The sequence below is a fragment of the Vibrio sp. MarTm2 genome (assembly GCF_027587055.1).
GTDB lineage: Bacteria > Pseudomonadota > Gammaproteobacteria > Enterobacterales > Vibrionaceae > Vibrio > Vibrio sinaloensis_D.
In genome coordinates this window covers 55,247-112,917 of the sequence record NZ_JAPPTK010000001.1, presented here as the reverse complement: position 1 = coordinate 112,917, position 57,671 = coordinate 55,247, and the positions used below count along the sequence as shown (strand labels likewise).

General features: G+C 45.5%; 59 protein-coding genes and 1 pseudogene (2 of these 60 running past the window's edge). 45 read left to right on the top strand and 15 right to left on the bottom strand.

All coding sequences use genetic code 11. The features are described 5' to 3' along the window. Positions 1-1,117, bottom strand: the 5' portion of a protein-coding gene (locus OH458_RS00645) for a methyl-accepting chemotaxis protein (protein WP_269977388.1). The gene continues 497 nt to the left of window position 1, outside the view; 1,117 of the gene's 1,614 nt are visible here — the first part of the coding sequence; the start codon lies at positions 1,115-1,117; its stop codon lies off the left edge, out of view. 591 nt (positions 1,118-1,708) lie between these two features. Between OH458_RS00645 and OH458_RS00640 the strand changes: the two genes are divergently transcribed. Next, a complete protein-coding gene (locus tag OH458_RS00640; protein WP_269976930.1) occupies positions 1,709-2,863 on the top strand; it encodes an amino acid permease in 1,155 nt (384 codons plus the stop codon). A 70-nt stretch (positions 2,864-2,933) separates the two neighbouring features. Here OH458_RS00640 and OH458_RS00635 read toward each other — a convergent pair whose 3' ends face one another. The 5 genes from OH458_RS00635 to OH458_RS00615 all read right to left on the bottom strand — a co-directional run bounded on the left by OH458_RS00635 (position 2,934) and on the right by OH458_RS00615 (position 9,508). Beyond that, on the bottom strand, positions 2,934-3,926 hold the full coding sequence (locus tag OH458_RS00635; protein WP_269976929.1) for a 2-hydroxyacid dehydrogenase: 993 nt from the start codon (positions 3,924-3,926) through the stop codon (positions 2,934-2,936). A gap of 144 nt (positions 3,927-4,070) precedes the next feature. Continuing rightward, a complete protein-coding gene (locus OH458_RS00630; RefSeq protein ID WP_269976928.1) occupies positions 4,071-5,678 on the bottom strand; it encodes an endonuclease in 1,608 nt (535 codons plus the stop codon). A gap of 219 nt (positions 5,679-5,897) precedes the next feature. Further along, a complete protein-coding gene (locus tag OH458_RS00625) occupies positions 5,898-7,259 on the bottom strand; it encodes an L-serine ammonia-lyase (RefSeq protein ID WP_008076795.1) in 1,362 nt (453 codons plus the stop codon). Positions 7,260-7,355: 96 nt separating this feature from the next. Then, a complete protein-coding gene (locus OH458_RS00620; RefSeq protein WP_269976927.1) occupies positions 7,356-8,609 on the bottom strand; it encodes an aromatic amino acid transport family protein in 1,254 nt (417 codons plus the stop codon). A gap of 290 nt (positions 8,610-8,899) precedes the next feature. After that, positions 8,900-9,508, bottom strand: a complete 609-nt coding sequence (locus OH458_RS00615; protein WP_269976926.1) for a CoA pyrophosphatase — start codon at positions 9,506-9,508, stop codon at positions 8,900-8,902. A gap of 84 nt (positions 9,509-9,592) precedes the next feature. On the opposite strand from OH458_RS00615, the gene OH458_RS00610 reads away from it, so the two are divergent. Both OH458_RS00610 and OH458_RS00605 read left to right on the top strand, forming a co-directional pair. Continuing rightward, a complete protein-coding gene (locus OH458_RS00610; protein ID WP_005471937.1) occupies positions 9,593-10,135 on the top strand; it encodes a heme NO-binding domain-containing protein in 543 nt (180 codons plus the stop codon). A gap of 7 nt (positions 10,136-10,142) precedes the next feature. Further along, a complete protein-coding gene (locus OH458_RS00605) occupies positions 10,143-11,843 on the top strand; it encodes an ATP-binding protein (protein ID WP_269976925.1) in 1,701 nt (566 codons plus the stop codon). Between the two features lie 13 nt (positions 11,844-11,856). Here OH458_RS00605 and pabB read toward each other — a convergent pair whose 3' ends face one another. Beyond that, complete coding sequence (gene pabB / locus OH458_RS00600; protein WP_269976924.1) at positions 11,857-13,260, bottom strand: aminodeoxychorismate synthase component 1; 1,404 nt, start codon at positions 13,258-13,260, stop codon at positions 11,857-11,859. 157 nt (positions 13,261-13,417) lie between these two features. Between pabB and OH458_RS00595 the strand changes: the two genes are divergently transcribed. The 8 genes from OH458_RS00595 (at position 13,418) to OH458_RS00560 (ending at position 21,089) form a co-directional block, all read left to right on the top strand. Next, positions 13,418-14,935 (top strand): fumarate hydratase, encoded by a 1,518-nt coding sequence (locus OH458_RS00595; RefSeq protein WP_269976923.1) that lies wholly within the window; start codon positions 13,418-13,420, stop codon positions 14,933-14,935. A 119-nt stretch (positions 14,936-15,054) separates the two neighbouring features. After that, complete coding sequence (locus tag OH458_RS00590; protein ID WP_005471904.1) at positions 15,055-15,240, top strand: hypothetical protein; 186 nt, start codon at positions 15,055-15,057, stop codon at positions 15,238-15,240. Between the two features lie 117 nt (positions 15,241-15,357). Continuing rightward, the gene (locus OH458_RS00585; RefSeq protein WP_269976922.1) at positions 15,358-16,734 is read left to right on the top strand and encodes a YcjX family protein; all 1,377 of its coding nucleotides are present in this window, start codon (positions 15,358-15,360) and stop codon (positions 16,732-16,734) included. After that, positions 16,731-17,780 carry a YcjF family protein gene (locus tag OH458_RS00580; RefSeq protein ID WP_269976921.1) on the top strand — a complete coding sequence of 350 codons (1,050 nt, stop codon included), beginning with the start codon at positions 16,731-16,733 and terminating at the stop codon, positions 17,778-17,780. Before OH458_RS00585 ends, OH458_RS00580 begins: the two co-directional genes overlap by 4 nt. Positions 17,781-17,880: 100 nt before the next feature. Beyond that, on the top strand, positions 17,881-19,425 hold the full coding sequence (gene tyrR / locus OH458_RS00575; protein ID WP_269976920.1) for a transcriptional regulator TyrR: 1,545 nt from the start codon (positions 17,881-17,883) through the stop codon (positions 19,423-19,425). Beyond that, on the top strand, positions 19,425-20,006 hold the full coding sequence (gene rimJ / locus OH458_RS00570; RefSeq protein ID WP_269976919.1) for a ribosomal protein S5-alanine N-acetyltransferase: 582 nt from the start codon (positions 19,425-19,427) through the stop codon (positions 20,004-20,006). Before tyrR ends, rimJ begins: the two co-directional genes overlap by 1 nt. After that, positions 20,003-20,590 (top strand): HD domain-containing protein, encoded by a 588-nt coding sequence (locus tag OH458_RS00565; protein WP_269976918.1) that lies wholly within the window; start codon positions 20,003-20,005, stop codon positions 20,588-20,590. Before rimJ ends, OH458_RS00565 begins: the two co-directional genes overlap by 4 nt. A gap of 25 nt (positions 20,591-20,615) precedes the next feature. Beyond that, positions 20,616-21,089 carry a DUF2947 domain-containing protein gene (locus tag OH458_RS00560; RefSeq protein ID WP_038134353.1) on the top strand — a complete coding sequence of 158 codons (474 nt, stop codon included), beginning with the start codon at positions 20,616-20,618 and terminating at the stop codon, positions 21,087-21,089. Positions 21,090-21,111: 22 nt separating this feature from the next. On the opposite strand, the gene OH458_RS00555 is transcribed toward OH458_RS00560, so the two are convergent. After that, on the bottom strand, positions 21,112-21,531 hold the full coding sequence (locus OH458_RS00555; protein WP_269976917.1) for a BLUF domain-containing protein: 420 nt from the start codon (positions 21,529-21,531) through the stop codon (positions 21,112-21,114). 107 nt (positions 21,532-21,638) lie between these two features. Here OH458_RS00555 and OH458_RS00550 point away from each other — a divergent pair, with 107 nt between their 5' ends. The 10 genes from OH458_RS00550 to OH458_RS00505 all read left to right on the top strand — a co-directional run bounded on the left by OH458_RS00550 (position 21,639) and on the right by OH458_RS00505 (position 31,980). Then, positions 21,639-22,610, top strand: coding sequence for a GGDEF domain-containing protein (locus OH458_RS00550; RefSeq protein WP_269976916.1), 972 nt, complete (start codon positions 21,639-21,641; stop codon positions 22,608-22,610). Positions 22,611-22,784: 174 nt separating this feature from the next. Beyond that, complete coding sequence (locus OH458_RS00545) at positions 22,785-22,967, top strand: hypothetical protein (RefSeq protein WP_072016669.1); 183 nt, start codon at positions 22,785-22,787, stop codon at positions 22,965-22,967. 156 nt (positions 22,968-23,123) lie between these two features. Beyond that, the gene (locus OH458_RS00540) at positions 23,124-23,762 is read left to right on the top strand and encodes a GTP cyclohydrolase II (RefSeq protein ID WP_269976915.1); all 639 of its coding nucleotides are present in this window, start codon (positions 23,124-23,126) and stop codon (positions 23,760-23,762) included. Positions 23,763-23,929: 167 nt separating this feature from the next. Beyond that, on the top strand, positions 23,930-25,192 hold the full coding sequence (locus OH458_RS00535; RefSeq protein WP_269976914.1) for an imelysin family protein: 1,263 nt from the start codon (positions 23,930-23,932) through the stop codon (positions 25,190-25,192). 127 nt (positions 25,193-25,319) lie between these two features. Further along, the gene (locus tag OH458_RS00530) at positions 25,320-26,705 is read left to right on the top strand and encodes a di-heme oxidoreductase family protein (RefSeq protein WP_269976913.1); all 1,386 of its coding nucleotides are present in this window, start codon (positions 25,320-25,322) and stop codon (positions 26,703-26,705) included. A gap of 9 nt (positions 26,706-26,714) precedes the next feature. After that, the gene (locus OH458_RS00525) at positions 26,715-27,746 is read left to right on the top strand and encodes an imelysin family protein (RefSeq protein ID WP_269976912.1); all 1,032 of its coding nucleotides are present in this window, start codon (positions 26,715-26,717) and stop codon (positions 27,744-27,746) included. Beyond that, positions 27,736-28,815, top strand: coding sequence for a DUF1513 domain-containing protein (locus OH458_RS00520; protein ID WP_269976911.1), 1,080 nt, complete (start codon positions 27,736-27,738; stop codon positions 28,813-28,815). Before OH458_RS00525 ends, OH458_RS00520 begins: the two co-directional genes overlap by 11 nt. A gap of 137 nt (positions 28,816-28,952) precedes the next feature. Then, a complete protein-coding gene (locus OH458_RS00515; protein ID WP_269976910.1) occupies positions 28,953-30,506 on the top strand; it encodes a L,D-transpeptidase family protein in 1,554 nt (517 codons plus the stop codon). A 185-nt stretch (positions 30,507-30,691) separates the two neighbouring features. Beyond that, positions 30,692-31,234, top strand: coding sequence for a YcbK family protein (locus OH458_RS00510; RefSeq protein WP_269976909.1), 543 nt, complete (start codon positions 30,692-30,694; stop codon positions 31,232-31,234). Between the two features lie 89 nt (positions 31,235-31,323). After that, positions 31,324-31,980, top strand: coding sequence for an MBL fold metallo-hydrolase (locus tag OH458_RS00505; protein ID WP_269976908.1), 657 nt, complete (start codon positions 31,324-31,326; stop codon positions 31,978-31,980). A gap of 63 nt (positions 31,981-32,043) precedes the next feature. Here OH458_RS00505 and OH458_RS00500 read toward each other — a convergent pair whose 3' ends face one another. Next, positions 32,044-32,709: a DUF2982 domain-containing protein gene (locus tag OH458_RS00500; protein ID WP_039482166.1), complete on the bottom strand. Its 666-nt coding sequence runs from the start codon at positions 32,707-32,709 to the stop codon at positions 32,044-32,046. A 218-nt stretch (positions 32,710-32,927) separates the two neighbouring features. On the opposite strand from OH458_RS00500, the gene OH458_RS00495 reads away from it, so the two are divergent. The 8 genes from OH458_RS00495 to OH458_RS00460 all read left to right on the top strand — a co-directional run bounded on the left by OH458_RS00495 (position 32,928) and on the right by OH458_RS00460 (position 39,917). Then, positions 32,928-33,299, top strand: a complete 372-nt coding sequence (locus tag OH458_RS00495) for a hypothetical protein (RefSeq protein ID WP_038134371.1) — start codon at positions 32,928-32,930, stop codon at positions 33,297-33,299. Between the two features lie 386 nt (positions 33,300-33,685). Further along, a complete protein-coding gene (locus tag OH458_RS00490; RefSeq protein ID WP_038191892.1) occupies positions 33,686-34,774 on the top strand; it encodes a TRAP transporter substrate-binding protein in 1,089 nt (362 codons plus the stop codon). 126 nt (positions 34,775-34,900) lie between these two features. Beyond that, entirely contained in the window at positions 34,901-35,449 is a 549-nt protein-coding gene (locus OH458_RS00485) for a TRAP transporter small permease subunit (protein WP_005472145.1), read from the top strand. Between the two features lie 2 nt (positions 35,450-35,451). Beyond that, positions 35,452-36,735, top strand: coding sequence for a TRAP transporter large permease (locus tag OH458_RS00480; protein WP_269976907.1), 1,284 nt, complete (start codon positions 35,452-35,454; stop codon positions 36,733-36,735). A gap of 88 nt (positions 36,736-36,823) precedes the next feature. Further along, complete coding sequence (locus OH458_RS00475; RefSeq protein ID WP_269976906.1) at positions 36,824-38,185, top strand: cache domain-containing protein; 1,362 nt, start codon at positions 36,824-36,826, stop codon at positions 38,183-38,185. Beyond that, complete coding sequence (locus tag OH458_RS00470) at positions 38,178-38,816, top strand: response regulator (protein WP_038134380.1); 639 nt, start codon at positions 38,178-38,180, stop codon at positions 38,814-38,816. The genes OH458_RS00475 and OH458_RS00470 overlap by 8 nt, the downstream gene beginning before the upstream one ends. Before the next feature lie 51 nt (positions 38,817-38,867). Continuing rightward, positions 38,868-39,212 carry a DOPA 4,5-dioxygenase family protein gene (locus tag OH458_RS00465; RefSeq protein ID WP_269976905.1) on the top strand — a complete coding sequence of 115 codons (345 nt, stop codon included), beginning with the start codon at positions 38,868-38,870 and terminating at the stop codon, positions 39,210-39,212. Between the two features lie 102 nt (positions 39,213-39,314). Then, a complete protein-coding gene (locus tag OH458_RS00460; protein WP_269977387.1) occupies positions 39,315-39,917 on the top strand; it encodes a 2OG-Fe(II) oxygenase in 603 nt (200 codons plus the stop codon). A gap of 47 nt (positions 39,918-39,964) precedes the next feature. On the opposite strand, the gene OH458_RS00455 is transcribed toward OH458_RS00460, so the two are convergent. Then, positions 39,965-40,831 (bottom strand): patatin-like phospholipase family protein, encoded by an 867-nt coding sequence (locus OH458_RS00455; protein WP_269976904.1) that lies wholly within the window; start codon positions 40,829-40,831, stop codon positions 39,965-39,967. A 204-nt stretch (positions 40,832-41,035) separates the two neighbouring features. Between OH458_RS00455 and OH458_RS00450 the strand changes: the two genes are divergently transcribed. Both OH458_RS00450 and OH458_RS00445 read left to right on the top strand, forming a co-directional pair. After that, positions 41,036-41,257, top strand: coding sequence for a hypothetical protein (locus OH458_RS00450; protein ID WP_038191902.1), 222 nt, complete (start codon positions 41,036-41,038; stop codon positions 41,255-41,257). A gap of 518 nt (positions 41,258-41,775) precedes the next feature. Next, positions 41,776-43,194: a basic amino acid/polyamine antiporter gene (locus OH458_RS00445; RefSeq protein WP_269976903.1), complete on the top strand. Its 1,419-nt coding sequence runs from the start codon at positions 41,776-41,778 to the stop codon at positions 43,192-43,194. A gap of 25 nt (positions 43,195-43,219) precedes the next feature. Here the strand turns inward: OH458_RS00445 and rarD are convergent, their stop codons facing one another. Continuing rightward, a complete protein-coding gene (gene rarD, locus OH458_RS00440) occupies positions 43,220-44,110 on the bottom strand; it encodes an EamA family transporter RarD (protein WP_269976902.1) in 891 nt (296 codons plus the stop codon). Between the two features lie 277 nt (positions 44,111-44,387). Between rarD and OH458_RS00435 the strand changes: the two genes are divergently transcribed. Further along, complete coding sequence (locus tag OH458_RS00435; RefSeq protein ID WP_038191908.1) at positions 44,388-44,744, top strand: PilZ domain-containing protein; 357 nt, start codon at positions 44,388-44,390, stop codon at positions 44,742-44,744. 174 nt (positions 44,745-44,918) lie between these two features. Further along, positions 44,919-45,620, top strand: coding sequence for a substrate-binding periplasmic protein (locus OH458_RS00430; protein ID WP_269976901.1), 702 nt, complete (start codon positions 44,919-44,921; stop codon positions 45,618-45,620). Positions 45,621-45,718: 98 nt separating this feature from the next. Here the strand turns inward: OH458_RS00430 and OH458_RS00425 are convergent, their stop codons facing one another. Further along, on the bottom strand, positions 45,719-47,353 hold the full coding sequence (locus OH458_RS00425; protein WP_038134390.1) for a methyl-accepting chemotaxis protein: 1,635 nt from the start codon (positions 47,351-47,353) through the stop codon (positions 45,719-45,721). 348 nt (positions 47,354-47,701) lie between these two features. On the opposite strand from OH458_RS00425, the gene OH458_RS00420 reads away from it, so the two are divergent. The 5 genes from OH458_RS00420 (at position 47,702) to OH458_RS00400 (ending at position 50,394) form a co-directional block, all read left to right on the top strand. Next, entirely contained in the window at positions 47,702-48,097 is a 396-nt protein-coding gene (locus OH458_RS00420; RefSeq protein WP_269977386.1) for a nuclear transport factor 2 family protein, read from the top strand. Between the two features lie 50 nt (positions 48,098-48,147). Next, complete coding sequence (locus OH458_RS00415) at positions 48,148-48,552, top strand: hypothetical protein (protein ID WP_269976900.1); 405 nt, start codon at positions 48,148-48,150, stop codon at positions 48,550-48,552. A gap of 108 nt (positions 48,553-48,660) precedes the next feature. Next, positions 48,661-49,482: a hypothetical protein gene (locus tag OH458_RS00410; protein ID WP_269976899.1), complete on the top strand. Its 822-nt coding sequence runs from the start codon at positions 48,661-48,663 to the stop codon at positions 49,480-49,482. Beyond that, positions 49,482-50,021 (top strand): GNAT family N-acetyltransferase, encoded by a 540-nt coding sequence (locus tag OH458_RS00405; RefSeq protein WP_269976898.1) that lies wholly within the window; start codon positions 49,482-49,484, stop codon positions 50,019-50,021. The genes OH458_RS00410 and OH458_RS00405 overlap by 1 nt, the downstream gene beginning before the upstream one ends. Positions 50,022-50,046: 25 nt before the next feature. Beyond that, entirely contained in the window at positions 50,047-50,394 is a 348-nt protein-coding gene (locus OH458_RS00400; RefSeq protein ID WP_269976897.1) for a DUF2834 domain-containing protein, read from the top strand. Positions 50,395-50,454: 60 nt separating this feature from the next. Here the strand turns inward: OH458_RS00400 and OH458_RS00395 are convergent, their stop codons facing one another. Next, positions 50,455-51,075: a LysE family translocator gene (locus OH458_RS00395; RefSeq protein ID WP_269976896.1), complete on the bottom strand. Its 621-nt coding sequence runs from the start codon at positions 51,073-51,075 to the stop codon at positions 50,455-50,457. A gap of 255 nt (positions 51,076-51,330) precedes the next feature. Between OH458_RS00395 and OH458_RS00390 the strand changes: the two genes are divergently transcribed. The 5 genes from OH458_RS00390 to OH458_RS00370 all read left to right on the top strand — a co-directional run bounded on the left by OH458_RS00390 (position 51,331) and on the right by OH458_RS00370 (position 53,739). Beyond that, positions 51,331-51,852 (top strand): GNAT family N-acetyltransferase, encoded by a 522-nt coding sequence (locus OH458_RS00390; protein ID WP_269976895.1) that lies wholly within the window; start codon positions 51,331-51,333, stop codon positions 51,850-51,852. Between the two features lie 21 nt (positions 51,853-51,873). Then, positions 51,874-52,119 carry a Rho-binding antiterminator gene (locus OH458_RS00385; protein ID WP_269976894.1) on the top strand — a complete coding sequence of 82 codons (246 nt, stop codon included), beginning with the start codon at positions 51,874-51,876 and terminating at the stop codon, positions 52,117-52,119. A gap of 109 nt (positions 52,120-52,228) precedes the next feature. Further along, positions 52,229-52,618, top strand: coding sequence for a VOC family protein (locus OH458_RS00380; protein WP_269976893.1), 390 nt, complete (start codon positions 52,229-52,231; stop codon positions 52,616-52,618). Between the two features lie 40 nt (positions 52,619-52,658). Then, on the top strand, positions 52,659-53,300 hold the full coding sequence (locus OH458_RS00375) for a glutathione S-transferase family protein (RefSeq protein ID WP_269976892.1): 642 nt from the start codon (positions 52,659-52,661) through the stop codon (positions 53,298-53,300). Positions 53,301-53,406: 106 nt separating this feature from the next. Next, the gene (locus OH458_RS00370) at positions 53,407-53,739 is read left to right on the top strand and encodes a zinc ribbon domain-containing protein YjdM (RefSeq protein ID WP_005472149.1); all 333 of its coding nucleotides are present in this window, start codon (positions 53,407-53,409) and stop codon (positions 53,737-53,739) included. Positions 53,740-53,800: 61 nt separating this feature from the next. Here OH458_RS00370 and OH458_RS00365 read toward each other — a convergent pair whose 3' ends face one another. After that, positions 53,801-54,340 (bottom strand): histidine phosphatase family protein, encoded by a 540-nt coding sequence (locus OH458_RS00365; protein WP_269976891.1) that lies wholly within the window; start codon positions 54,338-54,340, stop codon positions 53,801-53,803. Positions 54,341-54,528: 188 nt separating this feature from the next. Further along, complete coding sequence (locus OH458_RS00360; RefSeq protein ID WP_269976890.1) at positions 54,529-55,641, bottom strand: alpha/beta hydrolase; 1,113 nt, start codon at positions 55,639-55,641, stop codon at positions 54,529-54,531. A 211-nt stretch (positions 55,642-55,852) separates the two neighbouring features. Here OH458_RS00360 and OH458_RS00355 point away from each other — a divergent pair, with 211 nt between their 5' ends. Next, positions 55,853-56,563, top strand: coding sequence for a response regulator transcription factor (locus OH458_RS00355; protein ID WP_269977385.1), 711 nt, complete (start codon positions 55,853-55,855; stop codon positions 56,561-56,563). Between the two features lie 23 nt (positions 56,564-56,586). After that, positions 56,587-57,671 (top strand): annotated as a pseudogene (locus OH458_RS00350) (ATP-binding protein); it runs 290 nt beyond the window's last position.

Sequence of the window (57,671 nt, the reverse complement as noted above, 5' to 3'; positions counted from 1 at the left end):
TGCCTTTAATGACCTCAAGAATGGTGGAAACTTCGGCGGTTTGATCGTTCAGTTCCACAATGTTGGTTTTGACTTGCTCAATATCGCTGACAAGATTTTTGATTTCTGCACTGGCTGTGTGCGCTTGGCTCGCACTTTGTTCAGCTATTGAAGTGGTGTGTTTGATCAGTTTTGACGCGTTGTTCGTGGCTTGGTCTACTTGAAGTTGTTGCGACTGCATCTGCTCAATATTGGCTTGGACGTCAGCGGTCTCTTGTTGCTGATTGCTAGCCGCCGAGTCCGTGACTTGGGCGACTTGAGTTAACTCTGCTGCGCTGCTCGCGACTTTGTGCGAGGTAGTTTGTACCTTGGTTAAGCTGCGATTTACCGTGTCCATGAAAGAGTTGATCGCGCCAGAGAGCTGACCAATTTCGTCTTTTTGCTCACTGGTTAGGCGCAAAGAGAGATCTTTCGTTTCACTGACGCTTTGCATAAACCCAGAGGTTTGTTGAATCGGTCGAACGATGATTTTGCGAATTAACGTTAGCGTAATCAAAAAGCCAACCAGGCCAAAAGCGGACATTATTGCAAGTGCAATCAACGTACGCTGGCTTATCATCGAATTGACATGGGAGAGATTGTATTCCAATCGGATTGCGCCTAGCACCTCACCTTCGGGCGTGATATGACAGCTAACACAATTGGTTCCACGATAGTCTTCGCTGGATTTCATTGGTAGGGCGACAACGATACCTTGACCCCAATCGGCGCTGTAGGGCTCGATGACGAGTTCACCCGCCAATGCGCGGCGGTCAATGTCATCTTGTGGTGATTGATTAGGTTGCCCGGGGCCGTAAAATTTACTCACCGTGTCGGCACGTAACACCCGCACTTGTTCAATCCCATCTTGAGCGAGGGCTTTCTGGCGCAGTGTCTCTTTCTGAGACATGGTCCCCGTCAGCATCATCATGTTTAAGCTGTCGAAGTAATTGCTTGCTTTATCATGAAGTTGCTCACTAAGAACAGAGTTCAACAGCTCACGTTGCTGCAAGTATTGGTAAGTTGTTGAGGCGGCAAGAACTAACCCAAAAACACTGACTAATGTAATTAATAATTTTGTTGTTATAGATAGGCGCATTGCTGAGTAAACATCACTTTGATAACAATAGACTTTCATATGTTCGTCTACTCAATTCCGGAATGAAAGTATGGGAATAGAGTATTGTGATTAAAATAGATATTGTTTGATGTAAATGTGATGTAAATATCGTGTAATCAAAAAAATGACATGCTGTCAAAAAGTCGACTAGCGAGACGAATCCCTTTCTGTCCGTGGATGAAAGCGATAAACGACTAAACTGATGCATTTGTGTTCAGTTGATAAAAACGCCATTGCAATCGATGGCTAGATGGCTAAGATGATTTGACCCACGTTGGGTACGCAGCATAGGATTTGCTGTTCTCGTATAATGGATTGTCTAGCTGTAACGGACATCTTAATGATATTCAAAATAACCACACCAATTATCGAACCGACCGAAGGGTCGCCCCACAAGAAGAAGGCACTTTCAGGTTCTATCTTTTCTTTTCGCTTTGTTCGCACATCTTCGCGTCTTTTCTTCTCTGCTTTCTTCTTTAAAGCTCGCTATTCGTATTGTTTTTGATTGTTAGCCATCGCGCTAGGCACGCGCACATCCATTAAAAACTAATCAAAACAGAATACGAAAATATGAATACTAAACTTTTAGGCAGTTCCCTAATTATCTCTGGCACCGCGTTGGGCGCCGGTATGCTTGCTATCCCTATGGTTCTCGCTCAATTCGGGCTTTGGTGGGGAACCTTGTTGATGATTTTTATATGCTTTGGGACGACGTACGCTGCGTTGTTGCTCTTGGAAGCGACAATTAAGTCAGGCGGCGGCTTGGGGCTAAACTCGATTGCGAGAAAAACGCTAGGTAAGGGCGGTCAACTGCTTACCAACGGTTTACTTTACGCATTGCTGATCTGTCTGCTGATGGCCTACATTCTGGGTGCCGCCGACCTTGTTGGACAATTGAGTCGCTCGATTGGGCTTGAACTCACTACAGCACAAAGTCAGATTGCCTTCACCTTGATCTCAGGGCTTGTGATCGCAGGCGGAACGGGCGTAATTGATAAACTCAATCGCGGATTGTTCTTTGTGATGATCGCTTGTTTAGCGCTTACATTGGTTTTCCTCTTGCCTGACTTTAGCCTTGATAACCTCGCTCGCGTTACGAACGACGATCATATCGAACTGATCAAAACGAGTGCGGTACTTTTCACCAGTTTTGGTTTTATGGTGGTGATTCCATCCTTGGTCTCATACAACCATGAAGCGTCCGACCGCGAACTGCGAAACATGGTGGTGATAGGTTCCTTGATTCCATTGGTTTGCTACCTTTGTTGGCTTTTTGCGGTGGTCGGAAACTTGAATCCAGCTCATCTGGGCGAGCTTAAAGGCGTGGGGGATTTGATTGCGGCATTCGAGCATCAATCAAGCTGGATTGGAACGCTGCTCTCTTTGTTCACTGGCTTAGCACTGCTGACGTCATTCTTTGGCGTTGCGATGTCTTTGTTCAACCAAAATAGAGATATGTTCAACCAAAACCGCGTTGTGACCTACGTGCTGACTTTTGTGTTGCCATTAATGGGATCGCTATTTGCCGCGGACAAGTTCTTAGCCGTGCTGGGTTATGCTGGCATTATTTTGGTTTTTTTGGCGGTCTTTGTCCCATTAGCTATGGTATACAAACTGCGTTTGGCGAATGTGGAGTCTGAGCGATACAGCGCGGAAGGCGGGCAGGGGATGTTGATTTTCTCGCTGGCGTTCGGTGGGTTCTTGCTGATTTCACAGGTTATCTAACTTTAGCAAGTTGACCGATTAAAGAGTCGCGAAACCTTGGTTCGCGACTCTTTTTATTTTAACGGGTGACTTAGATCAGCTCATTGCCTGATTTTTCACCAGCGAAAAACTTGTCGATGCTATCGAGCGTTGTGGTGGCAATATTGTGTAGTGCTTCGTTGGTCAAAAAGGCTTGATGACCTGTGAACAAGACATTGTGACAGGCGGACAAGCGACGAAATACATCGTCGACAATGATGTCGTTAGATTTGTCTTGGAAGAACAGATCTTTTTCATTGTCATACACGTCCAATCCCAGTGAGCCAATTTTCCCTTTCTTTAGCGCCTCGATAGCAGCAACTGAGTCTAACAGCTTGCCGCGACTGGTATTGATGATCATTACGCCATCTTTCATTTTGTTGAACGCTTGCTCGTTGAGAAGATGTTTGTTTTCTTCGGTAAGAGGGCAATGTAACGAGATTATGTCAGCCTGAGAGTACAACTCATCGAGTGAGCAGTACTGCGCCCCAAGCTCAAGAGCATTCGGGCTTTCGAAAGGGTCATAGCACAGGATATTCATGCCTAAACCTTTGAAAATGCGCATCGCTGCCACACCAATTTTCCCTGAGCCAATCACACCAATGGTTTTACCATGGAAATTAAACCCCACTAAGCCATCCAAGGAGAAGTTTGCATCTCGGGTACGCTGGTACGCTTTATGTAAACGGCGGTTAAGACACATCATCATACCGACTGTATGTTCTGCGACCGCTTCAGGAGAGTAAGCAGGGACGCGAACGACTTGCAAGCCAAGCTCTCTAGCTGCTTCAAGGTCGACTTTGTCAAATCCAGCGCAACGCATCGCAATCATTTTTACACCGATTGTCGCGAGCTTTTCGATAACCGGACGAGACAAGTTATCGTTAACAAAGGCACACACTACGTTACATCCAGCGGCCATCTGGGCTGTTTTCTCATTGAGACGGAAGTCATGAAAGTGGAACTCAACGTCGGAGTGTTTTTTGGCTTGATTGAAAGATTTTTCGTCGTAGTTTTTGGTGCTGAAGAACGCAATATTAAGCATGAGAGCCTCACAAGATGATAACGAATATCGATATCTAAATGTGACACAGAACACACTAAATAAAAACGTTAAATAGCGTAGGGTTATATTTCAATAAAGAAGAGTAAGGCGCACGGTTTGTGCGCCTATTTTGTTCGGTGGTAATTAATTACCCCAAATTTGCGTAACAAATTCAGGATGATCGATGAATGGGTTGCGATTGCCTTGGAAGTCAAACACGGCTTGATTGCGCTCGCGTTCTTTCAGCGATACAGGGTCCTCTTTGTGCCAGCGTTTAAGCATCGTCAGCAGCCAAGGTTCGAATACTGTGGTGTTGGTGCCATCGAGAACCGCATCTGAGTTGGCGCTGTTTTGCTCCCAGTTAGCAATCACGTTTTCATAACGGGTCGCCATGTAGAAGTAAGCTCGGGCCAAGTCACCTTTGAACTCGTCAACGGGCTCAAACACAGTGCCATTGTAACCTAGGCCAGACGCCGCACTGCCGAGCTTAGAGCCGTTGCTAGAGACGTACGTACTGGAGCCCACTTCACCGAAAGGCCAACTGCTGCGTTTGGCATTAACGTATCCATCGGTTGCGAACAGGTGGTGGCCATCTGAGTTCATTGGCTCGACTTTGCCGCCAAACCAACTTTTCGGGAATGAGTGTTCACGGTTGTAGCAGTCGCCTTCTTTGCTGTATTGACCACATTGGTCTGTCACTTTGATAAAGCGAGTCGCGTCACTAGTTTCAGGTTTTTCTGAATAAACATCGAGAATCGAACCATCTTTGTCGTAGTAGCTATCAATGTCTGCGTCTTTCACTAGCGTCCAAATCGCACTGTAGCCTTGAGATTGGTGGTTACTGATGATGTTGTATAGCGCAGTCTTCAACGCAAATCCCGTTTTTCCAGAGGCGTCTTGGTAGTAGCCATCGGTGACAGGCGGCGTTGTTTCACCAAGCGAAAAGGCGTGAGTCTCGTTGTAGGTAAATTCGCCGCCAGATGCCAAAGTTTGGTTATTAAACGTGAGTGCGTACGAGCCATTACCTGAGCCACAGCAGATACCATCACCGTAAGTATCGTTAATGGTAAATTGGTAGTCGCCATCCGCTAAGCAAAGAGATTTGCTGTATGACGTTGAACTCTCATACCCAGATTCAGAAGCGGCAGTATTGCCACTGCTGTTTTTGATCTCCCAACTGGTTTCCGAACCATACTGATCGGTTGTGAGCGCGAGCTGAACGGCATTGTGCTCGCAACTTGGTGATGGTGGCTCGATACTCTGAGTGGGTTGAAAGTTATCTAAGTAAACCACTTCTGAGCCGTCGAAGCCGGTGATGTCGTAAAAGCGCACGCCCACTTGAATCGTCTTAGTACTGGTCGCGGTATAACTATGGGTTAACGCTTGCCATTGATTGGTCTTACTTGGGTCTGAGTAGCCTTGATAGCCATCAACAAACAAGCGCGCTTTTACTTTGCCTTCGGTATGGAAAACCGAAACAGAGATAGGGTAGCTTTTTCCTTGTGCGACCAAGATGGTTTGCAGTAGGTCGGTGTTGCTCTGGGTTGCGGTATTGACCGTAACCTTGGCAGACAACCCTCCCGTTTGGATTTGATCGCTGGCAGGCGCCAAGCTTATCCCTGAATCAATCGTCGACCAGCTTTCAGGGGTGTTTCCGTTCCACTGCTCGAAGTCACCGTTTTGGATTTGGGCGGTAGCAATTGGAGAGCAAAGTACCGCGAGTAAGGTTAGGTTTATTGTTTTTGTTGTCATCGTTTTTCTCATTGGATTAATAAATCGATAACAAGATAGTGATTTGGTTGCTGAATGAATTTGATAGAAATCTCAGTTAGCATGATCGCTACTGATAGTTTTCATAGATTTATGCTGAAGATCTCACAATCAACAAGCGTTAGAACCAACGAAAATGTCACCGCTAGAACAAAAAAAGGAGTGCAATGCACTCCCTTGAATATCTAGATATGACGGAAATTAGCAGATAACTTTAACGGCTAAGCCGCCTTGAGACGTCTCACGGTATTTCGCGTTCATGTCTTTACCTGTCTCTAGCATGGTTTCGATAACCTTATCTAGAGAAACAGTTGGCGCAGACGAACGACGCAGTGCCATACGAGTCGAGTTGATCGCTTTTACAGCAGCAATACCGTTACGCTCGATACATGGAACCTGAACCTGACCAGCAACTGGGTCACATGTTAGACCTAGGTTGTGCTCCATTGCGATTTCTGCGGCCATACAAACTTGCTCAGGGCTACCACCCATAAGCTCAGCAAGGCCCGCTGCCGCCATAGAACATGCCACGCCCACTTCACCCTGACAGCCAACTTCAGCGCCAGAGATAGAAGCGTTACGCTTGTACAGACCACCGATGGCGCCAGAAGCCGCAAAGTAACGGATGTAGTCTTTTTCAGTCACGGTTTGGATGAACTTATCGTAGTAAGCCAGTACCGCAGGGATGATGCCACACGCACCGTTAGTTGGTGCTGTAACAACGCGACCACCTGCAGCGTTCTCTTCGTTAACAGCGAAAGCGAACATGTTTACCCAGTCTACAACCGACATAGGATCGTTGGTTGTTTTCTCTGAAGTAAGCAGTTGCTGACGAAGCGCTGCCGCACGACGAGGCACACGTAGTGGACCAGGCAGAATACCTTCGGTATTCATACCGCGATCCATACATTCACGCATGGTCTTCCAGATGTTAGCAAAGTAAGTACGAGATTCTTCGTCAGAATGCAGCGCAGCTTGGTTTTTCATTACCAGCGTACTGATAGAAAGACCACTTTCCTTACATTGATTCACTAGCTCTTCCGCTGTTGTGAACTCGTAAGGGGCTTTTACTGGGTTCTCTTCTTCTTTACCGAAGTTTTCTTCATCAACGATGAAACCACCGCCGATAGAGTAATAGGTCTTTGAGTACACTTTTTCGTCATTAATCCAAGCGTGGATCTGCATGCCGTTTTCGTGAAGCTCAAGGTTAGTAGTATGGAAATTCATACCACCATCTTTTGGAAACGATACTGTGTGACAGTGCATGCCAACAGGAAGGCGTTCAGTTTCTTCTACGCGAGCGATAAAGCCCGGAATAGAGTCAATATCGACTTTTTCAGGAGTATTGCCAGCAAGACCCATGATGATTGCGATATCTGTGTGGTGACCTTTCCCTGTCAGTGATAGTGATCCATAAACGTCAACGGTAATTTTAGTGATGTCGCGCAATTTTCCCATTGAACGTAAATCATCAATAAATTCTTTACCCGCTTTCATTGGGCCTACAGTGTGTGAGCTTGAAGGACCAACGCCGATCTTATAGATGTCAAAAACACTAATCATATCGATTACCTCAAAAGTAAGCCTCCCAAGGGGGATGGGAGGCTTATTATTATCGTTATATTCTTGGTTTAATCAGACTTTATAAAAGGGTCTAGATTAAAGAGCGCCGTAGATTACAGAAGTAATTGCCGCAATACCACAGATTGCTGTGAAAATCTGTACAGGTGTAGAAGTTTTGTACTTCGCCATCGCTGGTACTTTTTGCATTGCGAATACAGGCATTAGGAACAAGATAGCCGCAATCATTGGCGCGCCCATTGTTTCAATCATGCCTAGGATGCTTGGGTTAACGATAGCCACAATCCAAGTCGTTACAACGATGAAGATCAGTGATGCTTTCTCAATTTTGCTTACTGGCGTTTCAGAGCGAGATTTGATTAGACCAACTAGACCTTCGTGCGCACCTAGGAAGTGACCGAAGTAGCTTGAAGTAATTGCTGCGAAAGCAACGAGTGGACCCATGTAAGAGATAAGTGGAGATTCGTGAACGTTCGCTAGGTAAGAAAGAACAGAGATGTTTTGCTCTTTGGCCATTGCAAGCTGCTCTGGAGACAGTGAAAGTACTACCGAGAATACGAAGAACATTACGAAACCCATTAGCATCATTGCTGCGCCACCAGTGATCGCGTCAGTTTTCTTAACTGCGTCATCACCGTATACACGACGTTGCTCTTTAGAGAACTGAGAGATTACTGGGCTGTGGTTGAAAGAGAACACAATGATTGGAATTGCTAGCCAAACAACAGATGGCATAGAAGACCAGTCTGGTGCAACAGACATCATTGAGCTGTTCCAATCAGGGATTAGGTAGAAAGAAAGCGCAAGTAGGATGAACACTAGTGGGTAAACCAGTGCAGATGTTGCTTTCAGCATAAGCTCTTTACCAAACACAACACCGGCAGTCATCGCAGCGATCAGCGCACCAGACAGTAGCCAGCGTGGGATGGATTCCATACCCATTTGGTTTACTAGGAACGAGTCAACCGTGTTTGTGATACCAACACCGTAGATAAGAACGATAGGGTAGATAGCGAAAAAGTAAGCAAAAGTAATAAGGTTTGCGCCAGTCTTACCAAAGTGTTCTTCAACAGTATCAGTGATGTCAGCTTCAGGATTTTTTGCAGAAAGTACGAAACGAGCAAGAGATTTGTGTGCGAACCAAGTCATTGGTGCCGCGATTAGAGCAAGGATAACTAATGGCCAGAAACCGCCAGCACCTGCTTTAATTGGAAGGAAAAGTACGCCAGCACCTACCGCAGTACCGAAAAGTGACAGACACCAGGTGAAATCCTTGTAAGTAAACTTACTAGGAGATTGTGCGGAAGAAACCGCAGAAGTATTAGTATTCATTTTGTGATACTCATTTTTGGGAACAGGAAATAAGTCGGGTGCAATTTTGCATAAAAATCTTGCACAAAAAATAGATCTAAATCATGAATTGATTGGAGTTATAACATGATATGTCAAAAAGGAGTTTTTGGTCACGAAAATGCCGTGCTACTAGTGATTTATGCTAATCCGTGAAATTAGTTTTTCTAATGTTGTAGCAAAAAAGTTAGGCGTAGTTTGCAGGAAAACGTTTGCGCTATTGATAAATAATTAAACTAATATGAACAAATGTTGCTCGATATATTATTCTATTAATATTGATGCATAATGTGCTTTTGCATTGCTTGAATGATTTGCGCTGTCATACCCCAAATAAAGTGCTGTTTGTAAGAGAGTCCGAACACGCGGTGTGAATGATTGGCAAATTGGAATTGTTGGCTTTTCAGTTGTCTTCTATCCAGCACCACCTTGGCGGGTACTTCAAAAACCTCGTCCACTTCATTTGGATCAATGACGCTCTGGTAGTTCTCGTCCACAAACGCGAGAAATGGCGTCACACTAAATTTACTGATCGTCACGAGTTCTGGCATTTGGCCGAATATATCGATCTCGTTGTGACGAATACCAACCTCTTCGAATGTCTCTCTAAGCGCTGTGTGAGCTAAGCTATGATCGTCATTCTCATGTTTTCCGCCGGGGAAACTGACTTGTCCTGGATGATGTTTAAGATGTTTAGCCCGCTTGGTGAAAATGATATTCAACTCTTGATTGCGTTCAACGAAACCAATCAGGACAGATGCCTTGCGTAGCGGTTGATTTTGCAGGTGAGCGACACGTTTGATCGCTTCTTGGTGATAGTTGACGGTTTGGTGTAACTGAAAGTTTTGAATCAGTTGGCTTTTGTTGAATTCCGATAACACGATAACTCCATGTCTTAATTTGATAATCCGTTTTTTTTAGCTCATGCTTTTAATTCACCATATAGTGCAAGGATAGCTCAAATTATGAAAGGAATTATCTTTACTGAGTTTATTGATTTGGTTGAAGCCAAGTTCGGTTTGGACACACTTGATGACATCTTAGAGAGTGCAGGGGATGATGGTGTCTATACTTCGGTAGGCAGTTACGATCACCGAAAGTTGGTTCAACTTGTGGTGATGCTGAGTAAGAAGACAGGGATACCTGCCGAGGACCTTCAACGGGTTTTTGGCCAAAGCGTCTTTAACAATCTTTATAGTTCGCTGCCCAAATCGAGTAGCCTTGAAAACTGCCAGTCGACGTTTCAATTCATTCGCTTGGTCGAAGATTACATTCACACTGAAGTGAAAAAATTGTATCAAGACGCCAATCCGCCCAGATTTGACTTTATTTCAGAATCTGAGACAGAGATGGAGTTTGACTATCGCAGCGCGCGATGTATGGCGCATGTTTGTTTGGGATTGTTAGAAGGGTGTGCGGCGCACTTTGAGCAATCGATAAATGTTGAGATGGTTCCTCAGGTTGAAGATGGCAGTAACGTACGCTTTAAAGTGGTGTTGGTAGAGTGACGGTTCAATGAGTAGTAATTCTGCGCTGGAGCGTAAACTCGCTCGGGAGACAGCTTCGCGCAAAGCCGCGGAGCAACTATTAGAACAAAAGAGTTTAGAGTTGTTTGAAGCTAACCAACAGCTTACCTTGGCGTTGAGTCAGTTAAAAAAGCAAAATCGCGATGGACTGCAAAAGCTCGAGTTTGAACAACAGATAAGCGAGGGATTGATTCATTTTGGGCGCGCATTTTTGAGTCGCAATCTGGACGATGGATTGGTTTCATCGTTATTGGAGCGCTTGAAACATTCATCGGCGCTCAGTCACGCAGAGCTATTTTTGCTACCTAAACTGGTGCCCACACTCGTAGCGGATCGCTTCAACGTCACCGAAGTGCGCGATATTGACCAAGTGAAGCCCTACGCTGTTTGGAAGGAAAATCAGCTCCGCTTACCCCTTGAAGTGGATTATAAAACCGTTGGTGAACTGAGTGTGGTTCTCAATGATGTCGATGTAGACCGAGACTTTGTGGTTAGCCAAGTAACGCTCGTTGCTGATTTGCTCTGCAGTGCGATAAGCCGTCAGTTGATCATTACCAGCAACCAAAAAGCCCGAGCGCGTGCAGAAGAGTCGGAGAAGGCAACCAAAGAGTTTGTTGCCATGATCAACCACGAGCTGCGTACCCCTCTCAATGGCTTGCTAGGCAGCGCTGAGTTGCTTGCCGAAACGCAGCTAAACGATGAACAGTCGACCTTGTTAAACAATATCGTCTATTCAGGGGATTTGCTTCGTTTGATCATCAACGACATTCTTGATTTCAGCAAAATCAGTGCTGGCATGATGGAGTTGATACCGAGCCGATTTGAGTGGGCTTCTGTTAAGCAGATGCTAAATGGCATTTTTCAGTCGAAGGCGATTGAAAAGGGCGTCGACTTTCGCATCAAAGAATCGACGCCTATTCCGCCAATCTTAATTGGAGACTTTGAGCGAATATGCCAAGTTATGGTGAACTTGGTTGGCAACGCGGTTAAGTTCACGCGTCAAGGCTCTGTATCTGTTACAACGCAGTGGAAACATGATCAGTTGACGATGACTGTGGAGGATACCGGTATCGGTATTGAGCAAGAGGATTTATCGACACTGTTTGACCCCTTTGTTCAAGTTGACCGTACGGCGACGCGTCACTTCGAAGGGACAGGGCTAGGCTTAGCCATCTGTAAAAACCTAGTTGAGCTAATGAGCGGGCATATTCATGTCCATAGTGTCAAAGGCGGTGGGAGTACATTTACTGTGACAATTCCGTTGTTCGTCGGAGAAGAAGAGGTTGATACCGAGCATGCTCGCCCAGGTGGAAATGATACGACGACACTACTTGAGCAGCTCTCAATCTTGGTGGTGGATGACATCCGAATGAACCAAGTGATCATCAATCAGATGCTGAAAAAACTCTCCATTCAACCCGACATTGCTACCAATGGCATTGAAGCGATCAAAGCAGCCTGTGATCATCAATACGATTTAATCTTTATGGATTGCCGAATGCCAGAAATGGATGGGTTTGAAGCGACGCGTTACTTGCGAGAGCAGAACTACACACTGCCGATCATTGCCCTGACCGCGGGCACTACGCTGGAAGAACGTGAGAAATGCATTGTCAGTGGCATGAATGATATTTTGACCAAGCCATACACCGCGCAAGACTTAAGGCTGATGCTAGAGAAGTGGGTTTAGCACCCACTTTTTACTATTGAGCAAGCGTTGGCAGAATTCGACTCAGCTTATCTAATGTCTCTTGGTACTCTGACTCACACTGACTGTCGGCAACCAAGCCTCCACCAGCCCAAACGTGCAGCTTACCCTGTTCGGCCACTAAGGTACGAATGGTAATGCTGGTGTCCATTCTTCCGTGACGACTGATATAGCCAATACTGCCACAATACGCACTTCGTCGATGAGGCTCGAGCTCTTCGATGATTTCCATGGCACGAATTTTTGGAGCGCCAGTAATTGAACCACCCGGGAAACTCGCTCTAAGCAGATCGGCTGGGGCATATTGGCTGTCCAACTCTGCCCGAATCGTACTCACTAAATGGTGAACGGCAGGGAAGCTCTCAATATCGAAAAGTTTCGGCACGTGAACCGTTCCAGGTTTTGCCACACGACCTACATCATTTCTCAGCAGATCAACAATCATCAAGTTCTCAGCTTGATCTTTTTCCGCACTGGCTAGGTCGAGCGCGGATTGCTCGTCTTGTTGTGGGCAATCAGAGCGAGGACGCGTTCCCTTAATCGGTTTGGTTTCAATGACTCTGTCTTTGACTTCTAAAAATCGCTCCGGAGAGACACTTAAAATCGCCCCTTGCTCTGTGCGGACAAACGCAGAGAAAGGGCCTTGGTTAACTGCTTCGAGTTTCTGATACGCCTGCCACTCACTGCCTTGATACTCCGCCATAAAACGCTGAGCAAGGTTAATCTGATAACAGTCGCCAGAGAGTAAATACTCCTGCACTTGGGCAAACTTTTGACTGTATTCAGATTTAGTCATGTTTGATTGCCACGATGAGTTGAGCGCGAAGTTATCCGATGGCAAGGGAGCTTGGCTTAACAACCAGTGGTAATGCTGTTCAACATTGAGTCCAACGATAGCGGCGCTCTGTTGGTTGTGATCAACAATCACTGCCCACTCATACAAGCCTACCGCCATATCGGGTGTATCGAGGTCTTTCTTGGCAAGCTCTGGCAGTTTCTCAACACGTCGGCCAAGATCATAAGAGAAATACCCTAGAGCGCCCCCGATAAAGGGCAAATCACCTTCGTAGTTGATGTCGCTAAGCCAGCGAGTTTGCTCTGCTTGTAAGAGGTCAAATGGGTCACTTGACGACGTGAATTGGCCGTCGGGATTTTTGACTAACGTGTGCTCGCCATTAGTGGTCAATGTGGCGATAGGTTGGGCGACCAAAATGTCGAAGCGACTGTCGATATGCGTGCGGGATGGCGACCTTAACAACATGGCCCATGGCAGGTGCTCAATGGAGTCAAAAAGCTGTTTGGCAAGATCATTTTGGTATTTAATCGGCTTGATTTCTAAGCAATTTGGCGCGTTGTTATTCATTTGTTTAATTTGTGACAAAGAGATCGTTCGCTGCATGGTAACAGAGGGAAAGCAAGAGTATCATAATGCTAACCAACGCCGCTACTCATGACGTTTAATAATAAAAAGGCGCAGTCAGCCTGAGTCAATCGCCTAATAGGCAAACGTTTGAGTAGGTGGATGAAAAGGAAGCATAACGATAAAGAGGCACGCAATGACGGTTATTCGCCAGCAAGACGTGATCAGCAGTGTTGCTGATGCACTTCAGTACATTTCTTACTACCACCCTCTAGACTTTGTTCAAGCCCTGGAAAAAGCCTATCACAAAGAAGAGAGCCAAGCGGCGAAAGACGCGATTGCTCAAATTCTTATTAACTCTCGCATGTCTGCAGAAGGCCATCGCCCAATCTGTCAAGATACCGGTATCGTCACCTGTTTCGTCAATGTGGGCATGGGCGTCCAATGGGATTCTACCGATCTTACGGTGCAGCAAATGGTTGATGAAGGTGTTCGTCAAGCGTACACCAATCCAGATAACCCACTACGTGCATCGGTATTGATGGATCCTGCGGGCAAGCGAATCAATACCAAAGACAACACTCCTGCGGTTGTTCACATCAATATGGTGCCGGGCAACAAAGTAGAAATTCAGATCGCGGCAAAAGGCGGCGGTAGCGAAAACAAAACGAAAATGGTCATGCTAAACCCGTCTGACGATATTGCGGAATGGGTAGAAAAAACGTTGCCGACGATGGGCGCGGGTTGGTGTCCACCGGGCATGTTGGGAATCGGCATTGGCGGCACCGCTGAAAAAGCGGCAGTGTTGGCGAAAGAATCGCTGATGGAACACATCGACATTCAAGAGCTGATCGAACGCGGCCCGCAAAACGCAGAAGAAGAACTGCGTTTAGATATCTTTAACCGTGTTAACAAGCTCGGTATTGGCGCTCAAGGTCTTGGCGGTTTGACAACCGTTGTTGACGTTAAGATCAAAACAGCACCGACGCACGCAGCATCTAAACCTGTGTGTCTGATCCCGAACTGTGCGGCAACTCGTCACGTTCACTTCACTCTTGATGGCTCTGGCCCTGCTGATCTAACGCCACCTAAATTGGAAGAGTGGCCAGACATTACGTGGGAAGCGGGGGAGAACACTCGCCGAGTTAATCTTGATGAAGTGACACAAGCGGATGTGGAGCAATGGAAGACCGGAGAAACGGTTCTGCTTTCGGGTAAGATCCTGACTGGTCGTGACGCGGCTCATAAACGTATTCAAACCATGCTACAAAATGGCGAAGGCTTGCCAGAAGGTGTCGATTTTAAAGGTAAGTTTATCTACTACGTTGGCCCTGTTGATGCAGTGGGTGATGAAGCCGTGGGTCCTGCGGGTCCAACTACCTCTACTCGTATGGATAAGTTCACCGACATGATGCTTGAAGAGACAGGCATCATGGGCATGATCGGTAAAGCAGAGCGCGGACCGGCTACCGTTGAGTCGATTAAAAAGCACAAAGCGGTCTACTTGATGGCGGTCGGCGGCGCGGCTTATTTGGTTGCTAAAGCGATTAAGAAAGCGCGCGTGGTGGCGTTTGAAGATCTAGGTATGGAAGCGATTTATGAATTTGAAGTCGAAGATATGCCAGTAACCGTAGCCGTTGACTCCAATGGCGCTAACGCTCACCAAATTGGTCCTGATACTTGGAAAGTAAAAATCCAAGAGATGGAAAGTTAAGCTTGTGAGAAATTGCTGATTTAGCAAGAGATTCTCGCAAAGATTTGACAAAGGTGTGGGTAAAACTGCACCTTTTGTCTATATACTACAAATTGTAAACAAATACGTCAGGAGCGAAAATGCCTCGTTTTATTCAAATTCTTCAGCTAGTCATCGCGGCTGTCGTCGGTTTCTTTGTCGGCTACGACATCATTTTGCACGGCATCAGCATATTCGATGAAAAATACGTGACCATTACATGCGTGCTGTTTGCCCTTCTCGAAATCGCACTATTTGTGATTTACAAGCTCATTGAAGACGATTAGATATCACGCCCTCGTTTTTATTAAAGCCCTTGATGCATATCGAGGGCTTTTTTGTTCATCTTTGATTAAGATTGGAGCCAGTATGATGAGTGCGAATAGTTAATTAAGAGAAGTTGAATGAAGAGCATTACTCAAGAAGTGAATGATTTAATCCATCGCAGCGTTGACTCACATGTCCGTATTGCGGTGACCGGATTATCCAGAGCAGGCAAGACCGCTTTTATTAGCTCTTTGGTTAATCAGCTTCTTCATACCTCAACTCACGATAACTTGCCGCTACTCTCCGCGGCGAGAGACAAACGCCTTGTCGGAGCCAAGCGTGAGCCCCAATCTAATATGTTGGTGCCAAGGTTTGGTTACGATGAAGCCATCGAGTCCCTTCACAGTGAGCCTCCTCAGTGGCCAAAACCAACGCGAGATGTCAGCGAGATACGCTTAGCGTTAAAGTACAAACCTAAGAAAAAAACCAAGAAACTGTTCAATAGCACAGCGACCTTGCACATCGACATTATTGATTACCCAGGGGAGTGGTTGCTCGACCTGCCGCTTTTGGATATGGATTTTGAGCAATGGTCTAAGAGCCAATTTGATGCACTAAAAGGTGTTCGCCAGGAATTAGCGGCGCCTTGGCTTGAGAAGCTCTCTCAGTTTGATGTCGATTCGGATCTCGATGAAAAACAACTGGCGGAAATTGCCCAAACCTATACCGACTATCTATACGCATGCAAAGAGAGCGGACTCCATTGGGTTCAACCGGGACGCTTTGTATTGCCCGGAGAACTTGACGGCGCGCCAGTGTTGCAGTTTTTCCCAGTGAAGTTTGAAGAAGGGAAAAAGGTTGAGAAAACGTCCAATTTAGCCATGCTTCAAGCGCGCTATCACGAGTATCAGCAAAAAGTAGTGAAAGCCTTCTATAAGCATCATTTTTCGACGTTTGATCGCCAAATCGTTTTGGTGGATTGCTTACAACCACTCAACGCAGGTTACGAATCGTTCCATGATATGCGAGACGCGCTGGAACAAATCATGAATAGCTTTAAGTACGGCAGAAGTAATTTATTAAAGCGCCTATTTTCACCACGGATTGATAAAGTGCTGTTCGCGGCAACAAAAGCGGATCATGTGACCCCTGAACAACACCCAAATTTGGTGTCGTTGTTGCAGCAAATGGTACATCCAGCATGGCAAAACGCGTCGTTTGAAAACATTGAGATGAGTTGTATGACTATGGCCTCTATCCAAGCCACACAAACGGGCTTTATTGGTCAGGGCGATCAGGCGGTGCCTGCGATTCAAGGAGTGACGCTGGAAGAGCAGCCCATGACGGTCTTCCCTGGTGAAGTACCGAAGAAGTTACCCAATAAAGTGTATTGGCAGCAGCAAGGGTTTGAGTTTACCGCCTTTCGCCCTCAAGCATCGCTCAGTGATGAGCCATTGCCGCATATTCGCATGGATAAAGCACTTGAGTATTTGATTGGAGACAAACTGAAATGAGCCAACCAGCAGACAGTAAGTTGAAGCAGAAGAAGGTGTTTGAACAGCCTCTAGTGGATGAACCCGTTCAATCTCAACCAGACTTCACTGCACACATGCAATTCACCGAGCAAGAAACATTTGTCCCTGCAAAGATTGAAGAGCGTGATTCTGATACCGAAGCCGAAGCAAAATTAGAACGCATTATACGCCCTAACTCTGGGTCGAAGTGGTTGGCGAGCGGTCTGCTGGCAACGTTTGCTGGTTTAGTGGGGTGGCAGGCGATTGACAGTGTTGTTACGTCGATTCAAACCTCAGACTGGTTGTCGTTAGGATGGGCGGGATTCATATCGGTTCTTGCCAGTTTAGGCATTGGCGTAATCGGCAAAGAGTTGTGGAAATTACGTAAGCTGCGCAATCACTTTTCGGTACAAGAGCAAACGGAAGCCCTAATCGAAGCTAATAGCATTGGTAAAGGGAAGGCGTTTTGTGAGGCGCTTGCCAAGCAGTCAGGCATTTCAGCAGAGTCACCCAGTTATGACCGTTGGCTCCATAGCGTGAAGCCCTCGCACAGTGATGGTGAAGTGCTCGATATGTACGACGCGATAGTGGTATCAGAGCAAGATAAGTTGGCAACTAAAGTGGTGTCTCAACATGCGACTGAGTCAGCGGCGCTTGTTGCAATAAGCCCATTGGCGATTGCCGATATGTTGCTGGTGGCTTGGCGAAACTTCAAAATGATCGACAGCTTAGCGGATATTTACGGTGTCGAGCTAGGGTATTGGTCACGGCTACAGCTGTTCAAATCGACCTTAATCAACATGGCCGCTGCAGGAGCAAGTGAGTTAGCCATAGATGCCAGCATGGATCTGATGTCGATGGACTTAGCCGGGCGCGTGTCAGCGAGAGCAGGGCAGGGACTTGGCGTCGGAATCTTAACCGCTCGTTTAGGGTTAAAAGCGATGGCACTGCTTCGACCTATGCCTTGGCATGAAGAACGGCGAGTCAAACTGGGCGCGATTCGAAAACAAATCGTAGAAAAAATCGCCGCTATAACAATCAAATAGTGTGAATGTGAAGCAAGTGATGTCGCTTTGCTTGACGAGGATCTAGGCTTAAGGGAAACTACTGTCAACTTTTCGTGACACCTTAGTTAGGAACTTATCTGTGCGTCTAGAAGTTTTTTGTGAAGACAGGCTTGGCCTGACTCGTGAACTGCTCGATATTCTTGCTTCAAAGAACATCGACTTACGAGGCATTGAAATTGATATTTCAGGCATCATTTATCTCAACTGTCCCGATATCGATTTCGATACCTTTAGTGAGTTGATGGCGGAGATCCGTCGCATCTCAGGTGTCAAAGATGTTCGAAAAATCCAGTTTATGCCTATTGAGCGCCACAACACAGAGCTTATCTCTTTGCTCAATAGCCTTCCGGAACCCGTCCTTGCGATAGACCTAAAAGGCAACGTCGACATGGCGAATCACGCCGCGATGAGTCTATTCCATCAGCAAGAGAGTGAAATAATTGGTCATCCGGCTTCAACCCTGATCCCCAGCTTTAACTTTGCAAAATGGAGTGAAAGCACCAGCACTCGTCAACGTGAAAGCATTGTGATTGGTGGGCTGGATTACACGCTCGATGTGATGCCTGTATACATTACTGATGAAGCCAACGAATCCATCTTGGCCAGTGCGGTAATGATGATCCGCTCTTCTCAAGAAAAGCCTCTGTTTGATGAAAGCTTACCGCTGCACAACAATCTCGGTTTTGAGCATTTTGTCGGCGTGTCCAATCGCCATAAAGCGCTAATTAGCCAAGCTAAAAAGCTTTCTATGCTCGATCAGCCTTTGCTCATTCAAGGTGAAACGGGGACGGGCAAAGAGATGCTTGCTCGAGCTTGCCACAACCGTTCAAACCGCTCGGGTAAACCGTTTTTGGTGTTGAGCTGTGCGTCAATGCCGGATGATGTTGCTGAAACAGAACTGTTTGGCCATGCGCCAGGCTCTTTTAACCACGACCAAGGTCATAAAGGGATTTTTGAGCAGGCGAATGGTGGCACGGTGTTCTTGGATGAAATCGGTGAGATGAGTCCGCACTTGCAAATCAAACTGCTGCGATTGCTTCAAGATGGCACCTTCCGCCGCGTGGGAGAAGAAGACGAAATTCATGTCGATGTCCGTGTTATTGCGTCAACTCGCCATCATCTTGCGGACCTCGCTGAGTCGGGAAGTTTCCGCGAGGATTTGTTCTATCGGCTAAACGTACTGACATTAATCATTCCTCCTCTTCGCGAACGTTCAAACGACATTGCGCCACTACTTGAATTGTTTGTCGCGAAATACGTGAAACAGTTAGGAATTGGCAAACCAGAGCTTAGCGATACGCTTATCGATCAATTGGTGACGTATCAGTGGCCTGGTAATATGCGCCAACTGGAAAACATGGTTTTGCGAGCGCTTACAGAACTTGAGTCTGACGTGCTAGATGCTGAGCTGTTCCACCTGCCACAGTTGGAATCTTCTTCATCTCATTTGCCATCCATCAATCTTGATGGCTCCCTAGATGAGATCATGAAAGAGTACGAATCCCAAGTGCTAGAGAGATTGTATCAATCGTTTCCATCGAGCCGTAAACTCGCTAAGCGCTTGAATGTTTCACATACTTCGGTTGCGAACAAACTGCGTGAGTATGGGATAAGAAAAAGCTAATGGAACGTATTAGTACACCGCAGCAAGTGTTTGAACAAGATGGCGATGTGACGGTGCGTACCGCCGAGCCAACAGATGGCAAGCTCATTTCCGATTACTTTATTGCCAATCGCTCGCATCTTAAACCTTGGGAGCCCAAACGAGAGCCCGCTTTTTATTCCGAGTCTGGTTGGACTCAACGATTGATCAAGTTGAACGAACTGCACCGAATGGGGCTTGGTTACTACTTGCTTATCCTCGATACAGAAAGCGGTGAAATGCTAGGGACAATCTCATTTAGTAACATCTCCCGCTTTCCATTTCATGCGTGCAACGTGGGCTATTCTCTAGGCCAAGGTGCGCAAGGGCGAGGGGTGATGTCTCGCGCGTTGAAACTTGCGGTACGCTACATGTTCTCGATACAAAACATTCACCGCATAATGGCGAGCTATATGCCTCGTAACCAACGCAGTGAGGCTGTGCTTGACCGTTTAGGTTTTAAACGCGAAGGGTTTGCCAAAGATTACCTACTCATCGATGGCAACTGGGAAGACCACAATCTCACTTCGTTAATTAACCCCAATTGGAAGGCGAAGGAATGAATCGATTAGAGCAACAACTTGCGTTACTCATGGAATTGGATCAGCTCAAATCCGTGCTAAGGAGAACCCGTGTTAAAAGCGCGGAAGGCCGCCTTGAAAACAGTGCCGAACACAGTTGGCATGTCGCGTTAATGGCAATCTTGATGGAAGAGCATGCCAATGAGCCTGTTGATATCGCGCGTGTGGTAAAAATGCTCTTACTGCACGATATTGTTGAGATAGATGCTGGTGACACTTTTGTTTATGACGCCGTCGCTTCTTTAGAGCAAGAAGAGAAAGAGCTTGCCGCGGCGAAACGCATGTTTGGCATGTTGCCCACGGAGCAAGGCGCAGAGCTTATGGCTATTTGGCAAGAGTTTGAACAAGGGCAAAGTGCGGATGCAAAGTTTGCCAAAGCGCTCGATAGAATCATGCCAATGCTGCTCAACTACCACAACCAAGGGCAGAGTTGGCTAGAACACGGCGTGACTAAAGAGCAGGCTCTTACCGTCAATCGAAAGATCGGCTTTGGCTCGGAAGCGTTGTGGGACAAAGCAAAACAAATGATAGAAGAAGCTACAGAAAAAGGCTGGCTAAAAGCATAATCGGCTAGCCATACGAGGATAATAAATGTCGTATCTCACTTTGGATCAATACCAAAGAAAATGGATTTTCACTCACCAATCAATGCCTGTGCCAGAGGAAGATCTCGCGGCGATTAAACCGATGGATCAAGCTCGCGCGTCACAGCTATGGAAAGAAAACATCAGTGCTCAAAGCCCCGATGCTGATCGCCTCAGCTCCAGTGATTGGCCTATGCGAGAATCCAACTGGAAAGAGACCGTAGATTGGATGGCGGCGTGGGAGTCTGATGACGACGCGATGCCAGAAGAAGTCTTAGCATTTTTGGATTGGCAAGACGACGTCACAGTGTACTTTTGTTATGAAAAATACAACGTGATTGAAACCAAATGGTCTACGTTCAAGAAGCATTGGAAGAACTTTTTATTTTACGATGATGGTCCGATTCTAATTGGTCGCAGACGCAGTGAAGCGTTGTGGTTTGACTCAAAAGGTAATGTCAAACTGGGTCATCGAAAATGATAAAAGCAGGCTTAGCCTGCTTTTACGCAATATTGACGACTTTTCTTAGGTGAACAAGAAGCTTGTGGGCGCTTTCACCTGACATGTTGTACGGGTCAAAATGTTTACTTGACGAGTACCGCAGATTAACTGGGCTTGTCAATTCTATGTTCGGTACATAACCCATGCTCCACTCTCCAAACTCCCTCTCAGCAACTTCTGTATACTCAAGTAGTATGACTTTGTTGTGTCGCCTGTCGTTCAAAATATGTTGGTAAATCGCGTTTACTTGAGAGCGTGAGCCTTCGAGGCACTGTAAAAAATAGTCTTGGCTGAACAGTAGTAAACCAGTCACACCAACAGAAGCATTGTTTTTTTTGGATATGCTGAGTAGCTCTTCAATATCATTTTGCGTCAAGTTGTCGCAGACGGTGCTCGCATAAATCAGTCGCACTAGAAACATGCCGCCTCCTCAGTTATTGGGCTTGTCAAATAAAGTATATGCCATAAATTACATATAAGGGTTTTCGCCCTATACTGAAGCTATCAGTAATCGATTAGAGCAGACGAATGGATGATAGGATACTGAGCTCCGTTGTAGAAATTACCGAGCAGAGAAACTCAATCTCATTAGGACACTGTCTCTTGGCGACACTTACTGAGATGATGCCAGTCCAAAGTGCTTGTTTGACGCATTTCATTGCCAATACAAGGGTGATTATTGCCAAAGTGATCAAAAGTGAAACAGAACATCATTACGATTGGGTATATGAACCGAATCTGGATAAAAACTCATATCATGACCATGCTAGGTCAACGCCTACCACCGAAACAATAAGTAAATCGCATTCTCGAATTAGTTATCCCATCCCCATTTCTGATGACAGCTCCGCTGAACTGGTTGTAGATATCGATGGTGAGGCCTCTAACTATCAACTTCTTATCGATGGTTTTGCAAAAATCTACAAAAACTATTTGGTGGTATTGCATGAGAGTGAGCGTGATAAGTTAACCGGGTTACTCAATCGTCGTACACTTGAAGAGAGGTTGTCGCAAAGCTTCGATCTGGTCTCTCCTCGTGAAGGGGGAGAGCATATGTGGGTGGCAATTATTGATTTAGACCATTTCAAGTCTATCAACGACCAATTTGGTCACATGATCGGTGATGAGATTTTGCTGATGTTTTCACAGCAGATGCAGAACTACTTTTGCGACAACGAGCAGTTGTTTCGGTTTGGTGGTGAAGAATTTGTCGTTTTACTTCCTCAGCAAGACCAAACCCATGCATACGACAAGCTGGAGGGATTCAGAAAGCACATCGAAAAATACCGTTTTCCTCAAGTTCAGCAGATCACTCTAAGCTGCGGATTATGTGCAATCTCGCGCCATGAGTATCTACCGACTATTTTAGGCTACGCCGATAAAGCGTTGTACTTAGCAAAAACAGAAGGACGAAACCAGATCCGTAGCTATGATGAACTAGCAAAAGATAACAGACAAAATCAAGAGATTGATCCATTTAGTGATGTGGAGCTGTTCTAAGATCCAAAAAGATCCTCTAAGCGAATGAATTGTAAAGCGTATACCCATAAATAAATTGTGATTTTAAGCCCAAATTAGGGTCTCTCTTTTGCGCAAACTATGTAATTTGTTATCATTTTTTAGACAAGTGGAATTTAGAGTGACAATTTAGTCAGTTATAGATTAAGTGCAGGGATGATTGTGGACACAAATAAAGCGCAATTAAAAAAAGATTTTTATGCTCAGATAAGCCATCTGCAGGCATATTGTCAGCCGCAGACTAAGCCCACTTTATCGCTATTGACTGAAGAAGAGTTACGCGAGTTAGAATCGCTTTGGATTGAGCACTTCATGTGGAAAACAAAACAAAATCATTGACCCAGCCCCTGAGCCTATTTGAACAAACCCCAAACGTTGCGTGTTGGGGTTTTTTATTGCCTAGAAGTTAAATTGTTATATTATAACAAAAGTGAACTAATCGTTGATTTATCCAGTATCAGTCCCCATAGTTAAAACAAATAAGAGATTTCTAGAATGATAGAAATAGAAGCAAGTGAGATTCGAGTGAGTAGGGATATGGCGGAAGTAAGAGCCAGAGTCGACTTCAAAGTCGGTGCCAAGAGTAATATTGATGCAGAACTATTATCGTTTTCTGGACTGAAAACAGATAAAGAGCACGTTGCAGTCATTTTTAAACATGCAGACCAGACTCAAGAGGCACCGATGGTTCGTATGCACTCAGAGTGTTTAACTGGCGATGTCTTCCATTCTTCACGCTGTGATTGTGGAGAACAACTCGACGAGACGATAAACCGTATGGGTGAGTCTGGTGGGATCATCTTGTACTTAAGGCAAGAAGGTCGTGGCATCGGTTTATACAATAAAATCGATGCGTACAAATTGCAAAGTCAGGGCATGAACACCTATGAAGCTAACAATCACCTAGGCTTTGGTGATGACCTGCGTGACTTCACTGAAGCGGCGCAGATGTTAAAAGCGCTGAACGTTAACAAAATTCGCTTGGTGACCAATAATCCGAAGAAGATTCGTGAACTTAAAGAACACGGCATTGAAATCGAGCAAGTTGTCAATACATCAGCCCATGTTAAAGATGGAAATGAAGGTTACCTGAAAGCTAAAGCGTCTCACGGTAATCATCAATTAAAGCTGTAAGCCTCTGTTTCATCTATGTTGATAAAAGCCTCACTTTTGTGAGGCTTTTTTGTATGCCTCTTGCAATAAAATTGTAAATTTGTATGATTGCGCCTTGATAGTGCAAATGATAATAATTAGCACTAATAAATAATAACGATTATTAAGCTCAACAAGGATGCTTTTCAATGAATGTAAAATCTCTATTGGCGCAATCAGTCGCTGCTTCTTTAGTATTGGCGAGCAGCTCGGTTTTTGCTGCGAAAGTGACTCAAGAACAGGTTGTAGAACATTACGCAGACATCGCGCATGCGGTTTTTGAAGATTCACTGACGACCGCAAAGAAGCTAGATAAGTCTATCGAATCGTTCCTAGCAGCACCTTCAGCTGCAAAGCTAGAAGAAGTAAAACAAGCTTGGCTAGACTCTCGCGTTCCTTATCAACAATCTGAGGTGTTCCGTTTTGGTAACGCAGTTGTGGATGATTGGGAAGGGCAGTTGAATGCATGGCCGCTCGATGAAGGCCTTATCGATTATGTATCGACTGACTACCAGTACGAGCTAGGTAACGAAGGTGCAAATGCAAACATTGTCGCGAATAAGCAGCTTAAAATTGGCGCTACAACAATGGACGGTTCTCAACTGACGCCAAAAGCGATTGCAGATTTGAATGAAATCGGCGGCTCTGAGGCAAACGTCGCTTCAGGCTACCACGCGATTGAATTCTTGCTATGGGGCCAAGACCTAAATGGTACTAATGCTGGAGCTGGTCAGCGTCCTTACACAGATTTTGTGGTGGGTGAAGGCTGTACGAACGGCAACTGTGAGCGTCGTGGCGAGTACCTAAAAGCGACAGCTCAACTGCTAATCCAAGATCTAGAATGGATGGAAAAGCAGTGGTCAGCGGACGAGAAGGGTAACTACCGCGCAGAATTACTCTCTGACTCTTCAGAAAATGGCCTACGTAAAATGCTATTTGGTATGGGTTCATTGTCTCTTGGTGAACTTGCGGGTGAGCGTATGAAAGTGGCATTAGAAGCAAACTCGACGGAAGACGAGCACGATTGTTTCTCTGACAATACGCACAACTCTCACTACTACAACGAGCAGGGTATCTACAACGTTTACACGGGGTTGTACAAGCGTCAGGACGGTACATTGCTCTCGGGACCAAGCATTAATGATCTCGTTGCTCAAAAAGACCAGCAAGCAGCAAAAGAGATCCAGAAGCAGTTTGATGTTACCCGTTCACAAGTCGGTCAGTTGGTGACATCTGCAGAAAACAACGGTGAGTTCTTCGATCAACTTATCGCATCTGGAAACGTGAAAGGCAACGCGCTGGTGAACGAGACAATTATGTCACTGGTTGCGCAAACGGCTTCAATTGAGCGTGCGGCAAAAATCGTTGGAATTAACAGCCTAAACCCAGATACGGCTGATCACGAATTTTAATCCGATTTCTGATCATGCAAGGGCTCCTTTGAGCCCTTTTTGTTGTTTTTATGACCTTACATTTAATGAGAATATTTCTTGTTTACATATTTTAAATGATAAGGTTTTGCTATGAGCGCTAGGTATCATGTTTTACAAATTCTCCTTTCTTTCAGCATTACTCATTACTAGCTCTGCGGTATCTGCCTACGAGGTTGCGTCTGGTGGTGGCACGTCAGTAAAAAAAGACGGCGCGAATGCCTATTCTTTGCCCGCGGGTAACTTACCGATGTCCAAACGTTTGGATTTTAGCGTTGGTAATAGCTTCTTTCGAAATCCATGGGTTCAGGCTCCTGCGTCAACCGATGCGCGTGACGGTTTAGGTCCGCTATTTAATACCAATGGTTGTCAAAACTGTCATATCAAAGATGGTCGAGGGCACCCACCGGAAAAGGGCGATTTGCATGCAGTTTCTATGTTAGTGAGGCTGAGTATCCCCGCAATGACGCCTGAGCAGAAAGCAGCATTTATTAAAGATGGTGTTATCCCAGAACCCACTTACGGTGGTCAGCTACAAGACTTTGCGCTTCAAGACCAAACACCTGAAGGGCAAATCAAAATCACCTACAGTGATCATCCTGTCACATTCAAAGATGGTACCGTGGTTACGTTGAGAAAACCTAAGCTCGAAATTACTGAGCTTGGTTATGGAGCGATGCACCCAGACACGCAGTTTTCTGCTCGAGTTGCGCCGCCCATGATTGGATTAGGTTTACTTGAGAGCATTCCCGATGAAACCTTGCAACGATGGGCTGACGAGCAAGACCGAGATGGTGACGGGATCTCCGGTAAAACCAACAAAGTGTGGGATGTGCAAGCGAATGATTTTGCGATTGGCCGATTTGGCTGGAAAGCGGGTCAGCCAAATTTAATGCAGCAAAATGCCGCCGCATTTAACGGCGATGTCGGTCTAACAAGCCGTCTGTTTCCGAAAGAGAACTGCACCGCCAGTCAGACACTGTGTGACGAGTTGCCAAATGGAGGAAATCCAGAAGTAAGTGAAAAAATTCTCAACTTTGTCGAATTCTATTCACAACATTTAGCGGTGCCAATCCGTCGCAATTTAGATGATCCTTTGGTTCAAAAAGGCCAGGCGCTGTTCGCAAAAGCGGGCTGTGAGAGTTGCCATAAGACGAATGTGAAAACTGGCGAACGTGAAGGGCTGCCTGCGCTTTCAAATCAAACAATCCACCCTTATACCGACATGTTGCTTCATGACATGGGAGAGGGGCTCGCGGATAACAGACCTGAGTATCTAGCCAATGGGCGCGAATGGCGCACGGCCCCGCTTTGGGGCATCGGTTACACTGAAGAGGTCAACGGACATACCTATTTCCTACACGATGGACGAGCGCGAAATCTAATGGAAGCGGTGCTTTGGCATAGCGGAGAAGCGGAAAACGCGAAGCAGACGGTGCTTACTTTTAGTCAAACTGAGCGTCATGCGTTAATCGCATTTCTCAACTCACTGTAAGGGTTCAACATGAATAGGTTTCAGATAACGGCAGCATCCATTGCATTGATGGGGCTTTTGGGTTGTCAGTCTCAGTCAGACAACATCACCGAGCCTGAGCAGACGAATCATGCCAGTCAAGGCGTCTATCAAGTCGAGTATTACGCCGCTCAGAAATTTGCCCAGCAGAGTGATTTGTTGAGTCGTCAGTTTGAACAGTATTGCGCAGAATCAGTGTCGCTCGATGCTACTCGACAGCAGTGGCGCAGCATGATGGAAAGCTGGATGGCGCTGCAAGGTCAAGAGCGAGGCCCAGAGGCGGCACTTGCACAAAGCTGGAATGTCCAATTTTGGCCAGACAAAAAAAATACCACAGGGCGGAAGATGTCGAGCCTAATTCGACAAGACAAAGCGTGGTCCGCATCCGAGATAGCGCAGCAAAGCGTGACGGTTCAAGGTCTCGGATCACTGGAATGGCTGCTCTATGATGAGAGCTCATCGCTGGCACCTCAAAGCCGTGTCTGTCAAACGGCTATCGCGATTAGTCAGAACTTAAATAACAACGCCAATGCGATTTACGCTGCATGGCAAACGAATCCTTGGAAGAGCTTAGATGACAAAGCATGGACATCTGAGTACATCGCTTTGCTGTCTAACCAGCTCGAATACAGCATGAAGAAAATGAGTCGACCATTGGCTAAATTTGGCCAACCTCGACCTTACTTTGCTGAATCTTGGCGCTCCCAAACATCGATGATGCATTTGAAGGCGAATGTCATCGCACTGCGAGAACTCTATCTGGCAAATGGACAAGGGTTGGATGCGTCGCTTCGTCAAAGAGGATATTCGGATCTGGCTAATCGTATCTTGAGGCAGTTCGATATGACGATAGAGACATGGCCTGCTGACGTCAGTTTGTTTGGTTTGCTCCAATCGAAAGAAGGGTATCGCGTGGCTTACTCGAACTACAACAAGTTAGAGCAGTTAAAATATTTGATTCACGAAGAAGTGGCGATTGAACTGGGTGTCGTAATAGGATTTAACGCAACTGATGGTGACTGATAAAACAAGGCGCTCATTGCTCAAAGCGGCACTTTTTGGCGCTGCCGCCCCGATACTGCCATTAGGTTGTACCTCGACACCTTCACGCCGAGAGCCTGCTTTGATCGGCTGCGCGATTAAGGAGCGAGGACAGTACAGTGCGGTTGTTGCCGATGAATTTGGCTCGCCAATATTTCACATTCCGTTGCCAGAGCGCGGTCATGGCGTGGCAACCAATAAACGATTTCGTCACGGGGTGGCATTTGCACGTCGGCCAGGCACATTTTTTGTTGTCTTTGACTATCAAACTGGCGAGGTCGTTAACGTTCGTTCTGCCCATGTAAAACGTCACTTTTATGGTCATGGCGTCTACTCGAATGATGGTCAATGGCTATATGCCACCGAAGGTGAGCGTGATACCAGTAAAGGGATTATCGGCGTTTACGACGTGGTCGCGGGTTACGAGAAAGTTGCGGAGTTCACCAACTTTGGCCTTGGCCCGCATGAGGTGATCATGATGCCCAATGACACCTTGGCTATTGGTGTCGGCGGTGTCCATACTGACGGGCGAACGCCGCTTAACTTGTCGACAATGACGCCAAGTTTGAGCTATTTGGATCGCAATGGCGAGTTGATTGAACAGCAGACCCTTGCCGATCGTCACTTAAGTATTCGCCACCTAGCGCATGACGGAAGCGAGACTGTGTTGTGTGGTCAACAATATCGAGGTGAGCCAGATGAGTACCCTGCGTTGCTAGCAATACATAAAAAGGGAGAATCGCTGACCTCTCTTGAGGCAGAGCCTGAGCAGTGGGCTAGGTTCAATCACTACATCGCAAGCATCGCGGCGACCAAAGATTGGATCTTGGCCACATCGCCTAGAGGTAACTGTTATGGGATATGGTCGAAACAAAATCGGCAGCTGGTGGAGTTGGCCCCATTGCCAGATGCTTCCGGTGTCGTCGCGCTTGATGGACACTTCCGAGTCAGCTCCGGAGGGGGCAGCGTGATCACTCAGTATTCTCCGAGTGATAAAAGCGCTGTTCAGTCTGGGGTGCAGTGGGATAACCACTGGTCAGCGATCGCCTAGGTGCGTAGTGTTAGAACAGTAAATCATTAATAAAAATTTGAATTACCAAGACCTTTATTAAATTCTTAAAAACAAGTCACACTATCTTCAATCTTCTCTGCCATACTTTCTTTTATCAGCGTAAAAAGGGATGTGTTATGAGGGTTTGGAAAACTTGGTTGTTGATGGTGTGGTTGTTTCCGTTACAGGTTTTTGCCTCAGATTATTTCCATCAATTAGGGTGGACAAGTGCTGATAGCAAACTGAATGAGTTGCTACAGTATCCGTCTGTGGTCGAACAAATCTACCAAGAAAACGGCGAACAGCTTATTTGGTTTGATCTTCAGCAGGGCAGCAGTCTTGAGTTCCAGTTGGAGGTGATTCAACACGCAGGATTTAGCCCGCTGTTTTCCCGACAATTAAGCTATTTGCAGTTTTATCGTAAGAGCAATCGCTGGTTTGAATATGATCTCTTAGCGACAGATACCTTGCTTCTATATCTTAACTATGCGGAAAAAGCCAAAACCAATGGTGGAGAATGGTTTTTTGAGCGCAAGTTGACTGAATCGCTGCAGCCGATCCCGACAGGTGCCGTGGTCGCAGTTCGACGAGCCGTTGCCAATCAACAGTTATCTGCGCTGATTGAGTCCTACACGCCAGACAGCCCAGACTACCTTCGCTTGATTGATACCTACCTACATATTTCCAAACACGACAAACGCAATATTCCTTTGCTTGAGCAAGGCGGCTTGATCAAAGTCGGCGACAAGCTACTTGATAGAGAGCTTCTTTTAGAGCGCCTAAGCGTCGTTGATGTCGATCTGGCAGACGTGAGGCGTGATGTTACTTATTACGACATGAGCCTAGTTCCGGCCATTAAGCAGTTTCAGAAGTTGCATGGATTGAAAGAAGACGGCGTCATTGGCCCTGAAACGGCTAAGTGGCTCAATGTGTCGATGAAAGATCGATTAACAACATTGGCATTGAATGCTGAACGGATCCGCTATTGGCCGAGCGATAAAGACACCATAATTGTCGTGAATGTGCCCAGTTATGAAATGACCTACTGGCATGGCGGAAAAAACGTATTTGAATCGAAAGTGGTGGTGGGTCGCCAAGCAAGACCGACCCCTCTGATGACCACCAACCTTGATACATTGATCCTCAATCCGACTTGGAATGTACCGTGGAAAATTATGGTGGAAGACATCATTCCTAAAATGAAAGAGGATCGTGAATACCTCACCAGACAACACATCGAGATTTTGCCCAAGTGGGGATCGAAAGAACGAATTGATCCGCAGCAAATAGATTGGGACGCGATGAACCCTAAGTCGTTTCCTTATCGGATGACTCAACGCTCTGGCAATCAAAATGCACTAGGGCTTTATAAGTTCAATACCCCGAATAAACGCGCTATTTACTTGCATGATACTCCGAGCAAAGGGCTTTTTAACGAACCTCAGCGCGCGTTTAGTTCTGGATGTATTCGAGTCGAGCACGCGGATGTTTTTGCTTCTCGTCTACTCGAATACCAAGGGCTGACGAAAAGTAAACTCTCAGCGAAGGCGGATCGCTCGAACAAGAAAATCCCTCTTCGTAAACGCATCCCCGTACACATCATCTATCAAACTGCTTGGTTTGAAGAAGGCAAAACCCACTATAGAGAAGATATTTATCAGCTAGATACCTTTGGTTACACAAAAGGGTGAGATTGACCTAAAAATGACAATTCACTCATCGAACTATTTTTTGTATTTCGATCAAAGGTTAAGCAATAAAAGCTGCGATTTTGCATATTGTGAGCACGATTTATGCATTTGCACTTCATATAAGAGTTAGGTAGTGTCATTTCGCGACACGTTTCCAATAAACCGTTATATGAAGGCATTTTGTTGTGGATTTTTCACGAAGAGATTTTATTAAATTAGCAGGGAGTGGCTTAGTCGTTGCGAGTTGTGCGCCAAGTTTGGCTTTCGCTTCACTCCCCGATGAACCGAGAGCATTAGCACTTAAAGCGCTAAATACCGGTGAAGAACTAGAAACGTGCTACTTTGATGGTCAGAAATATGTCAAAAACGAACTTTCTCGCATTGACCATTTGTGCCGCGATTTCCGCCGTAATGAAGTTCACACCATGGATAAATACCTATTTGACCAAATCTCTCTGATTCAGTCAGAGTTGGGGGTTGAGTCTGAAGTGATTGTCATTTCTGGATATCGCTCTCCTGCGACGAATGAAGCGCTTCGAAGCAATTCAGGTGGCGTCGCGAAGAAAAGCTATCACATGCTTGGTCAAGCCATCGATTTCCGTCTTGATGGGGTCAACCTAAAACAAGTGCGAGATGCTGCAATCAGCTTAAAAGCGGGTGGCGTTGGCTATTACCCTCGCAGTAACTTTATTCATATTGACACCGGTCCAGTACGCTATTGGTCGTAGCACGCTAAGGCAATAAGGTTGCGACTATTGTCAAATAACCAGCCAGATGTCATAGTTCAGCCAGTTTAGCTATAGATAAAGGTTCGTTTATGTCTTTGAAGTACCAAGTTGTTCCCGTTACCTCGTTTTCTCAAAATTGTTCTATCGTTTGGTGCGATGAAACAATGGAAGGGGTAGTGGTGGATCCCGGCGGTGACGTAAAACAACTTGCAATGCTTATCAAAGAGCTCGGTGTGAAGGTTGTCAAACTCGTGTTGACTCATGGCCACTTAGACCATGTAGGGGGCACTGAACCGCTTGCGGCAGAGCTTGGCGGAATTGAAATCGTTGGCCCTCATAAAGATGACAACTTTTGGCTTCAAGGATTAGAAAACCAAAGCCAGATGTTTGGTTTTCCGCTTACCGAAGCGTTTGAACCTCATCAATGGTTGGAAGAGGGTGACAAAGTCGCTTTCGGGAATCAGGTTATGGACGTGATTCATACACCAGGGCACACGCCAGGTCATGTGGTACTGTTTAGTAACGAAGCCAAACTTGCCTTTGTCGGGGATGTGCTGTTTAACGGTTCTATTGGCCGTACTGATTTTCCCAAAGGCGACTTCAATACATTGATTAGCTCTATCAAGACTAAGCTCTGGCCTTTAGGAAATGAGGTGCGCTTCGTTCCTGGTCATGGTCCAGAATCCACTTTCGGCCGCGAGCGAGCATCAAACCCGTTTGTGGCCGATGAGATGCCGTTGTACTAAATAGCCGATAGATATTGCAAAAAGATCGCTTAGTGCGGTCTTTTTAGTTTTCTATGCAGGATCTCAATCTGATTCTGCGGCGGCAAGGTAGCGCCGCGTCAAACCAACGAACTCTTCTATGGGTCGGTCGAGATCTTGTGCCGAGATAAAAATATCGTAATCAAAATAGCGTCTTTGATATGCCATTCGGTTAGCGAGCATGGCTTGCAATCCTTTAAACTCTTCACCACGGCTGTTTTTGTAGGGCGTTGAATCAAGCACAATGTCCTCAAATCGGGTGCCTTGATTGTGTTGCCGTGCGCCAAGGTAAAGTAGTGCCCGTTGGCTCAACAATATTTCTGTCGCAATCCGAGGACAAATGCTCTCTAGGTAGGGCGAGTAGTCTTTGAGCTTGATGCCAATCCAGGGTAGGGGCTGTTGCCACCCTTCTTGATCGTAATGACAAATGCCGATCTTGCTTATGTTCGTCCATTTTACGACCCAACCGCCTTTGAACAGGTGTTGCTGAAAATGAGTGGCAGTTAAGGTGTAGCCGACGGTTGCTTTTTGAATCATCAGGTAGGCAAAGCCAATCACTGAGCAAACCGCCACTAGGGTTAAAAGGGCTTGTTGCAATCCCGGCGCATACATAACCAGAAATAAGACGCCGATGGTGAGCAACCATCCGACTATCTTGGCAAATGGTGAGCGAAAATCTAGCGGTTGATTGGATAAGTGCAGTGTTTCCATAGCGGCCACTCGTGACGTTTAAACCTCTGTTTATATATTCAGTAGTTAGGAAAAAGATCATAAACCCTATTGATTAAATTGTAGTCTGATAACCGGATATCACGCATTTTTGGTCTATAAAGCTGACCATACGCTGTAAATGACCGCAAAATTTTGGTATAAATCGCGCTTCAAATTTTCACCACTGCTCCGTATGCAGTGAAATGGAGAAATACTCGATGAGACTTGCTCATAAGCGCAAAGTGCAGATGAAACTGCAAAAGCGTATTAAAGCGACAGTTGCAAATGTTGCAGCAACAAAGAAAGCGAAGCCTGTAGTTGAGAAGAAAGTAGCTGCAGCGCCAGCAGCGGAGAAAGTTGTTGTAGCTAAAGCAACTGACGTTGCATTAACGCCAAAACAACAACAAGTTCTAGATATCGTTGTGGCAAATGCGGAAGGCATTAACCCTAAAGGTATCGGCCTAGAAGCAGGCCAGGAAGATGCGAAAGCAGCATCTTGGGCGACGGGTGCTCTTAAAAAACTACTAGAAGAGAATCTAGTGGTTAAAGAGCAGCTAGCGGGCAACAAGGTTATCTACAAAGCTGTTTAGTAACCGCTCTGCTTACCTAGTGATATTCATTAGGCATAATGCTTTAGAAGCCTCGACGTGTTCGAGGCTTTCTGTTTTATAAACCCAAGCGCATAAAAACGAACCGCTTGTCACACTTATTACATTTTTCCTACATTTATAGTCAAAATTTGTTTCTACGTATATCTCGCTTGTTTTTTCCTGCCTCTTATTTCTAACTTATTAATTTTTATAGCGCTGCATAATTTGTAGTACGTATTACTACGTACACCATAAGTATGACGTTGTTTGTATTTGTTAATAACAGTGCGTGTTCTCGCTGATTTCATCTTTTCATGTCTTGTACGACTCTTTAACCGGAACAGAAACTACCTATGAAGGTATGTCGGCTAACAAAGGACGTGAACATGAGTCTTATCAAACAATCTTTAAAACGAGTACTAAAAGGTACAGCAGTGGCTGCGGCGCTAATGATGGCGGCGACATCGGTTAGTGCTGCAGAAAAAGTGTATCGCTTGAAACTGGCGGAAACGTGGGGACCAAATTTCCCGATTTTTGGTGACGCGACCAAAAACATGGCAAAGATGGCAGAGGAAATGTCGAACGGTCGTTTGCAAATTCGTATCGACTCTGCAAACAAGCACAAAGCGCCATTGGGTGTTTTCGATATGGTGAAATCCGGCCAGTATGATCTTGGCCACTCTGCGTCTTACTACTGGAAAGGCAAAGTACCTAACACTCTTTATTTCACTTCAATGCCTTTCGGCATGCTGCCAACAGAACAGTACGCTTGGTTCTACTACGGTGGCGGTATGGAGTTGATGGAAAAGGTTTACGCTCCTCATAACCTGCTTTCTTTCCCTGGTGGTAACACGGATACCCAGATGGGCGGTTGGTTCCAAAAAGAGATCAATTCGGTTGAAGACCTACAAGGTTTGAAAATGCGTATTCCAGGTTTTGCCGGCGAAATCCTTGCTGAGCTTGGCGCTAAACCGACGAACATTGCCCCTGGTGAGCTATACACTTCTTTAGAGCGTCGTACCATCGATGCGCTTGAGTGGGTTGGTCCATCACTCGATTTGCGTATGGGCTTCCACAAAATTGCACCTTACTACTACACAGGTTGGCATGAGCCAGGAACTGAGCTTCAGTTCTTAGTCAATAAGCGTGTATGGGAACGTCTACCAGATGATCTAAAAGCGATCCTTCAAGTGGCAATGAAAACCGCTGCGTACGATATGTACACTCAATCTAAGCATGAAAGTGGCAAAAACTGGGCGTCTATCCAATCTGAGTACCCGAATGTTCAGGTTAAAGACTTCCCAGAAGAGGTCATGACGGCGCTGCGTGAAGCAAATGATCGTCTGTTGAAGGCACACGCTGAGAAAGATGCAATGGCGAAAGAAATCCAACAATCGCAAGCAGACTACATCAATCAAGTTCGTCCGTGGTCTAACATTTCGCATCGTGCTTACCTAAATAGCCAAGCTCAATAACAAAAACACATAAATAAAAATGCTGACAGGGTGACACTGTCACCTTGTCAGCAAAGCCCAAGAAATCTAATCAAACTAAACGCCACCTTTAAGTGGCGTTTCATTCAAAATTCCATGGAGTAGGGAATGAGAAGCCTAATTTATATTGAGCGAGCGTTTAATCGCTTTGGTGACTTCCTTGGATGGTTATCAAGCATTTTGTTTATCTTGTTGCTTGCCAATGTCGTCTATGACGTTGTAATGCGTTACGTGTTTAACGATGTCTCTATTGCATTCCAAGAGATGGAATGGCACCTGTTTTCTGCCGTATTTTTATTAGGTGTTCCCTACGCTATCAAAGCTGGGGGCCATGTTCGAGTCGACCTTTTCTATGAGCGCTTATCGAATAAAGCGCAGGCCATTATCGATGTGTTAGGCACACTCTTTTTCCTTTTCCCATTTTGCCTACTGGTTGCCTATTACGGTATCGACTTTGCGAAGGAGAGTTACGCGCTGGGAGAGACTTCGGGTGACCCTGGTGGCTTACCTTATCGCTGGATCATTAAAGCGATGATCCCTTTATCTTTCTTCTTTATGGCAGTCAGTGGCGTAGGCTTGCTGCTGCATTCAATCAATAAGATTGTGAATCCTCACCTTCTTTACCAAGCAAGTCAGAACCAAAAGTCGGAGAGCTAATCATGGTCGGTATTGTAATGTTTTTCGTTGCCTTGTTTGCTCTGCTACTTGGCTTCCCTGTTGCGTTTACCTTTGGTGGTATCGCGTTAATCTTTGGTGTTTGGGCAGAAGGTTGGGAGATGTTTGCCTTCATGCCGTATCGAATTCAGTCGATCATGGAAAACACCGTCCTGATGGCTGTACCATTGTTTGTGTTCATGGGCCTAGTGCTGCAAAAAACTCGCCTTGCGGAACAGTTGCTTGAGTCAATGGGCAAGTTGTTTGGCGGTGTACGTGGGGGGATTGCGATCTCAACCGTATTGGTTGGCGCGCTGCTCGCCGCATCAACGGGTGTGGTAGGGGCTTCGGTCGTTGCGATGGGGCTTATCTCATTGCCTGTGATGCTCAAGTACAACTACGATAAAGGTCTTGCCTGCGGTACGATTTGTGCCTCAGGAACGTTGGGACAGATCATACCGCCTTCTATCGTTTTGATTCTGCTGGGTGATGTATTGGGCGTTCCTGTTGGTGATCTTTTCCAAGCGGCGGTTTGGCCGGGCCTTGTCTTGGTGGGGGCTTATGTCATCTATATCCTTATCTACGCGAAGCTAAACCCAGAGGCTGCGCAACCTATCCCTAGCGATGGCACGATGGATCGCAAGCAAGAGATAATCACGGCATTGAAAGCGGTTATCCCGCCACTCGCACTGATTGTTGTGGTTCTCGGTTCTATCTTCGCAGGTGTTGCAACGCCAACAGAATCGGCAGCGCTAGGTGGTGCTGGTGCGATTATTCTTGCACTTCTATACGGCCAGTTTAGTTGGTCGATGGTCTATGAGGCAGCCAAAGAAACAGTCAAAGTAACGGCAATGGTGTTCGCGATTCTACTTGGTGCAACGGCTTTCTCAATGGCGTTTACTTATACGGGCGGTGACTACTTAGTCGAAGAGTGGATGCTGAATATCCCAGGTGAGAAATGGGGCTTCCTCATCATCACGATGCTTGTCATTTTGGTGCTTGGTTTCTTTATCGACTTCGTGGAAATCTGTTTCATCATTGTTCCTATTTTGGCGCCTGTTGCCGAGCTCCTTGGCATCAATATGACGTGGTTTGCAATTCTTATCGCTATGAACCTTCAGACCTCATTCCTAACGCCTCCATTTGGTTTTAGCTTGTTCTATCTAAAAGGGGTAGCACCGAAAGGTGTCACAACACAAGACATTTACCGAGGGGTAATGCCATTTATCGCAATTCAGATACTGGTTCTCGCTAGTTTGTTGGTTTTCCCCGAGTTTTACGGAATGTGACCGCATAGTTACAGATAATTAACAATCATTGCTATAGTTAAGCCGCTTACTGGCCGTAAGCGGCTTTCGTTGTATTAAGGGGAATGGAATGCCTCTACAAGCTAAACTCATTTTGCTCAGCCTTGTCCCGTTATTACTGGTAACGGCGATCACCAGTTGGATCTCTATTTACCAAGCTCAAACCCTTGGCAAAAAGGAAGTCGAGTTATTTCGTGCTGGTTTGATCAAATCTAAAGAGACCGCACTTAAAGACAGTGTGGATCTCGCGTTTGACGCCATTTCTCATATTTATAATGACCCGAATCTATCGGAAGAGGTTGCGAAACAAGAAGTAAAACAGATCATCGACAAGCTGCGTTATGGCACGGAAGGAGATGGATATTTCTTCGCTTATGACGAGACGGGCGTCAATCTTGTTCATCCCATCATTCCTGAATTAGTGGGCCAGAACCTGATTGATATTCAGGATGAAAATGGCGACTTCCTGATTGCTGCCTTGTTGCATCAAGCTCGAAACGGGGGAGGCTATCACGAATATCTTTGGCAAAAACCCTCCTCTGGGGAAAGTGTTCCGAAGCTAAGCTATGCCGCTTGGCTAGATAAATGGAACTGGATGATCGGAACGGGTCTGTACATTGAAGATATTTCCAAAGAGGTGGCTCGGCTTCAATCTGAAATCAACAAGAACATCGAAACCACCTTCTTTACAGTGATTGTCATTATGATTGTGACGGTTGCCGTTATCGTTGTGATCACGTTGGCCGTTAATCTACACGAACATAAGCTAGCAGATCGAAGCTTAAAAGAGCTGGCGCACAAAACCGTGATGTTTCAAGAAGATGAGAAAAAGCATCTTGCCAGAGAGTTACATGACGGCATCAATCAACTTTTGGTGTCGAGTAAATGTCATCTCGAACTGCTCAGCAATAAAATTGACCAACCCGAGTTGCAGCAGCATCTCGTCAAGTCTCAGCACTCCTTGATGACAGCAATCAATGAAGTTCGTCATATCTCTCACCAACTTCGCCCCAGTGCCTTGGATGACATTGGCTTACAGGCTGCCATGAACAGTCTGCTGCAAGACTTCAAAGCGCATTCCGGTGTTGAGGTAGAGTCGTCACTGACGACCGCGTCAGGCAAGTTAAAGTCCGAAGTGGCAACGACGCTTTATCGGGTGGCGCAAGAATCCTTGACCAACATCGGAAAACACGCCAATGCCAACAAAGTCAGCGTGATTTTGCAGCAAATGGGCAATATGCTACAGCTTATTATTAGAGATGATGGGGTAGGGTTTGACGTTTCTACAGCCATGCGTAAACAAGGGATTGGCTTACGTAACATGCGTGAGCGCGTCGAGTTTATCGGCGGAGATTTTGAAATTGAAAGTGAGCCGGGCTTTGGTACCGAGATCACTGTGCTCTTAGAACTGGATGGATTGGTGTATGGGTGATGTAATCAAAGTTGTTATCGCAGACGACCACCAGGTGGTACTCGATGGATTTATGGCTCGTTTACAAATGGAGCCTGAAATCGAGGTTATCGGGACAGCAAGTAATGGGTTAGAGGCGGTAGAAAGGGTGAAACAGTTGAAGCCCGATGTGGTTTTGATGGATGTCAGTATGCCTATCATGAATGGTATCGAGGCGACAAATATGATCCGCGAAGAAAACCCGCAAGCGAAAATTTTGATGTTAACCATGCATGACAACCGCGAATACATAATGAAGGTAATGCAAGTGGGCGCGGTCGGTTACATGCTGAAGGAAATCAGTGCAGATAAGATGGTTCAGGCCATCAAAACGGTTAATCAAGGTTCGACGTACTTTTGTGAGTCCGTGACTCAAACGCTGTTTTCTCAAGAAGTTGTTCCCGCCAGCCAAAAGCCAAATCCACTGAGCCGACGGGAAGAGGCGGTACTCAAGCTTGTCGCACAGGGCCATAGCAGCAAAAAGGTCGCTGCAATGCTCAACATCAGCTATCGAACCGTTGAGACTCATCGACAGAACATCAAACACAAGCTCGATTTACACAGTACGGCAGAGCTCGCCAAATATGCGGTTGAACGTGGATTGGTAGACTAGTGATATTGGGTCAGTTAGTATGCGTTTGGCCGAACAAATCAAGTATGCACAATGAGTTACCCTAAGAATCTTCACCAACATTATCATGCCCACGTTTATTTTGATGAGCACACAAGGGATATCGCCTATTCGCTTCGTGATTATGCTCGCGAGGAGTTAAAGCTTTCTGTTGGACGCTTTAACTGTGGTCTTGTTGGCCCACATCTAAGCTGGAGCTTTTCCATCGATTTTGACTCAAAGCAGTTTGACAAGGTTATTGATTGGCTTGATAAAAATCGTCAGGAGATGTCTGTGTTGGTGCACGCCGTGACCGACAACGAATACCAAGACCATACGGACTTCGCCTACTGGTTAGGTGAGCCTCTTCCTCTTAAGTTGTCAATTTTTGATGCTTAATCAACGAACTTTGTCCTTCACGACAAAGAACCTGATTTGTCACTAAAATAGCCTTACCTGTATAAGGCGTCCTCTGAATCTATTCATTGGACAACTATTATGATGAACCCACTTATCGACGCTTTGTTTACTCAGGGCTACTATGTTTGGGATGATTTTCTATCCGCTCAAGATGTCTCAGAGCTTAAAGAGTGTATACCTGAGAATTGGAAGAAAGCTCGTATTGGTCGCAATGAAGAAGTGACTCGAGAATCTTCCATTCGCAGTGACAAAATTCAGTGGCTCACACCAAGTATGGGTGCGCCCGTCGCCAATTACCTGAGCAAGATGGAGAAAATTCGTTTGGAAGCGAATCGCCATTTCTTCTTGGGGTTATTCGAGTACGAAGCGCACTTTGCCAAGTATGAGAAAGGTGATTTTTATCAAAAGCATCTGGACTGCTTTCAAGGCAATGAAAACCGTCGCCTGACCACGGTCTTTTATATGAATGACGAGTGGAGTGAGGAAGATGCCGGAGAGTTGGTTGTGTATGATTTAGATGACAATCCGCTGATGACCCTGCCACCAAAGTCGGGTCGCCTGTTTGTGTTCTTATCTGAGCAGTTTCCACATGAAGTATTGCCCACCAATACCGAGCGCTTTAGCATCGCAGGTTGGTTTCGCGTTAACGGCGTAAAAGATAACCAACTTGATATTGCTCGCTAGAGACCGTTTACCAAGATCGCGTTGTTTGCGATCTTGGCAATTTGATCTTAAAAGCAAAAATGGCAGTTCTCTTTGGTTAAACCAAATCGTCCTTCGCGGCTCGCGATATGTTTTGCTCCCTCTTTCTTACCCATCTCATAGCCCCGCATTAAAACGTTGTGATTCATGGTCAATCGTTTGACGTTAAATGTATCATCGGGGGCGATCACACGTACCGTGACGCCAGTCGGTGGATTGCGGATGAACTCAAGCGATTGGTTATAACGGCTAGCTCTTTGTGCCATGGCTTTGGCGATCATTGGCTGCTTTGCCAATAGTTTATCCATCAACCATGAATGACGCATAGGTGGCATTTCATAGCTGAGTGGATGAGAGAGAATGACGGTGATCTCGTTTGCACCTTGGCGATAGGCTTCGATAACGGGAATGGAGTCCGCCACTCCGCCATCGGTATAACAGCCGCCAGAAAAGCATGGTGTTACTTTATAGGCAATAGGCAGTGCGCTGGTGGCTTCAAGCACAGCAGTGATGTTCTCTGTATTTACTTGGTAATACTCCGCATTGCCTGTTTCAATATTGGTTGTTGTGGCAATCAGGGGTAGGTTTGAGAATAACGTCGCATCATCAAGAGGAAAGCGTTTATTCGATTCAGCAACCAGCCATTTTACATCCACTAAATTTCCGCCTTTGACGAACCGTTTTGGATTGAAAAACGCTCTATCAGTCGCTAATTCACAAATCACTTTTTGGCTTCTGCCATGCTGTTTAGACAAATAACCAACAAGGTTTGATGCCCCAGCAGACACTCCGATGGCAAAATCAAACTCATAGTAATCCTCTTCGATAAAGCGATCTAAGACACCCGCAGCAAAAATACCACGCATCGCTCCGCCTTCAACAACCAATGCTTTCATAACTTTTTTCTATCTGGTTCAGGATAGTTGTGATCCTATGAAAGAGCGCCAAGACGGTCTAATCGGCTTTACTAATTATTGGAATAGGCAAAACCAAATAGTCGCTTCGCTGGTTTTTGATAACCTGTTTTTATACACAGTATTATTTGACGATCTACAGAACTCAACTATACTGTATGTATAAACAGATAAAGGAGGTGGCATATGATCTGGGAAACCATTGAACGAGTAAACCGCCTGCGTCAAAAGGCGCTTTCCGATCCTGAGTTTATTCAATCAGCAAAAGCGCACGAGCAAGCGATCCGTGTTCAAGAAAATTCTGATTTCACATCGGTTAAACGCAGTAAAAAAGTGAAAGAGCGTACGTTAGCCGACATATATAAACCAACGGATCTCTCGCCCAACTCAGGTGAGCGATCTCATTAATTTCAAACAAAGGGAAGCCCAGCGCTTCCCTTTCGCTTTATTGCGCGCAAAAAAAGACCGCGTGTTGTTAGTGTGATTTTTGACAATGACACCAAACAGCGGCCGCAACACAGGAAGTAATGGAGACTCAGTGGCTGTAACTGAGTACTTCTTTCAGTTTAGACTATCTGAAATCTTGTGCTGATAAATTAAGAGTTTTTCGCATTATTTCTGTTAAATTGTGGATAATTAGTCACTCCAATGATGGCTTTTTCTTCTTTTCATAATTTCAATCAATGTGTATATGTTAGTTAAATGTTCCATATATCGATGTTATTTGGTGTTATTATTTTAAATTACAGTTGTAAGACAGAGTAAAATTCATATAATGCGGCGCCGGAATTGATCAGTAACAATGAAAGTTCGGTTTTACTCCCAATCTATGCGATATCGCTCACACCTGATCTGCCTCTTAGCGTTTTTTAGGCGTAAAATGCGTCTTCCCAAAATAGAGAAACCTGTTCCCTCGGATAATAAAAATGGATAATAAACTTGGCTTGGGCTCGCTTACCGCAATCGTCATTGGTTCAATGATCGGTGCAGGTGTATTTAGCTTGCCCCAGAATATGGCGTCTGTCGCAAGCCCTGCAGCTGTGATGATTGGCTGGACAATCACAGGCATAGGCATGATTTTTTTAGCGTTATCTTTCCAGAAACTCGCGTTCCATCGACCTCATGTCGATAGCGGTGTATTTGGCTATGCAAAAGAAGGCTTTGGAGACTTTGTCGGTTTTTGTTCCGCTTGGGGTTACTGGCTCAGTGCAATGTTGGCAAACGTCTCTTATCTGGTGATTGTTTTCAGTACCTTGGGCATGCTTTTCGATACGCCAGATAACGTTATTTTCGGACAGGGCAATACCTGGGTATCGGTCGCTGGTGCTTCTTGCTTGCTGTGGTTGGTTCATGCTCTAGTCCTTCGTGGTGTTCAAACCGCTGCTTTGATCAACATGGTTACCACATACGCTAAACTGGTTCCCTTACTGATTTTTGTATTTTGCGCGTTTGTCGCGTTCAGCTGGGATACGTTTACTTTGGACTTCACGGGCGTGCATTTTGGCGATCAGCATGATCTTTTAGCGCAAGTGAAAAGTACTATGCTGGTGACTGTGTGGGTCTTTATTGGTATTGAGGGGGCGGTCGTGGTGTCGAGTCGTGCTCGAAACCGCAAAGACATTGGTCGAGCGACCATCCTTGGCTTGCTGACCGCGCTGGCGATTTATGTGTTTGTCACGTTATTGTCCATGGGCGTAGTGAAACCTACGGAGCTAGCAACGTATCAAAACCCTTCCATGGCGACGGTTTTGACGCAAATATTAGGTCCTTGGGGGCAATACATTATCAGCGTCGGTTTGCTGATTTCTGTATGTGGCGCGTTTTTAAGCTGGACGGTATTGGCTTCTGAAGCTCCTTACCTTTGCGCGAAAGAAAAGATGTTCCCATCAAAATATGGTGAGCTGAACCAAGCGGGAAGCCCAGTAAAACCACTCACCTTAACCAACGTATGGATTCAGATTTCACTCATTGTGGTGATGTTTGCAGGCAGTACTTACGACACCTTGTTGATTATCGCGTCAGAGATGATCTTGGTACCGTATTTCCTAGTCGGGGCATTTGTGCTGAAAATCGCCATCGAAGAGAGAAACCGCGGTAGCTTGCTTTTAGTAGGGGCTGGAGCAACGATTTATGGATTGTGGCTTCTATATGCCTCTGGTTTGAACTATCTACTTTTGTCCGCGGTACTCTATGTTCCTGGTCTGTATTTTTACATTCAAGCAAAGCGAGAGCAGGGGATTGACCCTTTCAATGGCAAAGAGAGAGTCGGCGCATGTATTTTGAGTGTGGCGGCATTATTGGCCGTTGGCTTGATGTGGCAGGGTATGCTCGACGTTCAGCTTTAATAAAAAATCCCCGAAAGGGGATTTTTTATATCTTGTTGAGACGGTAACGTCCCCGTATCGATTCTAGAGTCGTGAACAGTAATCCAGCCCAGATAAAGCTGAAACTGACCAGCTTTACTTCGTCAAAGATCTCGCCGAACAAAAATACCGCGATCATGAATTGAATGGACGGTTCAATGTACTGCATTAGGCCGACTGTTGACATGGTCGTTAACCGAATTGCAATGGAATAGAACACTAACGGGATGAGCGTGGCAGGTGCGGCGCCAAAATAGAGAGCGAATGTTTCCCACCCCATGTGTAAGACTTGAGTGCCAACGGCCAGTTCTTTGTAAACTAAATAGCCAAATGCAAGAGGAAGCATGACAACCGCTTCCATGAATAGGCATGTGCTCCAGTCGTAACGAATACGTTTCTTACACCAGCCGTACAAAGTGAAGAAGGTCGCCATAATAAGCGCAATGATTGGCAACTGACCATATTGAACGACTTGGTAGCTAAGTCCGATAGAAGCCAACACAATCGCGACTTTTTTACCTGTCGATAGTGTTTCTTTTAATACGAACACACCGAGCGCACTCATCATTAATGGGCTGATAAAAAAGCCAAGACTGGCATCGATCACTCGGTCGTTAGTCATCGCCCATGTAAAAGCTGTCCATGAAATAGACATCATCAAGCTGCCAATGAAGGTCAACTTGAGTGAAAACTTGTCTGCCCAAATCGTTTTCCAGTTTGGTAACGATTTTGTGACTGCAAGCACGATAATGAAGCCGCACGGAATGGAAGCCAACAGACGAACGGCGAGTAGTTCATCCATCGCGGCCTTGGGTAAATATTGATAATAAAGAGGGAGAATCCCCCATAAAAAGAACGAGATAGCGGCCATCCAATTGCCTAAACGTTGCTCAGACATGCTCTTGCTCACAGATAAGAAAGTGAACGGAATGTACGTCTAACACTCTGAAAAGTAAAGCGATTTGCCTTAGATTTAAATCCTTTATTTTCAATGGTTTATGATTGGTTTGTCTAGGTAAGGGTTTAATATTCAACGCTTTTATCTAAAGGTGAGGGAGCAATGGTCGATAATTATGAGTAGTGAATTGATTTTTAAACTCTGGTAACGTGTAGCTAACGAGTAAAGCGCTATACTAATGAGATAGCTGGAGACTTATGGTTAAAGGAGCACGATCATGAGTGACATGGAGCAAAAGCGTAAATTTTATCGCCTTAAGTACCCAAAGCGGGGCCGGCCTTGCGTTCGCTTTTCACAAGAACTGTACCACGTAACAGAAGTGTCCGAGGGTGGTATTCGTGTACTTATGCATAATTTGAGCAGCCTATATAAAGGGTTGACGATGAAAGGTGTACTTTCACTGCACAACGATTGTGAAGTGTCTATCGAAGGTGCTGTTTTGCGCTTTGACAACGATGAAGTGATTGTACAGTTAAAAAAAGGCCCCTCTTTTAAAAATATGGTCGAAGAGCAGCGACATATCAAAAATGTATTTCCTCGTCATTTTGAACGGCTAAAAATGCAAGCAGCTTAAGGTTGTGGTTTAGCCAGCTTACAGACAAAACATTACATTGTACGCTTTACGTGTTCGCAATTTATTTTAGCCCTCTTACTCAGAGGGCTTTTTGTATGGCTTTTCAACTCCATACTTGGGGATAGCGACAAAAGCAGCCTATAGTGATTAGTATGTTTCATTGTTGGTGCTCTCATGTTTGCCAAGCTATTTAGACGGTATGTAGCGACGATTTTGTTTTTGTCGAGTCCGCTTGTTTATGGACAAGACGAGATAAGATTTTTCCTGCCTGACTTCCCGCCTTACACAACGATGGATCAAGATGGGCAATTGGTAGGCATAGGTATCGATAAAGTGACGGCAATTTTGGATACCATGGGCGTGAAATACAGCATCAGACTGGGCTCGAACCATGGCCGAGCGTTGGCGGAGCTGCGTAGAGGCCGTTCTGATGGATTCTTTATGGCATCAAAAAACGCTGAGAGAGATGAGCACGCGGTCTTTTCCCTTCCTCTCATGATTAATCGTTGGGTTTGGGTTGTGTTAGCAGGGAGCGAGCATGATTTCTCTGCCTCTCCTGATTCCGCGCTTAGAGTGGCGAGCTTACTCAACACCAATACGGACAAGTGGCTTAAGACATCAGGATACAAGCGTATCGACCCCGCCGACAATATTGTTTCATTGATTGCTAAGCTAGACGACGGAGCCGTCGATGCCGTCTTTGTCGCTGAGGAAGTGTTTAACCATCATTTTGAAGATAACCCAAGTTATGATGTGATTTTGCAGGCAGAAAAGGCTTTCGGTATTTACATCTCCAAAGAATACCTCAATCGTCATCCTAAATTTATGGATGAACTTAATACCACAATATTGGAGCTTAGCCCGATCGAGCCATGAGTAGTGGGGGAGAAGCGGGAGTTCTTGGCAAGGAAACAGTGACCACACGAACAATGCAGTCACTGAGGTTTATGTTATATAAGCCGATTTGCGTAGGTTTAGACCTTGAATTGAGCGACTAAGTTGTCAAGCGTTTCACATTGGGCTGAAAGCGATAAACACGCATTTTCGGCACTGCTTACCATTTCTACCATATGATTGCTGTTGTCTAGGATACGAACGACATTGTTGTTCACATCTTCACTTACGCTATTTTGTTCGCTTGCAGCGGTGGCGATATGTGTGTTCATCTCATTCATCAACGATATTGACGCCATAATTTCTTTCAAAGAGTCCGATGCACTACCCGCACTTGAAATTGTCTGCTGACCACTTTCTTTACTCGCTTCCATTACCGTCACCGCTTGACGTGCCCCTTCTTGAAGCTTCTCAATCATGGCTTGAATCTCACCGGTGCTTTCCTGCGTTCTGCTCGCGAGTGATCGAACCTCATCCGCAACCACCGCAAACCCACGCCCTTGATCCCCAGCACGAGCGGCTTCAATCGCAGCATTCAACGCCAGCAAGTTTGTTTGCTCAGCGATGCCACGGATAACATCAAGAATCGAGGCTATGTTGCCGACGTCAGCATCAAGGTTGTGGATGACTTGGCTCGCGTTGTCGATTTCACAGGCTAATGTTTCGATAGAGCCAACCGTTGTCGACAAGATCTTATCGGTGTTTGTTGCTTCGCCATTGGCTTTGGTGCTTGCTAAGGCTGCTTCCTCCGCATTCGATGCCACCGTCTGACTGGTTGCTTGCATCTCATTTACCGCAGTCGCAACCATTTCACTTTCTTGCTGCTGTTGGCCAGAGAACTCAGCGACGGATTGAGTCAACGACTTAATGTTCTCCATTTCAGCCCGAACCGCATTCGATGAGACAATGACTTGTTCTACTGTTGAGTGAATTCGGCTGACAAACGAGTTGAATCCTTCGGCGAGTTTGCCCAGTTCATCATTGCTGGTCACGTCGATGCGTTTCGATAAGTCGCCATCTCCGCTGGCAATGTCTTGCATCGCTACCCCGATATTCTTAATTGGGACAAGCACGAGTCGATGAGAGATCCAAAATGAAAGAACGACCAATACAACGGCGATCGCTGCGCCAAACTCGAGTACAAACTTACTATAAGAGATGGAATCAGAAACTTGTGCACGCAGCTCAAGTTGAACTTCATCGATCATCGAACGGATCGAGCGTAAGTTGGTGCGTATGATTTGAAATTCTGCGTCCAGCTTAGTTTGATTCGCTTCATAGTAGTCATTTGCGCTACTTGGGGAGCTAAACATTGGTTCATACAAACTGATCCAAGTATTTGTCGCTTTGGTGAGCTGGTCTGCAACTCGAAGTTGGTTTTGAGGCAGGTAGCCTTTGCTAATAAGTTCGCGAACCTGACTTAGACGTGGCTCTGCTTTGTAGGCGTTGTCTTTAAATTCAGCAATGTTGTAGTCAACCTCTTGCTGATTTTTTGCCAACATCAACCCTTGGGCAGCGGTGATTACTTGATAGAGATCGCGGTAGCCGTCTTCAAGGGCCTCCATGACGGGCTGAACATCCTTGTTAAGTTGCTCGTTCAACGATTCTTGTTGATTGGCTTGAAGTACGTTAACCAAGGTCGTAATCGCAATGATGACCGCCAACAGCACAATCGGTAAGGCCAACTTGTGCTTAATCGTAAGTCTGCTTCGCATAGTGTTATCCTAAATGTTTGATATCAATCAATAATACTCTGTTATTGAAATTAGTTGCGTAATAGAGGATGCAACATGAATTTTGCTAAATCAACCCAGAGCTATTTGTTTTCTCAATAAAAACAGGGAAATAGCTAGAGGTGGGTCGCAAATGGGCGATCTGCGAACAATTGAGTAACAAGCCTTTTTTAATCAGATGCTTAGCCAAACGTTTGCTTTGGGTGGGCGAGATAAAAGTGTGATCCGTGACTCTGATTTTTAGCTGGTTATATTCATATGAATTATGGTTATATGTGCGGGCAATAATAAGGTTGCTGAGTCAGTTAGGGTTATCAAATGAAAAGCGAGATGGATTCGAAGGCGGTGGTACTCGCGTATTGGGCCGCGATGGAAACGAATGATTTCACAGCGGCAAGCGAATGGCTAAGCGAGCATGAGTTTGAATGCTACTGGCCCCAGTCGAATGAACTGATTAAAGGTCGAGAGAACTTCGCCGCCCTAAACAGTGCGTACCCCAATGAAGGCTTGTGGCGCTTTACTCTGAATACAATCGTGGTCGAGGGTAATCAGGTCGTGACTGATGTATCCGTTACCGATGGGAGTCGCATCGACCGAGCTATTACGTTTCATACGGTTGTAGACGGAAAAATCGTCAAACAAACCGAGTTCTGGCCAGATAACTACCCAGCCCCTGAATGGCGATCTCAATGGGTCGAGTCGGCAACTTCTAAGCAGACAGTGTAGAACTTTTACTCGATTTTTTTACCGTTTTAACCAGTAAAAGGAAACACATCATGTATAAGAGTTGCGACTTTTCTATAGACGAAGGTCAGTTTAGGTTTAGGAAAGATGCTTACCCACTCAAGCGAATCAACGATATACGAGTAAAGCGATTAACCTTGATGGATAATTTGGCACAAATCGTGTTTTGGATTGCCTTATTCTCTGGAGGCTTATGGCTTGCGGTGCCGGATATAATGCTTGCTCCCTTATGGTTACAAGCAACAACCGGTGCGTTGACACTCTTCGGTTTTTTGTTTGCAGTGTTGCGTTGCTCGCGATATGCCTTACAGGTGGAGTTTAAACACGTTGATGAAACGGGGTTGCAGTGGGTGAATGTTGCCAAATCTTATGCGCATCAAGACGAAGTTTTATTTGATGCTCAAGTCTTGGCGGTAAAAAGCCTAACAGCTCACTAAACACCAAATAGCCTCAGTCAGAGGCTATTTGTTTATTTAAATCCACATCAACACACTTCTATTTGAGGCTTTATTGATTTGGATAGGAATGGGCAGATATCATCTCAAATGAGTACTAAAACGAAATGGGTATTGGTGAGCGTTTTAGTGATGCTTTTCTTGTTCGCCTACCGACCTGACAGAACTGAGCTCTTGCTTGACGAGCTCAAACTTCCCAAATGCGACATCACTGAACGACTGAATACGACCATCACCTTTTACGTTGATCGGGGCGCGTTTACCCCAAAACTTCAAAACCGCTTGACCGCTGCGATCGAATACGCGAATCAGGTGCTCGATAATTCTTGTATCCCGATGCGTAGAATAGTCGACGCAATGGTGTTGGTGGATCTCAATTTATCGGGTCAGGAAGACGAATACGGTATTTACTACCGACTGCTCGACGCGGTTGGCGCGGACAAAATGGCTCAATACGACTTAGACATGCACCATTACTATGTCATCGTCATTGGCGATGAACATACAATATTCGATGATGGCACAACCGGAATCGCTGACTTGAACAACGACGGTAGCCGCAGTGTATTGCTGTCTGATGTTGCAAAGGTTCACGTATTAGAACATGAGTTTGGTCACCTCGCCTGGGCGCAGCACAAAGATACTTGGCCCTTCCCGAGTATGGAAGGGACGTTGAAGCTTGCGGTAGAGAAGAGGTTTCATGACAAGTTAAAACGCTATGCAAGAGCTTATACATGCACAAATGCAGGTACGGTAATGAGTTATGAGGAGAGGATTCTCCCTATTTATTCCAGCCCACTCATTCACTATCGAGGAGAGCAATGCGGTGACCAAGAGGTTGCAGACAATGCGCGCGTGTTGCGAGAATACGCGTGGGAACAGCTTAGTAAACCAAAGATCAGGGAAGAGTAGTGTTTAGACTAGAAACAGAACATTTGATTATCAGGGATATGCAGGACACCGATGAGGCTGCATTTGTCGCTATCTCACAGGATGAGAAGTATCAGCGATTTTACAGTGAAGCGGATTGTTCCCCCTCGAAGTATCAAGAGTTAACCAAATTGTTTGTCGCCCAAGCGAAAGAGCATCCTAGAACGTCTTATCAACTTGCGATTGAACACAAGGCTAATGGGCAGTTTATCGGAACGGTCTGCTTGAGAGTCGAAGATGACAACCAAGCCTCCATAGGCTGTGGTTTATCTCGTGACTATCAAGGAGCGGGGCTTATTCGAGAAGCGGCTTATGCTCTCGTTAATTTTGGTTTTTCTGAGCTGGATATTCACCGTGTTTACGCGGAAACAATCAGTCTCAATCATGGGGCGATTCGACTTTGTCGCTCGTTGGGAATGAAGCAGGAGGCTCATTTCAGAGAAAATCGCTTTTTTAAGCAGCGTTGGTGGGATACGGTTGTTTTCGCGATATTGAAAAGCGACTGGAAGCAAAATCGTTAAAAACAATTGTGAACAAGGAGTGTTGATGAGACATGTGTATTTGATGTTCAGTGTGCTAGGTATAGCCATCCCATACGGGGCAATGTTGCCGTGGTTGTTGGAGAACGGCTTGAATATTGGCTTGTTGCTAGAGCAAGCGGCAGCGAACCCCATCAGTATATTTGCATGGCTAGACGTTGTTGTCGCTGCGTTGTGCTTGTTAACCTTCATCGCCACAGACAGTAAAACGAATCAAGTTAAGGGAGTGATCTATCCCATCTTGGGCACACTGGCTGTCGGTGTTTCATTAGGTTTGCCTCTTTACCTGTATATTCGGGAGCGCCAGTTTTATCTTAGAACTCACGGGCCAGAAGTGAGTGTACATGGTGGGTGATGTGACTATGCGGAGTATTATCAGAAGGCGCTCGTAAGACTCCACAGGTAGAGAAGTACGTCAACTCATTGGCGACACGTGAAGGAAAATTTCTCGTATCACTGGCAGTACAGAGACAACTAACAACGCAGACATAAACCAGTTGAATCGTTGACGTTGTTCAGCCTTGTTTAGCCACTTTTTAAGCAAAGAACCAAACGCGAGCCAAACCCCAACACAAGGGAAAGAAACGACAAAAAAAGTGGCGGCAATAAGCGTATTTTGCGCCACAAAGTCTGCTCCGACACTGGTAAATGCGGCGATTGCACCAGTCGCAACAACCCATGCTTTGGCGTTGACCCATTGAAAGAGAGCCCCTTTGGTAAATGACAGAGGCTGCGCTTGTTGTTCACCTTTTATATCACCAGTAGAGCGAGCAATCAGAAAGGCTAGGTAAAGCAGGTATACAGTGCCAGTGCACTTGATGACGAAATGTAAGCTAGGAAAGAGCTCGAATAACTGAGAAAACCCAAGTCCAACCAATAACAGCATGACTGAAAAGCCGACACAGATACCAGTCAGCAAAGGTAAACTCTTCTTAATTCCAAAATTGACGCCCGATGCCATCACCATAATATTGTTTGGACCTGGAGTTACTGAAGAAGAGATGGCAAACAGCACGACCGCTAGAAAATAGTCCATGTGTTCCTTGCTCTATTCGGGAAATATTGACATCAATATGGCGAATTATTGCTCACTGATCAATTCCATTTTAGTGAATGTGCTCGTTTTGTTTTTCTTGGTGGGCAACAAGTTCTTGGCTTTGCGACTTTTTGTATTATGTTTCCCGCACTTCAATTCAAAAACAATACTAGGAACATACAAAGTTATTGATTTCCTAGTTTAACGATTAACGATTAACGATTAACGATTAACGATTAACGATTAGGAATAGATATGGACTTTATTCATGAGTTGGACGTGACACCTGAACAGCATCATCTTATCCGCCAACTGAGAAATGATTCGTTTGTTGAACACCAAGCCACATCGTCTTACTTGAAGCAGCTTCCCCATGTAAGGGTACTTGAGGTGAAAGGTGGCGAGTTGATTGGCTACATGGGGTTAGATTACCGGGTTATCAGTGTTGATGGGCAGCCCTTAAAAGTTCTGGGTGTCATTGATTTTTGCGTTGAGAAAAACGCAAGGGGACAAGGAATTGGTCGTCAAATGTTGCAAGGTGTCGAGCAATTTGCGCGCACCAAACAAGTTGATTTCGTTATTCTTATCTCTGACTTAAAAGAGTTCTATTTGGCTAGTGGTTACCAACAGATTACCGCTACGCAGTCTTGGTTGAGAATTCATCAGCATCGAAACTATGGTGTGGCGGTTGAAGAACTAGATGAACTTTATGTGAAACCAATGAGAGAAAAACCATGGCCTTCCGGTCATGTAGATTGGCTGGGTTATATGTTTTAGCCTGAAATTAAGGAGGGCAGAATGATCAGTTGCAGTGATTATGATTATATCGAGATAGTTTGCATGTTTCGTTACCCTGTCGTGCTGACCTTAAAATCCGGAGACAAGGTTCAAGGCACGGCCATTGATACGGTTCGCAATGATAACAAGGAAGAATGCGTGCTGCTGGAGACGCTGAATGGAGCGAGCCATATTTTACTCGACAGTATCGTGCAACTCGAGGTCTCGGTAGACAATCCCCATTTCGATAAGAAAACTTTTTGTTAGCCACACTCGGTGTGGAGCAGAAAACAGGAATCGATTCGCGTAAATAAACGCTCTATTTTGACTGCCGAAAAGTGATTAGTCTGTAAGGAACAGTCAAAAAGGAGTCATTATGAAAATTGAACACGTTGCGATTTGGACCGAACAACTGGAAGTGCTCCGTGCTTTCTACATCAAGTACTTCAACGCTAAATCGAGTGATAAGTACGTTAACCATAACAAACAGTTTTCTTCCTATTTCCTAACTTTTGCAGAGGGAGCTCGTTTGGAGTTAATGGCAATGCCCTCGATTCCCGAATCGAAAGATGATATTTATCAACAGTTTAGAGGCTTGATTCATATCGCAATTTCGGTAGGTTCAACAGCATTGGTGGATGAAATGACGGCAAGGTTAGTTGATGATGGTTACGAAAGGATCGACGGACCTCGGACAACTGGCGACGGTTACTATGAAAGCTGCGTACTTGATCCAGATGGCAATCGAATCGAAATAACGGTTTAACAGGTCGAGGAGACCAAAAAGACAAGGATTGATATCACCTATGTACACTCTCTACTACTATCCGAATAACGCCAGCTTGGCACCACACTTTCTACTTCACCACATGGGTGCTCAATACGAACTGGTGCTGGTGGATAAAAAGTCCAACGGGCAAAAATCGGCGGAGTATTTAAAGCTCAATCCTGCAGGAAGAATCCCAACCTTAGTTGATTCAGGGCAACCAATATTTGAAAGCCCTGCAATCTGCATCCACCTTTGTGAACAGCACCCAGAGTCAAGGTTAATGCCTGCCATCGGAGACCCGCTTCGTCCTTTGTTCTTTCAGTGGTTAGCGTTTCTTAATAACACGCTGCAAGCTGAGCTGATGGTCCGCTACTATCCCCATCGCCACACAACGGATGAGACAGCAATCCCAAATATCATTGAAGCTCAAGATGCACGTATTTCAGACGCGTTGGCAATTATTGATGCCCAGTTGGAAACTCATGAATATTTGCTCGGTGAGCGTTTGTCGGCATGTGACTTCTTCTTGTTTATGTTGGCTGAGTGGTCACTTCCCGCTAAACGATCACCGATGGCGTATACTCATCTCTCGGCGTATTTGAGCAAGTTATCCCATCACCCTACCATCCAAGCCGTATGTGAAATCGAGCAGATTGAGCTCACGCCTTTTCAACGTTAATGAAAATTGTTCGATGTTGAAAAGTATAAAACGGGCAATTGATTTTGACTCGGTAATATCGCTGCCATTATCATGCCCGTACAATTCTTTGATTAAATGAAAAATGATGTCATTACCTCCTTGCCCTAATTGCCAATCTCAATACGTTTATCAAGACCAAAGTCAGTTGGTTTGCCCTGAATGTGCTCATGAATGGAACCCAACAGAAGTCGATGAAAGTGTTTTCATTGCTAAAGATGCCAACGGCACAGCACTTGAGGAAGGGGACAAAGTCACTTTGGCAAAAGATCTGAAAGTGAAAGGCAGTTCACTAGTCTTAAAAATCGGCACGAAGGCGGTTGTGCGCCGCATCGTTGAAGGTAAAGATCACGAGCTTGATTGCAAAGTGGATGGTGCCGGAGAAATGATGGTTACCGCGAAGTTTGTCAAGAAAGCTTAGCTTATTAACAAGCCCCTAAATGACAGGCTGTGTGTCAGCCTGTCTTACATAATGCTCGCAATTAGGTGCAGTCTCGCAGTGTCATCAATCGGTAATCAGCGCATTGCATTGAGCTTTCTTGATGACCGACCAAACTCTCGTATACGTTGAAATGAGACACGACAACCACCGTAGAGTAGTGGGCGTATCTTTCCAACACATTGAGTACCCTTGATCTTAATTCTTGGTGAGATTCGTAACTCTTTTCGGGTTGACAGGCGTGCTGTTTGAGTACGCTTCGATATTCTAGCCAGCGGCGATCTCTTTCTTCCAGTGAAATGTACCCGCCCAACTTGTCCGCTTTCCATTCGCGTAAATCGTGTTCTACGAATAACTCTAACTTTAACTTTCGGTTTATGATTTCTGCCGTTTGAAGAGCACGCGTGTAAGGGGATGAGAGAATGGCGTCGGGGTTAAATTTACTAAACTGCTCCGGCAAATCGTGAATGGGGCGCAGGTACGCTCTATCCAGTGGTGCGTAGTCTTTTTCTAGCTGGGTCATTTGCCTGGCATCACTTAATGCATAATCGGGTACGCCGTGTCTGACGAAGATAATGTCCATATTCGGGGGGGAGACTCCTTCTGATTTATTATTGACTGAGGGTGTCATTATTTGGTAAGCAAAACAACCTGTTGCAGATTGAATCTAAGGTTGAACTGGCCCGTCATGGTGACTTTGAGAGGAGTGTCGATTACTGGTTAAAAAAACGTGCCGACAAGGTGCCAGCACGTTATCGCAATGGGGGGGATTTATTGGATTTCAGTAATAAACCTGTACTTGTCTGAGTCCGCTTTCGTGATCCAGTGTTCACCAGCTGCAGGTGCTGCATCTAAAGTGAAAAGATAAAAATCAATCCCTTTATCACCCATTACTTTATTGAAGAAAGTGGCTTGTCTGCGGTGGCTTTCGTGCGTGAATGGGAACGCTTTTGCCTCTTTTTTGCCTTGTGCCCAGCTGTGGACACCCACTTGCTTGTTACCTTCAAACGCGTCGATGGCATTCTTACGCTGTAGAACACGCTTCTTGCCCGCAGCAAAGAGGTCCGTTCCACCCGAGAACACCGAACCAGTTTTCGTTACCATTGTGGTCATATTATTGTCGTGAATCATCAGGCCAGTGTAGAGGTTAATGTCGTCGTCCGCACTTCCGCCAATGTTGTTGTTGAACTTGAATGTCATCTCTGTACCTGAGTAATTTTTGACGATATCAGAGAGTTGTAGATAGGTTGTTGCTCCAAGCGTCGAGTGAATTCGTTCTTTGTCGCTGGTCATGCTAAACGCATCGCGATAAAGATCGTTAAACGCAAATGAGGTCACGATGTCCACTTTGCTGTCAGCATGCGTAGCGGTTAAAACAGTAGAGCCAATGCTTGGCAGAAACTCTGGTGCCTCAACGTTAATTTCGACTTGAATTGAGTTCGATGAGCCAGTGATTGTCGACTGTATTAATGTGTTTTCTCCTGACGTTGACTGTTTGGTTTCGTCACATTTGAAACCTTGGACCGGTTCTTTTGCACGATAAATCATACAATCCATCGCATCGTCAGATGACAGCACTAAGTCGATCGTGTTTTTGTCGACATCAGCGAGCTTAATCACCAGTATCTCTTCACTCATGCTTTCAGCAAACAGAACGTTTTCATAGGATGTGCCGGCATAAGTGACACGTAAAGCGTCAAAAATAACTTCGCGCTCGCTCATCAAAGCATCTACATCTTTTTGCGAAAACTTATAGTCCGCGGCAGGTTTGGTGACTTTCGAGTTTTTATCGACGTTGTTATTTGTATTAGAGCTTGAGCCAGAGTTGCAGCCAGCTAGAACAAGTAAAGGTGCGGCTAACAAAATAGATTTGAGATGTTTCATTGTTTTTCCCCTTAGATTTGATGTGAGGAATTCTATTCTCAAAAATGGACACTGACTGTCGTGTTCATGTATGGAAATGTATGGGCATGCCGTTACAATACGCTCACAAAATAAATGGCGGTTGCGTTCCTCTTTGCGCCAGCTAATTCAAGCAGTTCGGGATTTCACATCCCATAAAATATAGCGAGGCCATTTGCTAATGAAGAACTCGATAAAACAACATTCAATGCTGATCGTTGAAGATGATTTAAAACTCCAACGAATGCTTAAGGATTATTTTGTAACGCAAGGTTTTGCCGTAGATACATTGGATGATGGTGAAACGGCAACTCGCTATATCATCGACAACCAACCTGACGTTGTTCTTTTGTATTTGATGTTGCCTGTCATGGACGGGCTTACAATTTGTCGACAGACGCGTGCTCATTACAAAGGTAAGATCTTAATGCTCACTGCCAGTGATGATGATTTCGATCATGTGGCAGGTTTAGAAACAGGCGCTGATGATTACGTGACCAAACCGATCAAGCCGCGAGTGTTGCTTGCTCGGATAAGGACTTTGTTACGCAGGGTGGAGCAACCCGAGTTGGAAACAAACGAGAATGAGCGCCATTTTGATAACTTAGTGCTAAGAAAAACGTACAAGCGCTGCGAGCTCGATGGCCAAAATATTGCCATGACAGACAGTGAGTTTGACTTATTGTGGTTTTTGGCCACTCACCCAGATGAGGCGCTATCAAGAGACAAGTTAACGCTTGAGTTGCGTGGTATTGAATACGATGGCTTAGACCGAACGATTGATAACAAGATCGTTCGCTTGCGCAAGCTACTTGGCGATGATTCCAACCCAGCAGTGAAAATTCAAACTGTGAGAGGAAAAGGGTACCTATTCGTTTCAAGTGCTTGGAAGTCAATCGCTTAACTGACCTTAATAAGAGAATTTTGATGCGAAGGATGTACTTGGAATCCATACTTGGATTGATTACTTGTTTTTTCATTGGCGTTTTTGCCTATGAAATCACCATGTACGAGATGACGACGGACCACGATTATTTACTAAAGGATTATGAAGCGGCAGCGCATCAACAACTTCTACAAACTATCGCCAACGCGCAAGGCATAGAAGCTGCGCAGCAAAGCATGAAAGAGTTTGCACAGCTGTCGAAGCTGTCTCTCTTTATTTATACGCCCAACGACAGTTTGCCAGACGAGGTAAAGCATTACTTTTCTGGCGGATTTGATATGCCTATCTTTCATGATGAAGAGCGAGAGCTGTGGTTTAAATTAGCAGGCTCAGACGCGACTTATCACTACCTCCCTGATGATGAAAACCCCATTCGACAAAATGCAGAACTGCAAAATGATATTGTCTGGATGTTTTTTATTGCCAGCTTCATCTTGTATAGCTTGTGTCACCTGCTGGTGATTTTTTGGCGGGTCAAAAAGCTCGAAACTGCAACACTTAGCTTCGCGCAAGGTGAACTTTCTGCACGTGCAGAGACCGCATCAGGACGTGCAATTGGCTCACTAAACCAGTCATTTAATCATATGGCGGATCGCATCCAAAACCTAATCGACAGCAACAGGGCACTGACCAATGCTGTGGCTCATGAACTGCGCACTCCAGTGTTTCGGATTCAATGGCAGGCAGAGTTGCTCAAAGACACTAACTTGGACGAGGAGCAAAGGCAGACAATCGACAGTATTGTTGAAGATACTGAAGAAATGGAAACCATGGTTGATGAGCTGCTCTGCTACGCCCGGCTTGATAGCCATCGCCTTGAGCTTACTAAGACGACGGTTGATGTGGGCGAGTTGCTGAGCAAAGGTAACGTACGTTGGAATAAAGAGACGCAACTTGAACTCTTGATCCAACCCGAGCAGTTTGCGAGTAACGTATCCATATTTGCCGATGAAAGATTGCTAAAACGCGCACTCGACAATGTTGTGCGTAATGCGATGAAGTTCGCCGATCAAAAGATCCTTATCGAGTTTGAGAAGCAAGCGCAAGCGGTCACTGTATCGGTTCA

Bases quoted from the DNA above. Each gene is read 5' to 3' on its own strand.
- OH458_RS00640 (WP_269976930.1), top strand. From the start codon at position 1,709: ATGAATACTAAACTTTTAGGCAGTTCCCTAATTATCTCTGGCACCGCG.
- OH458_RS00635 (WP_269976929.1), bottom strand. From the start codon at position 3,926: ATGCTTAATATTGCGTTCTTCAGCACCAAAAACTACGACGAAAAATCT.
- OH458_RS00630 (WP_269976928.1), bottom strand. From the start codon at position 5,678: ATGACAACAAAAACAATAAACCTAACCTTACTCGCGGTACTTTGCTCT.
- OH458_RS00625 (WP_008076795.1), bottom strand. From the start codon at position 7,259: ATGATTAGTGTTTTTGACATCTATAAGATCGGCGTTGGTCCTTCAAGC.
- OH458_RS00620 (WP_269976927.1), bottom strand. From the start codon at position 8,609: ATGAATACTAATACTTCTGCGGTTTCTTCCGCACAATCTCCTAGTAAG.
- OH458_RS00610 (WP_005471937.1), top strand. From the start codon at position 9,593: ATGAAAGGAATTATCTTTACTGAGTTTATTGATTTGGTTGAAGCCAAG.
- OH458_RS00605 (WP_269976925.1), top strand. From the start codon at position 10,143: ATGAGTAGTAATTCTGCGCTGGAGCGTAAACTCGCTCGGGAGACAGCT.
- pabB (WP_269976924.1), bottom strand. From the start codon at position 13,260: ATGCAGCGAACGATCTCTTTGTCACAAATTAAACAAATGAATAACAAC.
- OH458_RS00595 (WP_269976923.1), top strand. From the start codon at position 13,418: ATGACGGTTATTCGCCAGCAAGACGTGATCAGCAGTGTTGCTGATGCA.
- OH458_RS00590 (WP_005471904.1), top strand. From the start codon at position 15,055: ATGCCTCGTTTTATTCAAATTCTTCAGCTAGTCATCGCGGCTGTCGTC.
- OH458_RS00585 (WP_269976922.1), top strand. From the start codon at position 15,358: ATGAAGAGCATTACTCAAGAAGTGAATGATTTAATCCATCGCAGCGTT.
- OH458_RS00580 (WP_269976921.1), top strand. From the start codon at position 16,731: ATGAGCCAACCAGCAGACAGTAAGTTGAAGCAGAAGAAGGTGTTTGAA.
- rimJ (WP_269976919.1), top strand. From the start codon at position 19,425: ATGGAACGTATTAGTACACCGCAGCAAGTGTTTGAACAAGATGGCGAT.
- OH458_RS00565 (WP_269976918.1), top strand. From the start codon at position 20,003: ATGAATCGATTAGAGCAACAACTTGCGTTACTCATGGAATTGGATCAG.
- OH458_RS00560 (WP_038134353.1), top strand. From the start codon at position 20,616: ATGTCGTATCTCACTTTGGATCAATACCAAAGAAAATGGATTTTCACT.
- OH458_RS00555 (WP_269976917.1), bottom strand. From the start codon at position 21,531: ATGTTTCTAGTGCGACTGATTTATGCGAGCACCGTCTGCGACAACTTG.
- OH458_RS00550 (WP_269976916.1), top strand. From the start codon at position 21,639: ATGGATGATAGGATACTGAGCTCCGTTGTAGAAATTACCGAGCAGAGA.
- OH458_RS00545 (WP_072016669.1), top strand. From the start codon at position 22,785: ATGATTGTGGACACAAATAAAGCGCAATTAAAAAAAGATTTTTATGCT.
- OH458_RS00540 (WP_269976915.1), top strand. From the start codon at position 23,124: ATGATAGAAATAGAAGCAAGTGAGATTCGAGTGAGTAGGGATATGGCG.
- OH458_RS00535 (WP_269976914.1), top strand. From the start codon at position 23,930: ATGAATGTAAAATCTCTATTGGCGCAATCAGTCGCTGCTTCTTTAGTA.
- OH458_RS00530 (WP_269976913.1), top strand. From the start codon at position 25,320: ATGTTTTACAAATTCTCCTTTCTTTCAGCATTACTCATTACTAGCTCT.
- OH458_RS00525 (WP_269976912.1), top strand. From the start codon at position 26,715: ATGAATAGGTTTCAGATAACGGCAGCATCCATTGCATTGATGGGGCTT.
- OH458_RS00520 (WP_269976911.1), top strand. From the start codon at position 27,736: ATGGTGACTGATAAAACAAGGCGCTCATTGCTCAAAGCGGCACTTTTT.
- OH458_RS00515 (WP_269976910.1), top strand. From the start codon at position 28,953: ATGAGGGTTTGGAAAACTTGGTTGTTGATGGTGTGGTTGTTTCCGTTA.
- OH458_RS00505 (WP_269976908.1), top strand. From the start codon at position 31,324: ATGTCTTTGAAGTACCAAGTTGTTCCCGTTACCTCGTTTTCTCAAAAT.
- OH458_RS00500 (WP_039482166.1), bottom strand. From the start codon at position 32,709: ATGGAAACACTGCACTTATCCAATCAACCGCTAGATTTTCGCTCACCA.
- OH458_RS00495 (WP_038134371.1), top strand. From the start codon at position 32,928: ATGAGACTTGCTCATAAGCGCAAAGTGCAGATGAAACTGCAAAAGCGT.
- OH458_RS00490 (WP_038191892.1), top strand. From the start codon at position 33,686: ATGAGTCTTATCAAACAATCTTTAAAACGAGTACTAAAAGGTACAGCA.
- OH458_RS00485 (WP_005472145.1), top strand. From the start codon at position 34,901: ATGAGAAGCCTAATTTATATTGAGCGAGCGTTTAATCGCTTTGGTGAC.
- OH458_RS00480 (WP_269976907.1), top strand. From the start codon at position 35,452: ATGGTCGGTATTGTAATGTTTTTCGTTGCCTTGTTTGCTCTGCTACTT.
- OH458_RS00475 (WP_269976906.1), top strand. From the start codon at position 36,824: ATGCCTCTACAAGCTAAACTCATTTTGCTCAGCCTTGTCCCGTTATTA.
- OH458_RS00470 (WP_038134380.1), top strand. From the start codon at position 38,178: ATGGGTGATGTAATCAAAGTTGTTATCGCAGACGACCACCAGGTGGTA.
- OH458_RS00465 (WP_269976905.1), top strand. From the start codon at position 38,868: ATGAGTTACCCTAAGAATCTTCACCAACATTATCATGCCCACGTTTAT.
- OH458_RS00460 (WP_269977387.1), top strand. From the start codon at position 39,315: ATGAACCCACTTATCGACGCTTTGTTTACTCAGGGCTACTATGTTTGG.
- OH458_RS00455 (WP_269976904.1), bottom strand. From the start codon at position 40,831: ATGAAAGCATTGGTTGTTGAAGGCGGAGCGATGCGTGGTATTTTTGCT.
- OH458_RS00450 (WP_038191902.1), top strand. From the start codon at position 41,036: ATGATCTGGGAAACCATTGAACGAGTAAACCGCCTGCGTCAAAAGGCG.
- OH458_RS00445 (WP_269976903.1), top strand. From the start codon at position 41,776: ATGGATAATAAACTTGGCTTGGGCTCGCTTACCGCAATCGTCATTGGT.
- rarD (WP_269976902.1), bottom strand. From the start codon at position 44,110: ATGTCTGAGCAACGTTTAGGCAATTGGATGGCCGCTATCTCGTTCTTT.
- OH458_RS00435 (WP_038191908.1), top strand. From the start codon at position 44,388: ATGAGTGACATGGAGCAAAAGCGTAAATTTTATCGCCTTAAGTACCCA.
- OH458_RS00430 (WP_269976901.1), top strand. From the start codon at position 44,919: ATGTTTGCCAAGCTATTTAGACGGTATGTAGCGACGATTTTGTTTTTG.
- OH458_RS00425 (WP_038134390.1), bottom strand. From the start codon at position 47,353: ATGCGAAGCAGACTTACGATTAAGCACAAGTTGGCCTTACCGATTGTG.
- OH458_RS00420 (WP_269977386.1), top strand. From the start codon at position 47,702: ATGGATTCGAAGGCGGTGGTACTCGCGTATTGGGCCGCGATGGAAACG.
- OH458_RS00415 (WP_269976900.1), top strand. From the start codon at position 48,148: ATGTATAAGAGTTGCGACTTTTCTATAGACGAAGGTCAGTTTAGGTTT.
- OH458_RS00410 (WP_269976899.1), top strand. From the start codon at position 48,661: ATGAGTACTAAAACGAAATGGGTATTGGTGAGCGTTTTAGTGATGCTT.
- OH458_RS00400 (WP_269976897.1), top strand. From the start codon at position 50,047: ATGAGACATGTGTATTTGATGTTCAGTGTGCTAGGTATAGCCATCCCA.
- OH458_RS00395 (WP_269976896.1), bottom strand. From the start codon at position 51,075: ATGGACTATTTTCTAGCGGTCGTGCTGTTTGCCATCTCTTCTTCAGTA.
- OH458_RS00390 (WP_269976895.1), top strand. From the start codon at position 51,331: ATGGACTTTATTCATGAGTTGGACGTGACACCTGAACAGCATCATCTT.
- OH458_RS00385 (WP_269976894.1), top strand. From the start codon at position 51,874: ATGATCAGTTGCAGTGATTATGATTATATCGAGATAGTTTGCATGTTT.
- OH458_RS00380 (WP_269976893.1), top strand. From the start codon at position 52,229: ATGAAAATTGAACACGTTGCGATTTGGACCGAACAACTGGAAGTGCTC.
- OH458_RS00375 (WP_269976892.1), top strand. From the start codon at position 52,659: ATGTACACTCTCTACTACTATCCGAATAACGCCAGCTTGGCACCACAC.
- OH458_RS00370 (WP_005472149.1), top strand. From the start codon at position 53,407: ATGTCATTACCTCCTTGCCCTAATTGCCAATCTCAATACGTTTATCAA.
- OH458_RS00365 (WP_269976891.1), bottom strand. From the start codon at position 54,340: ATGGACATTATCTTCGTCAGACACGGCGTACCCGATTATGCATTAAGT.
- OH458_RS00360 (WP_269976890.1), bottom strand. From the start codon at position 55,641: ATGAAACATCTCAAATCTATTTTGTTAGCCGCACCTTTACTTGTTCTA.